The organism is Novosphingobium percolationis (assembly GCF_020179425.1).
Taxonomy (GTDB): Bacteria; Pseudomonadota; Alphaproteobacteria; order Sphingomonadales; family Sphingomonadaceae; genus Novosphingobium; species Novosphingobium percolationis.
On the sequence record NZ_JAILYM010000003.1, the window covers coordinates 168867 to 223073 of the forward strand.

Sequence of the window (54207 nt, forward strand, 5' to 3'; positions counted from 1 at the left end):
GTCACGCCGACCGCAGCACCTTCGATGGACATCCAGGTCTCCTCCAACTTCGAACGCCTGCTGTTCGATGCGGGCGGACGCGATGGCGCTGCGATCGCGGAACAGATGCGCAGCTTCGACGCCAACAAGGCGATCCAGCTGACCAACGCACAGCGCGAAAACGCCGCGGCGCTGTTCACCAGCGCGCGCGCCGATGCCGCCGACATGGCCAATGCCATGCGCTGGGCGCACGAGGAATGCGGCGAAGTGCTCGATCCGCACACCGCAATCGGCCTCCACGCCGCGCGCGTGGCCGAGGGCCTGCCCGCCGACGTGCCGGTGGTAACGCTGGCCACCGCCCACCCGGCCAAGTTCGTCGATGCGGTGGAGCGCGCCACCGGCGTGCGCCCGCCGCTGCCCGCGCGCGTGGGCGACCTGTTCGAACGCGAGGAAGCCTGCACGCGCCTGCCCGGAAACTATGACGCGGTCGCGGCCTTCGTGGCCGAACGGGCGACGCCGAAGCACGGCTGATGGCACAGCTCGACCTTCAGCCCAGACTGATGATCGGCGAAGGCTGGAGCGACTTCGGCCTGATCGATTCGGGCCATGGCCGCAAGCTGGAGCGCTATGGCCGCTACCGCTTCGTGCGTCCCGAACCGCAGGCGATGTGGGCGCCGCGGCTGTCCGACTGGGCAGCGCACGGCGAATTCGTGCCCGGCTCGGACGAGGACGGCGGCGGCAAGTGGCGCTTCGACCAGCCGGTGCCGCGCGATGGCTGGGATCTGTCGCGCGGGGACGTGCGCTTCACCGCCAGTTGCACGCCCTTTCGCCACCTCGGCTTCTTCCCCGACATGGCCCCGGTGTGGGACTGGATGGGCGAACAGCTCGCGGGCAAGGCCGAAGCCTCCACGCTCAACCTGTTCGGCTATACCGGCGTCGGCACGCTCTCGTTGTCCGAACACGGCCCCGTCACCCACGTCGATGCGTCCAAGAAATCTGTCGCACAGGCGCGCGCCAACGCCGCGCTGTCGGGCATGGAAGCCCGCCCGGTGCGCTGGATCGTCGATGATGCGGCCAAGTTCACCGCGCGCGAAGTGCGGCGCGGCAAGCGTTACGACGGGATCATCCTCGATCCGCCCAAGTTCGGACGTGGCCCGGAAGGTGAAGTCTGGCGGCTGGAGGAGAGCCTGCCCGGCCTGATCGGCGATTGCGCGCAATTGCTCGATACTGACAGCCGCTTCCTGTTCCTCACGGTCTATGCGGTGCGGATGTCCTCGCTCGCGCTCGCAGGCCTGCTGGAAGAGGCGCTGCGCCACCTGCCGGGCACGATCGAGCACGGCGACCTCGCCATCCGCGAGGAAGGCGATGGGGGCCGGGTGCTGCCCACCGCGATCTTCGCGCGCTGGCGCGCGGGCTGAACGGTGGACTTGGCGTCAGAAGAGTGTAAGGGCCGCGCCGTGTCCGACAGCCTGATCCTCGAAGTCGCCAACGTCGAAACCGATGTCCTCACCGGCATCTATTCGGAAGAGACCGGCCGCCCGCAGCCCTTGCGCATCTCGATCCGTGCCTGGCTCAAGCCGCGTCCGCGCTACACGCCGGATTGCCCGCTGACCGAGAGCAAGAACTACATGGACCTGAAGTTCGCAGCCTCGGACGGGCTGCCGAAGGATGTCCATTTCAAGCTGATCGAATCCGTCGCCGACCACATCTGCGAAACGTTGTTCCTGCAGGACGAGCGCGTCGAGCGGATCGAGGTCAAGATCGTCAAGCTCGCCATCAGCGAGGCCGGTGAGGACATCGGCATGATGCTCACGCGCGGCCGCAGTGCCTGGGAAGCGCTGGCCGGGTGAGCGAGCCCTCCACCCCGCAGCCGCGCCCACTGGCGCTGGTGACCGGCGGCTGGCGACGCATTGGCGCAGCGATTGCGGAACGGCTGGCGCACGCCGGTTGGGATCTGGCGCTCCACGCCCACCATCGCGACACCTTCGACCCGGCCTTTGGCGCGCGTCTTGAAGCACAAGGCGCTACGGTCCACGCCCTGGCGGCCGACCTTGGCGATGCCGCCGCAGCCGTCGCGCTGGTCGGCCAGGCGGCGGACATGGCGCAGCAGCCGGTCAGCCTGCTGGTCAACTGCGCTTCGCTGTTCCGCGACGACGATGCGCGGACGGTCACGGCGGACCATCTTGCCGAACACCTTCAGGTCAACCTCATGGCCCCGGTGCTGATGACCCGCGCGTTTGCGCAGGCGCTGGGCGAGGCTTCGGGGTGCGTGGTGATGATCCTCGACCAGCGCGTGCACAACCCTGTGCCGGACCAGTTGTCCTACACCCTGTCGAAGCAGGCGCTGCATGGCGCGGTGCGCACGCTGGCGCGCTCGCTTGCCCCGCGTATCCGTGTCAACGGCGTCGCCCCCGGCCTGACCCTGCCGACGGCCGATTACGACGCTGCGCAATGGCAACGGCTCGAAGCCCTGATGCCGCTCGATCGACTCGCCGCGCCCGAGGAGATTGCCGAGGCGGTGGCCTATCTGGCGGCGGCGCGGTCGGTCACCGGGCAGACAATCTTCGTCGATGCCGGGGCACACCTTGAATCCTACCCACGCGACTTCGTACACATGGGCAAGTGAGCAGTCCCGCCCCCCTGATCGACCGATTCGCCCGCAGGATCAGCTACCTGCGCCTGTCGGTCACCGACCGCTGCGATCTGCGGTGCGCCTATTGCATGCCCGAGCGGATGGAATTCCTCCCCCGCGCCGAAGTGCTCACGCTCGAAGAACTGCACCGCCTCGCGCTCGCCTTCATCGATCGCGGCGTGACCAAGCTGCGCCTGACAGGGGGCGAACCGCTGGTGCGGCGCGACATGATAGAGCTGGTGCGCGCGCTGGGGCGCAAGCTGGGTGATGGGCTCGAGGAACTGACCCTCACCACCAACGGCACCCGCCTTGCCGAATTCGCCGAGGATCTGGCCGCCGCGGGTGTGCGCCGCATCAACGTCTCGCTCGACACGCTCGACCGCGATACCTTCGCCCGCCTCGCCCGCCGCGATGCGCTGCCGCAGGTGCTTGAAGGTATCGCCGCGGCAAAGCAGGCGGGGCTCAGGGTCAAGCTCAACACGGTCGCGCTCAAGGGCGTGAACGAGGCCGAAATCCCCGACCTGATCGCCTGGGCGCACGCGCAGGGCCACGATCTGACGCTGATCGAGGTCATGCCGCTGGGCGAGGTCGAGCAGGACCGCTTCGCGCAGTACCTGCCGCTTGATGCTGTGCGCACGGCGTTGGAACAGCGCTGGACGCTCACCCCCAGCGCAGCGCGCAGCGGCGGGCCCGCGCGCTATGTCGACATCGCCGAAACGGACGGGCGGCTGGGCTTCATCACGCCGCTGACGGGCAACTTCTGCGAAGGCTGCAACCGCGTGCGCGTCACCACCACCGGGCAATTGTTCATGTGCCTTGGCGGAGAGGGGCAGGTGGATCTGCGCGCCGCCCTGCGTTCCGACGAGCCCGATACCGCGCTTGCGCAAGCGTTTGCGCGCGCGATGGGGGAAAAGCCCGAACGCCACGGCTTCGTCATCGATGCGCCGGGAGCCGCGCCCGCGCTGGCGCGCCACATGTCGATGACGGGCGGCTGATGGGCGCGCGACTGGTCTTTCTCGGACGGCTGGAAGACGTGGCGGGCGCCGATGCGCGCGACGTCGCGCCGGGGCCGCTGGCCGACGTGCTGGCGCGGCTCGAACCGACGCTGGCGGTCGAACTGCTCGGCGAACGCGTGCGCATGGCGCTCAATGGACGGCTGATCGCCGAGACCGGCGGCGTGGTGCTGGGCGATGGCGACGAGCTGGCCTTCCTGCCCCCGGTCAGCGGCGGCTGACATGCAGGATGTCCGCCTCATCGAGAGCGGCTTCGATCCCGCGCTCGAACTCGAACGCTTCACCGCCGGGCTTCCGGCGGCGGGCGGGATCGTCAGCTTTCTCGGCCAGGTGCGCGAAGGCGGCGGGGTCGAGGCGCTGGAGCTGAAGCACTACGGCCCACTGACGCTGCCGGGGATGCAGGCGCTGGGCGGGACGATCCACGCGCGCTGGCCGCTCGACGGGCTGCTGCTGCTCCACCGGGTCGGCGTGATGGCCCCGCGCGATCCCATCGTCCTTGTCGCCGCCGCCGCCCGCCATCGCCGCGACGCATTTGCCGCCGCCGATTTCGCGATGGACCACCTCAAGAGCGAATCGTGGTTCTGGAAGCGCGAGAAGACCGCGCAGGGCTGGCGCTGGATCGAGCCGCGCGCGCAGGACCGGGACGATCTGGCGCGCTGGTAGCGTTTTTCGTCAGCCGCCGATCCGTCCCCGCAGCGAATCGAGCGTGGCCAGTTCCTTGCGCATCAGGTCGTCGACTTGTGCGTGGGCCGGCGTGATCGCGTCGAGATCGCCACGCGGGCCGTCGACCGCGGCTTGCGCCGCCGCCACCAGCATCCGGTCGAGATCGGCCATGGCGACCATGCCTTCGCTGCGTGCCGAATCGAGATCGGCCAGCGCGATCTGTGCGACCGACCAGGCATCGCTGCCCACGGCGGCGCCGCGCGCGGCGGCCACGGCGCGTTCGGCGCTGGCGCGGCGGGCTTCGAACTTGGCATCGGCCTTGCGCGCCTGCTCGGTCAGCGCGATGACGCGCGCCACGATCGAGGCATCGGCGGGCAGCGGGGCCTGCGCATCCGGCGTCGGCGCGGCGACAGGCTGGGCGCTGCCATAGGCGCGTTCGGCCGGGCGCCGGGCCAGCGAGGGGAAGTCGCTGCGCTTGGCGCAGGCGCTTGCGGCAAGGCTTGCGCCGATCAGCAGGGCAAGCGTGGTGGCGCGCAGGGGCGAAGGCATGGTAAGGCGCTGCATCGCCGCGCCATAGCACGAGTGCGCGTTCTCGCCAGCGTCGCATCGAAAAGCGCATGGTTTCGGCGTCGACGCGATGTGTAGCAGCGTTGACACGAATCTCTCCTTCGACTATCGGCACCGCTCTTTCCGGGGTTCCGCATTCGGCGGAATTCCGGCGTATTGCCCGCTGTCCGCGGTTTCTCGCAAGAGAATCGGGGTGCTTGGTGGGTCAGGCATTTGAAACGGATAGCAGGAACCATGTTCGCAATCGTGCGCACGGGCGGCAAGCAGTATCGGGTTGCCGCCGGAGACAAGATCGCGGTCGAGAAGCTGGCGGGTGAAGCCGGCGACACGATCACCCTCGGTGACGTCCTCCTCGCAGGCAAGGACGGCGAACTGGCCGATGCCGCTGCGATCACGGTCTCGGCCGAGATCATCGCGCAGGCGAAGTCGGAGAAGGTCGTGGTGTTCAAGAAGCGCCGCCGCCACAACTATCGCCGCAAGAACGGTCACCGCCAGCAGATGACCCTGCTGCGGATCGTTTCGGTCGCCTGACACGAGATCGGAGTAAGACGAAATGGCACATAAGAAAGCAGGCGGTTCGTCGCGCAACGGTCGCGACTCGGCTGGCCGCCGCCTCGGCGTGAAGAAGTTCGGCGGTCAGGAAGTGATCGGCGGCAACATCATCATCCGCCAGCGCGGCACCCGCGTATACCCCGGCGCCAACGTCGGCATGGGCAAGGATCACACCCTGTTCGCGCTCGCCGAAGGCCGCGTACGCTTCCACGCTGGTAAGCTTGGTCGCAAGTACGTGTCGGTCGACGCGATGGCCGAAGCCGCCGAATAATCGGATGGTCATGCAAAGGGCCATCCTGACGGGATGGCCCCGCCGGTTCCAACGAACCGGCTGACAGAGGGAGAGGGCCCCGCCCGTCTCCCTCTTTTCGTTTCTCCCTCACCCGCATCGTCGCGCAATCGCCCCGGAATGTCTCGGGAACCGATGCTTTGCGCGTACCACGCAATATCCCTGTCATTGCAGCGCTCTAGGGGCGCAATCGACGGGGCGGATGAGGAGAAGTGACGTGTTCATTCGCAGCGAGCGGCTGTTCCTGCGGCCGGGCTGGCCCGAAGACTGGGCCGAACTGCATGCCATTGCCGATGATGAGCGGCTCGTGCGCAATCTGATGCGCGCGCCGTGGCCCTATGGCCCTGAAGATGCGCGCTGGTTCGCCAGCCAGCCGCAGCACAGGCGTTTCCCGCATTTCTTCGTCACCCTGCCCGGTGCGCATGGCACGCGGCTGATCGGCAGCGTCGGGCTGACGCACGCCGAGGACGCGGACGAGGTCGAACTCGGCTTCTGGATCGCGCGCAGCCAGTGGGGTCGGGGCTATGCCACCGAAGCCGTGCGCGCGGTGCTGGGGCTGGCCGCGACGATTGGCCATCGGCGCCTGGTCGCCAGCCACTTCGTCGACAATCCGGCGAGCGGGCGTGTGCTGGAAAAGGCGGGCTTCATCGCTACTGGCGAAGTGCGCGCGCGTTTCGGTGCGGGCCGCCGCGCGGTCGCGCCCACGCTGGTGTACGCCACCGACCTAGCGGGCGCAGGCAATGGCGACGAAGAGGAAGTGATGCGAGCGGCCTGAGCGCCGCCCGCATCACGTTCCGTCAGGCCAGCGCGGCCGTCGCCGGGAACTGGCGCTCGGCCCCGGCGATCAGCGCGCGATCGTCGTGGTTCCACGGGTGGAAGCCGGGCAGGAAGTAGCTGAGCCACAAGGGCAGGATGCGGCTGACGAGGCCGGGCTTGAACAGCAGGTAGGCGGCAAGGCGCGCCTTCACCTTCCAGCCCGTCAGCCCGTCCTGCCGCAGCAGTTCCAGCGTATCGGCGATGCGGTGCTGGAAGAACTCGCGCGTCACCGCCAGCATCAGCAGCGACTTGATCTTCCAGCGCTTCGATCGGCTCCAGTCGCGCGTGGCGTGCAGCCATGTGTCGTAGGCGACGCCCTTGTGTTCGATTTCCTCGATTGCGTGCCAGCGCCACAGGTTGGCCGTTTCCTCCTCGCCCCCCTTGAGGTGCGCGGGCGTGCGCAGCAGTTCAAGCGCAAGGATGGCGGTGAAATGTTCCAGCGCCATTGTCGTGGCAAGGTTGGCGATCGGCGGGCGGTCCTTGGCCTCGTCGAGGTTCTCGGCAAGGCGGCGGTCCATCTCCGACAGGTCGTAACCCGCTTCGGTCGCGGCGCGGTTGAAGGCCACGTGTTCGCGCGTGTGGTTGATTTCCTGTTTGATGAAATCGCGGATCTCGGCCTCCAGCCGGGGCGGCACGCCTTCGCGGAAGGCTTTCACCGATTCGATGAAGAACGCCTCGCCGCGCGGAAAGGTCAGCGACAGCGCGTTGTACCACGCCGAACCGATGGGATCGTTGTTCAGCCACCAGCGCGGCAGCTTGCGCGATCGGCCGAAGCGGCGGTCGCGGATCACCAGTTCAAGGTCGGCGGGCGTTGCCGTTACGGCTGCCTTGCTCGCAGGGCTGGGCAGGTCTAGGGCAGGGTTCGGGGCTGGGGATTGCAAGTTCGCAGTCATCGGTTGTCCCACGCTCAATTGACAGATATGTCAGTAGCGTCAGAGATAGAGTAACTGACACTGATGTCAACAAGGAAGCGCCTGAGCCCCGAGGAAAGCCGTATCGCCGCGCTGGAAGCGGCAAGGGGGTTGCTGATCGAAGCCGGGCCGCAGGCCGTGACGCTCAAGGCAGTGGCCGGGCGAATCGGGCGCACCCATGCCAATCTGCTGCACCATTTCGGATCGGCCTCGGGCTTGCAGAAAGCGCTCGCCGGGCACCTTGCCGAAACGATCTGTGCCACGATCCGCGACGCCGTGATCGCGCAGCGTTCCGGCATCGGCTGCCCGCGCGACGTGGTCGACCTGACCTTCGATGCGTTCGACAAGGAAGGCGCGGGCGCGCTTGCATCGTGGATGCTGCTGTCCGGAAACGAGGATGCGCTCGATCCGATCGTCAACACGATCCACGATCTGGTGATCGATCTCGATGAATACGGTTCGGACGCGCAGCGCGGCAACACGCTGGCGCTGGTGCTGATGGCGCTGGGCGATGCGCTGATGGGGGGGCCACTGGCGCAGGCGCTCGACCTGCCGCGCGACACCGCGCGCGAACGTGCCGAGGCGATGCTGGCAGACGGGCTTCAGGCCGCGCCGATCACGCCTGGGGCGTAAGGTCCATCCACGAAGGCGCGAGGGCAGGCGTGATGTCCTCCACCCGCAGGTGATCGACCGCCAGCCCTAGCTCCGGGTAGGCGATGCGCCGCCGTGATTCGTTGGATTTTTCAAGTGGCACCACCACCAGTCGCCGGTTCACCTTCTGCCGCCAGTTCATCCGCGCGGTGTTTTCCTGGCCGACATAACAGCCCTTGGTGAAGCTGACGCCGTTCAGGTCTACCGCGTTGCATTCGAGCCAGAGCGTCTTGTCGCTGCCCAGCTCGGCCAGTCCCTCGGTGACGCCCAGCTTCAGACGGTGCGCCAGCCACGCGGCATCGGCCGGTGCGTCTTCTGCGCCCAGCGGCGCGATCCAGCGTTGGCCCAGCGCGCGCAGGCGTGGATCTTCGGCGGCTCCGTCGCCAGTGTGCCCCTCCCAGTAGACGCCGACGTTGCCAGCGCGTTCGATGCGGATCTTGCGGCGCAGGCGGTAGAGCGACAGGCGCTTGACCAGCGCATCGGCCACGGCGGCCTCGCAATCGAGCAGAAGGCCCTTGTCGTCGGGCCAGACGATGAAATCGAACAGCACCTTGCCTTGCGCGGAAAGCAGCGCCGCCCAGACCGGCAGCACGCCTTTGACATCGTTGGTGACGAGGCCCTGGAGGAACCCCGCGACGTCTTCGGCCGGATCTTCGGGGGTCAGGCGGACGAGCGCGCGGTCGTACAGGCGTGGGTGGGTCATAGGTTCCATTTGGCGCAGGTTCGGGCGCGTTCAAGTGGGGTTAGGTGTCGTTCAGGTGCTTTTAGGTGTCGTTCAGGTTGCACCGATTTTCCGCTGTGGCAAAGCGCCAAACCATGACCACGACTCTGACGATCCGCCGCCCCGACGACTGGCACGTTCACCTGCGCGATGGCGAGGTGCTGAAAGGCGTGCTGCCCTATACCGCGCGCCAGTTCGCCCGCGCGATCGTCATGCCCAACCTGTCGCCGCCGATGACCGACGTGGCGGGCGTTTCCGCCTATCGCGACCGCATCCTCGCCGCGCTGCCGCAGGGCCTCGATTTCACGCCGCTGATGACGCTCTACCTGACCGACGCGACCGATCCCGACGAGGTCGAACGCGGCTTTTCGGCCGGCGTGTTCGTGGCGGCCAAGCTCTATCCCGCGCACGCGACCACGGGCTCCGCCCACGGCGTCACCTCCATCGCCAACATCGCCAAGTTGCTGGAGCGCATGGAAAAGATCGGGATGCCGCTGCTGATCCACGGCGAAGTGACCGATGCCCACGTCGATATCTTCGATCGCGAGGCGGTGTTCATCGAACGCACGCTCGCCCCGCTGGTGCGCGACCTGCCGGGTCTGAAGGTGGTGTTCGAACACATCACCACCGAGGAAGCCGCGCAGTTCGTGGGCGAAGCATCGGACCGTATCGGCGCGACGATCACGCCGCAGCACCTGCACATCAACCGCAACGCCATGCTGGTCGGCGGCATCCGCCCGCACGCTTACTGCCTGCCCGTGGCCAAGCGCGAAAAGCACCGGCTTGCGCTGCGCAAGGCGGCGACTTCGGGCAGTGCCAAGTTCTTCCTCGGCACCGATACCGCGCCGCACGCCAAGCACCTGAAGGAAGCGGCCTGCGGCTGCGCGGGCATCTTCAACGCGCCCTATGCGCTGGAAAGCTATGTGGCGGTGTTCGACGAGGAAGGCGCGCTGGACAAGTTCGAAGCCTTCGCCAGCGAGAACGGGCCACGCTTCTACGGGTTGCCGCTCAATGAAGGCACGGTGACGCTGGAGCGGACCAGCATCACCGTGCCGGAGGCTGTGGACGCCAACGGCACGACGATCGTGCCGTTCCACGCGGGCGAAGCGTTGGGCTGGCGCCTAGCGTGAACGCGCTTCCAGTCGGCGGCGGCGGAGCATGTCGGCGCTGAACAGCGCGATCGCTGCCCAGATCAGCACGAAGCAGGCGAGGCGCACCGTATCGAGCGCCTCGCCAAAGGCGAAGATGCCGAGCAGGAAGCTGATGGTCGGGGCCAGGAACTGGATGAAGCCCAGCACCGACAAGTCGAGCTTCTGCGCAGCGACCGCGAACAGCAGCAGCGGCACGCCCGTCAGCACGCCGCTGGCTGCGATGGCCAGCGCCATGCCAGGGCCGCGCGCGATGCTGGAGCCGGGGGCGTGGAGCGCGAACCAGCCCACCGCCAGCAGCGCGGGCACGAACAGCACCATGGTCTCGATGGTCAGGCCCGGCACCGAGGCCACCGGCGTCAGCTTGCGGATCAGGCCATAGAGCGCGAAGCTGACCGCGAGCGCCAGCGCAACGCCCAGCATGTCGAGCGCACCCCACACCAGCAGCGCGATGCCCACAGCCGCGACGGCGACGGCGCTCCACTGCGTGCGGTTGAGCTTTTCGCCGAGGAATAGCGTGCCGATCAGCACGTTGAGCAGCGGGTTGATGTAGTAGCCGAGGCTGGAGGCCAGGACGTGGCCATTGGCGACCGCGATCACGAAGATCAGCCAGTTGGTGGCGATCAGGCCCGCGCTGGCGCAGAGCCGGAGCAGCACGGCGGGCGTGCGTAGCGCGGCCAGAAGTTCCGCACCCATGCCGCGCCAGAACACCACGATCAGGCAGAACGGCAACGTGAAGCAGATGCGGAACGCCACCAGTTCCAGCGCAGGCACGCTGGTCATGGCGTGGAAGTAGAGCGGCAGAAAGCCCCACATCACGTAGGCGAGAATGGCGGCGATGAGCCCGTGGCTGCCGCGGCGCGCAAGATCGTTCATCGTGCCCCTGTGACAGCAGCACAGGCTTGCGCCAAGCCCCTCGTTCGTCGCTGAAAAAGCACGGTTGGAGGCTGCGCCCAAACGCTTCGTCGCATTCTCCAATTCTGACGATGGCGTTGCATTCCGTTCAGGTTCGCAGGCGTAAGCATGAACCAACGACGCTACTCCTCCACCGGCCACAGCCCAGGGACACCAGCGCCGCAAGGAACAGGAGACCGATCATGAAGACCATTACCAAGGCCGCCATGGCGCTCGTCGCCGCCGGAACCCTCGCTTCGGCGACCACGCCTGCGCTGGCGCACGACTTCGATCGCGGCGAGGATCGCGGCCAGTTCGAGGAAAGCTGGAACCACGGTGGCCGCTATGGCGACTACGATCGCTACGACCGTTACCGGAACGACTATCGCGGCGATTACGGCCGCCGCTACGACAACGGCGACGGTTACCGCCGCGACTACTACCGCGGGGCGAGCTGGCGCGGTCGCGACGGGCGCACCTATTGCCGCCGCAACGATGGCACCACCGGCCTGCTGATCGGCGGTGCAGCGGGCGCGCTGCTGGGTCGCGAAGTGGCGGGTTACCGTGGTGACCGCACGCTCGGTGCGATTCTCGGCGCTGCCGGTGGCGCACTGCTGGGCCGCGAGGTCGACCGCGGCGGATCGCGTTGCCGCTGATGATTTGACACTGCCCTTCGGGTCGCACCTTGGGCTGTCGATGGGGCGCTCCGGCTTAGGCCGGGGCGCCCTTTTCCCATGGAATGAGCATCGCGCTGTGCCTACCCCCGCTGCGACCGGCGCCGCTTCCGGCAGCGCAAGTCTCGCTCCCTTCCCGCTTGCGGGAGCGGCTGGGGGCGGGCTGTTCCAGCCCGAAATCACGCTCAGCGCATCTTAACTTGCACCGTGCTAAAGCCTGCGCATGGGACGGGGTCGCATTGTCATCGCTACTGCGCTGCTGGCGCTCGCCACGGGTTGTTCGCAGGCGGATACCGCCAAGCGTCAACAGGCGCAGGATCCCGTGATGACCGAGGCGCTTGAGGGCCAGTTGCTGGTCGATCCTGACCTGTCGCAGCAGAACATGCGGAACATGGCCGTCGCGCCGGGCGGGCCGGTCGATCCCGCCAAGCCGCTGCCCGATGCCAGCGAGTCCGCGCGGCGCTGAACGTCCTCAGTCGTTGCGCAGGCCCACGCCGATCCCTGCGCGTGGTTGTTCCATTTCCGACGAAGCCACCGGATAGGCGCAGTAGTCCGCAGCGTAGTAGGCGCTCGGGCGGTTGTTGCCTGAAAGCCCGGTGCCGCCGAAGGGCGCGGCGGACGAGGCGCCGTTGGTCGGGCGGTTCCAGTTGACCACGCCTGCGCGAATGTTGGCCCAGAAGCGGCTGTAGTCTGACGGCGTGCCGCCGATCAGCGAGGCCGAGAGGCCGAAGCGCGTGGCGTTGGCTTCGGCGATGGCCTGGTCGAAATCGTCGACGCGAATCACCTGCAACAGCGGGCCGAACAGCTCGACGTCCGGCTTTTCGGCAATCGCGGTCACGTCGATGATCGCGGGGCTGAGGAAGGGCAGTTCGTCGTGCAAACGCACCATGTGCTTGATCGGGCGCCCCCCGGTGGAAAGCAGATAGACGAAGCTTTCGGTCAGGCCATCGGCGGTGCGGTTGTCGATCACCGGGCCCATGAACGGCGGCGGATCATCGAACGGGCCGCCCACGATCATGCGGTCGGCCAGCCGCTTCACTTCGCCGACGACCGCGTCGTACATGTCGGACTTGACGATCAGGCGACGCGCGGCGGTGCAGCGCTGGCCTGCGGATGTGAAGGCCGATTGCGCGACGAGCGCGGCGGCGTCCTCGATCTTGGGCGTGTCCCACACCACGATCGGGTTGTTGCCGCCCATTTCCAGCGCGACTATCTTGCCGGGATTGCCCGCCAGCTTGCGGTTGATGGCAATGCCGACATGGGCGGACCCTGTGAACAGCACGCCGTCGATGCCATCATGGACGGCAAGCTCCTGCCCCTGGCGCGGGCCGCCGATCAGCACCTGCACCACGGCAGCGGAAATGCCCGCGCGGTGGAAGCACTGGGCGAGCAGTTCGCCGGTGGCGGGGGCCTTTTCCGACGGCTTGAACACCACCACGTTGCCCGCGATCAGCGCGGGCACGATGTGGCCGTTGGGCAGGTGCGCGGGGAAATTGTAGGGGCCGATCACCGCCATCACGCCGTGCGGCTTGTGGCGGATGGCGGCGGTGCCCTGAAGCGCGCTGTCGAGTCGGCGCTGCGACGTGCGATCGGCATAGGCGCGCACCGAAATCTCGACCTTGTTGATCACGCTTTCGACTTCGGCGCGCGATTCCCACATGGGCTTGCCGGTTTCGCGCGCGATCGTGGTGGCCAGCTTGTCGGCCTCCTTGCGCACTTCGTTGGCAAAGCGGCGCACCAGTTCGATGCGGGTGGACAGCGGCTGCGCGGCCCACGCGGGCCAGGCGCGGCGCGCGCGAGAGACGATGTCGTCGACATCGCTCACCTTGCCGCGCCACAATTCGGCGCCGGTAGCCGGTTCGATCGAGATGATCTCGTCTGCGATGACCGCGCCTTGTTCCACGGAGTCCTGTTCGTTGCTGGTGTCGGGCATGGGCCTAGGTTCTTGCCGTTAGCGCGAAAATGGTAACCAAAGAGAGAAGGTATCTCTCCCGTCATGGTTAAGGGATGTTGCGGATCAGGGCGCGTGGCCTTCGGCCGTAGGGGGCACGCCGTGCGCTTCGCCCATCGCGCGGATCGCGGCGAGCTTGGCTTTGAACGGGGCCCAGTCGTCGTGCTCGGCGATCGGCGCCCAGAGCGATTCGACTTCCTCGATCAGCAGCGACTGCGGGCCGGGGCCGCTCCAATAGGAATGGTTGGATGGCAGCGCGGCATACGGCGCAAGCGCGGCGGCCAGCGCATCGGCGGCATCGCCTGCGGCCTCCGCCGGGCGGCGGCCACCGCGCCAGCCGAAGAACAGCGCATCGGGCGCGACGCCGGTTTCGGTCAGCACGCGCTCGCACGCGGCGATCATCGCGGTGTCTTCCTCCGCCCCGCGCGGGGTCACGCCCAGCCGCCAGCACCAGCGCCGCGCCATGGCCTGCTGGTAGAGCGTGGGATAGCGATCCAGCGCGGCGATCAGCGGCGGCGCTTCTTCGAGCAGGCGCAGCGCGACGGCGAGCTGGCCGCAGTTCCAGTGGATCGCCTGCGGCTGGCGGCCGAAGCTGTAGAGCCCGCTTTCGTCGAAATAGGCGGCGGTGAAGCCCGCATCCCAGCGCGGCAGGAAGCGCCAGGGGCCATAGTCGAAGCTTTCGCCCGAGACGTTCATGTTGTCGGTGTTGAGCACGCCGTGGACGAAGCCTGCGACCATGTAGCTCGCCGCCATGTCGGCCATGCGCTCGACCACCTGGTTCAGCAGGCGCGTGGCGGGGCTGGCGTCATCCGGCCCCGCGCTGCCGGGGAAATTGGCAAGGCAGTATTGCACCAGCTGCGCCATTTCCTCCGCCGCTTCGAGCGCGAGCAGGCGCTGGAAGGTGCCGATGCGGATGTGCCCGTGAGACAGGCGCACCAGCACGGCGGAGCGGGTGGGCGAAGGCTCGTCGCCGCGCCACAGCGATTCGCCGGTCTCCACGATCGAGAAGGTGCGGCTGGTGTTGACGCCCAGCGCCTCGAGCATCTCGGTTGCCAGCGCCTCGCGCATCGCGCCCTTCAGCGTCAGGCGGCCATCGCCCCGGCGGCTCCACGGCGTCTGGCCCGAACCCTTGGTGCCGAGGTCCATCAGGCGGCCTTCGCCATCGAGCATCTGCGCGAACAGGAACCCGCGCCCGTCGCCAAGGTCCGGATTGTACACGCGGAACTGGTGGCCGTGATAGCGCAGGGCGAGCGGCTGGGGCAGGTTGCCCTCCAACGGCGTGAATCGTCCGAAATGATTCAGCCATTCCGTGTCGGTCAGCCCGGCGAGGCCGACGGCCTGCGCGGCGCGGTCGTTGCGCAGGCGCAGGATGGTGTCGGGAAAGTCCGCCGCCTCCACCGGATCGCCCAGCCAGTCGGCCAGCGCGCGGATTCGCGGGGATGGGCTATAGGCGACGTCTTGCGGGCGGGGGATCATCGCGGCAATAGTGGGGGCAGGCGGACGGGCGCGCAAGCATGCGCTGGCCGGACCGACAGGCTTTTTGCGCCGAGGGGGCGCGAAGGGCCGCAGGAAGGACGTCCTTTTCGACCATGGCCGAGTACGAAGTCCGCAGCTGGTCGAGCCGGGATGGCCTGCGCCTCCACTTTCGCGACTACCACGGCGATACCTCGCGCCCGCCGGTGCTGTGCCTGCCGGGGCTGACGCGCAATGCCCGCGATTTCGAGGATCTGGCCAACCGGCTGTGCGACGCGGGCTGGCGGGTGCTGTGCATCGATCTGCGCGGGCGCGGTGACAGCGACTATGCCAAGGATCCGATGACCTACCATCCGGGGCAGTATCTGCAGGATATCGAGGCATTGCTGGAGGCGGAGAGCATTGGGCGGTTCGTCTCCATCGGTACCTCGCTCGGCGGGCTGCTGACGATGATGCTGGCGGCCACCGGGCGCGACCGGATCGCTGCGGCGGTTCTGAACGATATCGGCCCCGCCGTGGAATCCGAAGGGCTGGAGCGCATCCGCGGCTACGTGGGGCAGGGGCGCAGCTTCGAGACGTGGATGCATGCCGCGCGTGCGCTGGAGGAGAGCCAGGGCGACATCTATCCCGACTTCACGATCACCGACTGGCTGCGCATGGCCAAGCGCACGATGGCGCTGGGCAGCGGCGGGCGCATCGCCTTCGATTACGACATGAAGATCGCCGAGCCGCTCGACGCCGTGCCCGATGGCCCGGCGCCCGACTTGTGGCCCGCCTATGACGCGCTGGCCGGGCGGCCGCTGCTGCTGCTGCGCGGTGCGCATTCGGACATCCTTTCGGCCCGCACCGCCGCGATGATGGCGGTGCGTAACGCACGGGCCGAACTGGTGACGGTGCCGCGCGTCGGCCATGCACCCACGCTCGACGAACCCGAAGTGGTCGCGGCGATCGAGCGGCTGCTTTCCGCCGTCGCATGATCGGGGCCGAAGCAGCGCAGCCTTTGCGCGTCCTGCACCTGCATTCCACGTTCGGGCCGGGCGGCAAGGAGCGCCGCTCGGTCGACCTGATGAATCGCTTCGGTAAGGGGCTGGCGCATACCGTCGTGTCCGCAGAGCCGGGCGCACTGGGCGCGGCTGCGCTGGTCGACAAGGGGCTGACGCTCGATCTGCCGCAGGACTTTCCGCCGCTGGCCGGGCGCTTTTCGGTGCGCCGCTTGCAGGCGATCGCGCGCGCGATGCAGGGCTTCGACCTGATCCTGACGTACAACTGGGGCGCGATGGACGCGGCCATGGCCCATGCGCTGTTCGCGCCGGGCTTGCGCCTTGCCCCGCTGGTCCACCACGAGGACGGCTTCAACGCCGACGAGGCGGAGCGGCTCAGCCGCAAACGCAACTGGTATCGTCGCATGGCGCTGGCGCGCGCTTGGGCGCTGGTCGTGCCCTCGTGGCGGCTGGAGGCGATCGCGCTGGGGCCATGGAAGCAACCGGCGGGTAAGGTGCGACGCATCGCCAACGGGATCGACACGAAAGCCTATGGCCGCAAGGCGAAGGCCGATGCATTGCCGCGCGTGATCAAGCGGCCGGGCGAGCGCTGGGTCGGTACGCTGGCGGGGCTGCGCCCGGTCAAGAACCTGCGTCGGCTGGTGCGCGCGGTGAAGCACCTGCCGCCCGAATGGAATCTCGTGATCCTGGGCGAGGGGCCGGAGCGCGAGGCGATCCTGACCGAGGCGATGGATCTCGACATCGGCCATCGCGTCCATCTTCCCGGCCATGTCGCGGACCCCGCAGCGGCGATCGGGTTGTTCGACCTGTTCGCGCTGTCGTCGGACAGCGAGCAGTTCCCGCTTTCGGTGGTCGAGGCGATGGCGGCGGGTCTTGCCGTGGCGAGCCCCGCTGTGGGCGACGTGGCCGAGATCGTGGCGGCAGAGAATGCGCCCTTCGTGACGCCTGCGGGCGACGAGGCCGCCCTGGCTTCCGCGCTTGCCGCGCTCGCCGCCGACGAGGCGCTGCGCCGCCGTGTCGGCGCGGCCAACCAGGTGCGCGCGCGGGCCGAGTTCGATGCCGCGACGATGACCGCACGCTATGGCGCGGTCTATGCCGCCGCGCTGGGGCACGCGCGTTTTCCGTGAGCGGGCCGCTTCACCGGCGGTTCACTTGCGCGCTGGCAGGCCTGCACCGCGATCATTCAAGTTGAAAAGGCGGCTTCATCCGCTAAACACCGCGCGAAAGCGGGTGTCCTGCCCGCCGCCCATCCGCCAGAACACCGAAAGCAGCGCCTTGGCCCTGAGACCGACTCCCCCGCAATCCCGTGCCAACCCGATTGCCGCGCGCGATGCCGCGCAGCAGGACGGCTTCCTGCGCGAAGTCGACGACGCGCTGCGCGAGGATGAAGTGTTCGGCGCTCTGCGCAAGTACGGTCGTCCGGTCGGCGCGGCGGTGATCGCGGGGCTGCTGGGCCTCGCCGGGTATCTCTGGTACGAAAACCACGCGAAATCTGTCGCGGGCGAGCAGGGTGAAGCCTTCACCAAGGCACTCGATCAGGTTGAGGGCGGCAACCTCAAGGCCGGTGACGCCGCGCTGGCGCCGATCGCCAAGGATTCCGGGCCAGGCTATCGCGCCGCCGCGCAGGCGATGGAAGCTGCCATCGCCGCGCAGCAGGGCAAGAGTGCCGATGCGGCCAAGCTGTTCAGCGCCATCGCAGCCGACAAGGACGCACCGCAAGCCTATCGCGACCTTGCCACCGTGCGGGAAGTTGCGCTGCGCTTCGACCAGATGACGCCGCAGCAGGTGATCGACCGGCTGAAGCCGCTGGCCGTGCCGGGCAACGCCTGGTTCGGCAACGCGGGCGAGCTGGTCGGCGCGGCCTACCTGAAGCAGGGCGACAAGCCTCAGGCCGGCGCGCTGTTCGCCAGCATCGCCAAGGATAAGACCGTGCCGGAATCGCTGCGCCGTCGCGTGCGCCAGCTGGCCGGGCAATTGGGCGTCGATGCCGTGGAAGATCCGCAGGAGGCGATTGTCAAGGTCGCCCCGGCAACCGCAGAATGATCGGCCCGGCAACGGTGCCCAGCGCGCCCGGCGCAGCATGACGAGGATGCAAGACATGAATGGCAACCGCTTTCCCCGCCATGCCGCGCTGATCGGCGCCGCTGCCCTGGCGATTGCGCTCGGCGGCTGTGCCGGCAAGGGCAAGGTCAAGACGACCCCGACGATGGGTGAGCGCGTTCCCGTGCTCTCGCGGATCGAGGCCGGAACCAAGGTCGACACCGCGATCGGGTCGATGGACGTGGTCCTGCCGCCCGCCGAAGCCAACGCCGACTGGGCGCAGGCCGCAGGCTCCGCCGCCAAGGCGACTGGCCACCTCGCCATCGGCGATGCGCCGCGCAAGGTCTGGGCCGCCAGCGTTCCCGGCTCGTCCAAGAAGGAACGCCTCGCCGCCTCGCCCGTGATCGGCGGTGGCAAGCTGTTCGTGATGGATACGATGGGCGCGGTCCACGCGCTCGACGCCGCGACCGGGCGCGAAGTGTGGAAGGCGAGCTTCCGCATGGCCGAGAACAACGGTTCTGTGTTCGGTGGCGGCGCAGCCTATGACGACGGCGCGGTCTATGTCACCACCGGGCTGGGCGAAGTGGGGCGGCTTGATGCCGCGACCGGCGCTGTGAAGTGGCGCGTCAAGCCCGCCGGGCCCCTGCGAGGCGCGCCGACGATCGCCTTCGGGTCGGTCTATGCGATGACGCAGGACAACCAGATCATCGCGCTCAATGCCGACGACGGCGTGCAGCAGTGGAACAAGTCCGGCTCGGTCGCGCTTTCGGGCGTATTCGGCGTGGCGGCGCCCGCCGCCGGGCAGGGCACCATCGTTGCGGGCTACAGCTCGGGTGAACTGGTCGCCTATCGCTACGAGAACGGGCGCGAGCTGTGGTCCGATGCGCTGGCGCGCACCTCGATCGCGACCTCTGTCTCGACCCTGACCGACATTGATGCCGATCCGATCATCGAGAACGGTCGTGTCTACGCGCTGGGGCAGGGCGGGCGCATGGCTGCTTATGAACTGGTCACTGGCCAGCGCATCTGGGAACTCAACCTCGCGGGCATTTCCACCCCGGCGGTGGCTGGCGACTGGATCTTCACGCTGACCGACGAGGCGAAGCTGCTGTGCATCGCCAAGGCCAGCGGCAAGGTGCGCTGGATGACGCAGCTCCAGCACTATCGCAGCGAAAAGAAGAAGAAGGACCCGATCTTCTGGACCGGGCCGGTGCTGGCGGGCAACCGCCTGTGGATCGCCAATTCGCGCGGGGAAGTCGATACGGTGTCGGTGACCGACGGCGCGGTGAGCCGGTTCGGCGAGGTCGGCTCCAGCGTCTCGCTGGCGCCGGTCGTCGCTGGGCAGACGCTCTATGTGCTGGACGACAGCGGCCGCATTACCGCTTTCCGCTGAGCCTTCATTGTTTGCTCACGCTCCTGCGCTAGTCGATGCGCATGAGCGTTGAGCAACCCGTTCCTGCGCGCCTCCCGGCCAGCGATGTCTCGGCAGGCGTCGGCCTGTCCGGCGTCGTCGGACTGCTCGTGTGGCTGATGATCTGCCGCAACTGGCCCGCGATCACCGATGCCTTCGGACTGCCCGGCCCGCGCCAGCGGCTCGACGGCGCGAGCGCGGCGCTGGCGGCGCTGCTGTTCTCGGGCACGCCGATGGTGCTTTGGTCGCTGCTGGTGGACAAGGTCCAATTGCGCCCCTCGACCGGCATCGACTGGAACAACCCGCGCCCGTTGCGCGATGTCGTCACGATCTCAATCACCAAGATCGCCGGGCTCTGGACCACCTGGGGCCTGATCGCGGTGCTCTATTGCCTCGGCCGCTGGTACTGGCGCGGGGCCTACCTGTTCGCCATGAACATCCTCGGCGTGGCCGCGCCGCTGATGGTGCTGCTGTCGATCCCCTATGTGCTCTGGCTCGATCGGGTGCTGGTCAACCCGCGCGATGGTGCCTGGCACTTTGGCGCGATGCTGATCGGGCGCGAACCGTACAGCCGCGCGGAAGTCGCGCACCACTTGCGCGGCTGGGCGGTGAAGGGCTTCTTCTGCGCCTTCATGATCTCGATCCTGCCCGCAGGCTTCATGGGCGTGGTCGCGTTCGATTGGAATGCGGCCTGGCATATGGGCCCGGTGGCGCTGACCAACGTGATGGTTGAGACGATGTTCATGATCGACGTACAGATCGCGATGGTCGGCTATCTCGTCACGATGAAGCCGCTCGATGCGCAGATCCGCACGGCCAACCCCTACTTGGGCGGCTGGGTGGCGGCGCTGATGTGCTATCCGCCGTTCATCCTGATGGGCGGGGGCGACGTGCTGGATTATCGCCCGAACACGGCCGAATGGAACTACTGGCTGGCAGGGCACGATACCTTGCTGTGGATCTGGGGTGCGGCGCTGGTGGTGCTGACCGCAATCTATGCCTGGGCGACGGTGGCGTTCGGGCTGCGCTTTTCCAACCTCACCTATCGTGGCGTGTTGACCAACGGACCTTACGCCTTCACCCGACACCCGGCCTATCTCGCCAAGAACAGCTTCTGGTGGCTGGCTTCGATGCCCTACCTCGCCACCAGTGGTTCGCTGGTCGACGTGATCCGCAACACGGTGACGCTGGGGCTGGTGAGCGCCGTCTACTTCTGGCGCGCGAAGACCGAGGAAAGGCACCTGCTGGCCGAGGATGCGAAGTACCGCGACTACTACGCGTGGATGGCGCAGCACGGGCTGATCACCGCGCCGCTGACCAAGCTGTGGCGCCGGCTGACCGCGCGGCGGCAGGAACTACAGCTCTAGAGGACTTCGCCCTCGTCGGTTTCGAAGCAGCGGATCTGACGATCGTAAAGGCCGAGATCGGCCCGCTCGGCCACCCAGGCGGCCATGTGCGGTGCCTTGAAATGTGTGGCCAGAGCGGCGCGATCGCGCCACTTCTCGCTGATGTGGATCAGCCCCGGCTCCAGAATGTCCTGCGCATAGGCATAGGCGATGCAGCCGTCTTCGGCTCGCGTCGCCCGCACCACCCGTTCCATCGCAGGGACGATCGCGGCGATATTTTCCACCGGAACCCGAACCGTTCCCATCACGATAATCATCGCGCCACTCCGGCTCAGAAGCTCTTGGCTTCGTAGATCTTTGACAGATCGCCGCCCCATTCGCCGTGGTACAGGTCAAGCAGGCGCTGCGCCGGAACCTTGCCTGTTGCGACGATCTCGTCGAGCGGCAGCAGGTAGCCGGTCTCGTTGTCGCCCGCATCGTTGAGCCGCGCGCGGGCTGCAAGGCCGCCGCGCGCGATGGCCAGCACTTCGGCCGCGACATCGCGCAAGGTGCCGCCACCGGGCAGCGGCGCATCGAGGCCAAGCCTGGGCACTTCGGCGCGCAGGCGCTCGCGCCCGTCCATGTCCCAGCCCTTGACCAGATCCCACGCGGCATCGAGCGCGCCCTGGTCATAGAGTAGGCCGACCCACAGCGCGGGCAGCGCGCAGATCCGGCTCCACGGGCCGCCATCCGCGCCCCGCATTTCGAGGAAGGACTTCAGCCGCACTTCGGGAAAGGCGGTGGAAAGATGGTCGATCCAGTCCGATTCCAGCGGCTTTTCGCCGGGAAGCGCGGGCAGCCTGCCGTCCAGGAAGTCGCGGAACGACTGGCCCGAGGCGTCGATGTACTTGCCGTCTCGGAAAACGAAGTACATCGGTACGTCGAGCATGTAGTCGACATAGCGTTCGTAGCCGAAGCCGTCTTCGAACACGAAGTCGAGCATCCCGGTGCGTGCGGGGTCGGTGTCTGTCCAGATGTGGCTGCGATAGGACAGGAAGCCGTTGGGCTTGCCTTCCAGGAACGGCGAATTGGCGAAGAGGGCGGTGGCCAGCGGCTGCAGGGCCAGGCTGGTGCGGAATTTCTTCACCATGTCGGCCTCGCTCGCGTAGTCGAGGTTGACCTGGATGGTGCAGGTGCGCAGCATCATGTCGAGGCCCATCGTGCCCACGCGCGGCATGTGCCGCAGCATGATCTCGTAGCGGCCCTTGGGCATGATCGGCAATTCGGCGCGGGTCTTGTCGGCCCAAAGGCCCAAGCCGAGATAGCCAAGGCCCAGCTTGTCGCCGATGGTCTTCACCTGTGCGAGGTGACGCCCGGTTTCGGCGCAGGTCTGGTGCAGGTTTTCGAGCGGTGCGCCCGACAGTTCGAGCTGCCCTGCCGGTTCGAGGCTGACGGCGCCATCGGGCCCACTCATGGCGATGACGTTGCCGCCCTCCATGACCGGCTCCCAGCCGTATTCGGTCAGCGCCATCAGCAGGTCGCGGATACCACCCGGTTCGCCATAGGAAGGCGCCCGGTGATCGGCCGTGCGATACACGAACTTCTCGTGCTCGGTGCCGATGCGCCAGCGCTCGCGTGGCTTTTCGCCCTTGGCCATGGGGGCCACGAGCTGGTCGCGGCTTTCGATCAGGGGTTCGTTGCTATCTGAAACTTGCCGGGTGCTCATGCGCGCTCAAGTAATGTGCCAAGGGGCAATGCGCCAGTGGCAATCGGCGGCTCAGCCCGTGGCGGACCAATCGCCCCTTGTTCCCATCCACAGCGCCGTGGCGGCGATGGCGGCGGTTTCGCCGCGCAGGATGCGCGGGCCCAGCGTGATCGCCCGGGCCGCCGGATGCGCGCGGATCGCGGCGCGCTCGGCATCGTCGAAGCCGCCTTCGGGGCCTACCAGCAGCGCCGCCGGGCCGGAATGCGCGGCAAAGGCGGCGGCGGCAGGCGCGCCGCCGTTTTCGTCGGCGAAGAACAGCGCGCGCCCTTCGGGCCAGTCGCGCAGGAGCGCGTCGAGCTTTACCGGTTCGGCCAGTGCGGGCAGCGCGGTGCGGGCGCATTGTTCCGCCGCTTCGGTGACGATCGCGCGCGCGCGCTCGGGATTGAGCTTGTCCGCCACGCAGCGCCGGGTCAGCACCGGGCGAACCTCGCAAACGCCCAGTTCCGTTGCCTTTTCCAGCACCAGGTCGAAGCGGTCCTTCTTCAGCAGCGCCGGGCAGAGCCAGAAATCGGGCACCGATTCGCGCGGGCGCAGCAGCGTTTCGACCGACAGCACCACGTCGCGCTTGCCGCTTTGCGCAACGCGCGCGTACCATTCGCCGGTCGCATCGTCGCACAGGATCACCGCATCGCCTGTGGCCACCCGCATGACCTTGCCCAGATAATGCGACTGTCCGCCATCCAGCGCGACGGCAGCGCCTTCGGACAAGGGGCCGGGCACGAATAGGCGGGGCGCGGACTTGGGCGGCCAAGCGGGAGTAGCGGGCATGGCCGCAGGCTCTAGCCGATCGCGCGGGGCAGGGCTATGCCGCTCGCCATGACCGGCGCATCCGCACGTCCCGACATCGTCCCCGACAGCGAGCACAAGGGCCTCGTCGCGCGCCTGCCGCAACGGCTGCGGGATCTGGCCCAACTCGCGCGGTTCGATCGGCCGATCGGCTGGTGGCTGCTGTTCTGGCCTTGTCTGTGGGGCCTGTTCCTCGGCGGGGGAGCGGCCCGCTGGGGCATTGCGCTGTGGATGCTGCTGGGCGCGATCACGATGCGTGGCGCGGGCTGCGTCTATAACGACGTGGTCGATGCCGATCTCGACGCTCGCGTGGCGCGCACCGCCTCGCGGCCGGTGGCGAGCGGGCGCGTCTCGAAGAAGCAGGCGTGGATCTGGCTGCTCTCGCTCTGCGCCGTCGGCCTCGTGGTGCTGCTGCAACTGCGCTGGCAGGCGCAGGTGGTGGCGCTGGGCAGCCTCGGCCTCGTCGCGGCCTATCCGTTCATGAAGCGCATCACCGGCTGGCCGCAGGCATGGCTCGGGCTGGTGTTCACCTGGGGCGCGCCGGTCGGGTGGGTCGAGGCGACCGGGTTCGAACGCCTCGCGCCGCTGGGCCTGCTCTACGCCGGGTGCTGGGCCTGGTGCATGGCCTATGACACGATCTATGCGTTGCAGGACCGCGAGGACGACGCCCTGATCGGTATCGGGTCTTCGGCGCTGTCGTTCGGGCGGCATGTGCGCGCCGGGGTGGGTGCGCTCTATGCCATGGCGGTGGCGTGCTGGGCGGGCGCGTTCTGGCTCTCGCGGCCCGACCCTTACGCGCTGCTGGCGCTGCTGCCGATGGCCGCGCATCTTGGCTGGCAGGTGTTGACGCTGAAGGAGGATGAAGCGGACCCGCTGGTCAAGTTCCGCTCCAACCGTTTCGCCGGCCTGCTGATGGCGCTGGCTTGCCTTGTCGTGGGCCTTGCGGCTCAGGCGTAGCTGACCAGCTCGAACTCGATCCCGTCCCAGTCGTAGAAATAGAAGCGCCGTCCGGGCACGTAGTCGGCATGGCTGAAAGGCACGAGGCCGTGCGCCTGCACGATCGCTTCCGCCGCATCGAGGTCGTCCACCACGATGCCGATGTGCTGGAGCGGCGTGCCCTTTTCGAAGCGGCCTTCCACCGGCTCCTTGGGGGTGTAGAGCGCGATGTAGTCGAATTCCGCGCCCAGATGGATGGTCCAGCCATCGTCGATCGCGGGGCCGCGCCAGCGTTCCTGCCACCCGGTCAGCTGGCCAAGGAACGCAGCGGTGCGGTCCGGATCGCTCACACGGATATTGACGTGTTCGAGGCGGGCTACGGGCATTTCCTAATGTCCTTTCTCAAGTCTTGTTCGAATCGACACGCCCGTTTATGCAATCTCAAGCTGACTTGAGGTCAAGCTACTTGGGCAAGGACTCCGGGTGAATCGCAACGACCTGATCCCCATCGGCACACTGGCGCGGCGCACGGGCCTGGCGGTATCGGCGATCCGCTACTACGAGGAGCGCGGGCTGCTGCAATCTGTCCGAACGGGCGGCAACCAGCGCCGCTTCCTGCGGTCCGACATCCGCCGGTTGAGCTTCGTGCTGATCGCGCAGAAGCTGGGGCTGGGCCTTGCCGAGATCGAACAGGCGCTGGGCACGCTGCCGCAGGGGCGCACGCCCACCGTGCTCGACTGGCAAAAAATCAGCCGCGCCTTGCGGGGTGAGATCGACCGGCGCATCCAATTGCTGACGCGCACCCGCAACAAGCTCGACGAATGCATCGGCTGCGGCTGCCTCAGCCTCGATCGCTGCGCGCTCTACAACAAGGAGGACCGCGCCGGGGCCGCCGGACCTGGGCCGCGCTTCGTGCTGGACTGAATTAGGCTTCTAGGCCGTCGCCAGCAGGTCGACCGCGCCACCAAGGTCCACGCTGACAAGGCGCGAGACACCCTTTTCGACCATGGTGACGCCGAACAGGCGGTGCATGCGGCTCATCGTCACGGCGTTGTGCGTAACGATGAGGTAGCGCGTGGTGGTTTCGCCTACCATTGCGTCAAGCATGTCGCAGAAGCGTTCGACGTTGGCGTCATCCAGCGGCGCGTCGACTTCGTCGAGGACGCAGATCGGGGCGGGGTTGGTCAGGAACAGTGCGAAGATCAGCGCGACGGCGGTCAGCGCCTGTTCGCCGCCCGACAGAAGAGTCAGCGATTGCAGGCGCTTGCCCGGTGGTTGCGCGAAGATTTCGAGGCCCGCCTCCAGCGGATCGTCGCTATCGACCAGCGCAAGGTGCGCCTCGCCGCCGCCGAACAGGCGGGCGAAGAGGCGGCGGAAGTGGGCGTCGACGGCTTCGAAGGCGGCGCGCAGGCGCTCGCGTCCCTCGCGGTTGAGGTTGCCGATCGAGCCTCTAAGTCTATGAACAGCCTCGACAAGTTCGGCTTGTTCGGTGATCGAGGTGCCATGGCGCTGTTCGGCTTCGGCCAATTCCTCGGCGGCGACGAGGTTGACCGGGCCGATGCGTTCGCGCTCGGCGGAGAGTCGGTCGTGCTCGGCGGATTCGGCCTGCGATGTGCCGACTTCGGCGGAGGCGAAGGCGAAGCGTTCGGGCAGAAGCGGGGGCGGACACTGGAACCTTTCGCCTGAAATTCCAGCCATTTCCTGCCGCCGCGCATCCTCGTTCTCGGCGCGGGCGGCGGAGCCTGCGCGCGCTTCGCGGGCACTGGCGAGCGCCTCGGTGGAGGCGGCGAGGTGGGCGTCGGCGGCGCGCGATGCGGTCTCGCGTTGCGCCAGAGCTGCCTCTGCGGCCGAAAGGTCGTTCGCTATGCGGTTTCTTATGGCCTCGCCCTGTTCGATCTCGGCGATGAGGCCTTCGGGCTTGGCTGCAAAAACAAGGCGTTCCTGCGCCAGTTCCTCGGCGCGTCCGGTCATGTCGGCCAGCCGCTTGGCGGCGTCCCCGGCGCGCGATTGCCAGTTTCGAATGTCGACCCGAACGACACCTAAACGCTCCTTGGCGACCGCTAGCGCCTGTTCAAGCGCTGCTGAAGCCGCCGTAGCGGACTGCAAGGCTACCCTGCCCGCCTCGTTGCGCGTGCGTGCCAGATCGACCGCCGCGCGACCCGCTTCGGGATCGGGCAGGGCGGCGCGTTTGGAGTCCGCGCCCTCCAATTCCAACGCGGCCGCCTTGCGCTGCTCGCCGAGATCGGCGGTGACGCGATCGAGTTCGGCGCGGCGTGCGTCCATCCGTGCGCGGGCGGCTTCGGCGGCGTCGAGCGCGCGCAGGGCGGTGCGCTCGGCATCCGACGCGGCGGAGATCGCGCGCTCGGTCTCGGTCATCTGCGTCTGGACGCGGGCGAGGCCGGTGCGCGCTTCGGAATCGGCGGCTTCCGCCGTCGCGAGCGCGGCGCGCAAGGCGGGGAGGCGGGCCTGCAAATCCGCAAGCCGGTTCTCGGCTTCGAGCGCGGCGGCTTCGGCGGCGCCTTCACCGCGCGCGACGAAGCCGTCCCAGCGGCGCAAGTGCCCGGCCCTGGTCACCAGCCATTCGCCGGGGGCGAGCGGCTGGCCGAGGTCGGTTTCGACGACGCGGACGAGGGCGAGGCGGGCCTTGAGTTCGTCCGGGCAGGCAGGGACGTGGTGGGCGAGCGAATCCGCCAGCGGTTCGGGCGCGTGTGCCCCAGTCCAGAAGCGGCCATCGGCCCCGGCGGGCGCGGGGCCGACGGGCGCGGCGGCGTCGCGGCCCAGCACGGCGGCGAGCGCGCGTTCGTAGCCCGGCGTGACGCGGCTGCCGGACAACGCGGTGGGGCCTCTGCCCTTGGCGGCGGCGGCCTTGTCGCGCGCGGCCTTGTCCCGCGCGAGCGCATCGGCTTCGCGCTCCACCCCGGCGAGATCGGCGCGGGCCGCGGCGAGCGCGTTGCCGGCGGCATCGCGCGCGGTGGTGAGGGCTTCGCGTTCGGCGGCAAGGGCTTCGCGCCGGGCCTGCGCTTCGGCCAGCGTGGCGGCGGCGGTGGCGCGCTGGCCTTCTGCCTCGGCGATCTGGAGCGCAGGGTCGGGTTCACGCGCCAGTGCATCGGCTTGCTGGGAAAGGCGCGACAGGTCGGCATCGATCCGCGCGACGCGCTGGCGAGCGGCGGCGACGGCGGCTTCGGCAACGCGCCATTCGGCGTCGATCCCTGCCTGTTCGGCGACTTTCTGGGCCAGCGCCAGTTCGGCGGCGCGCGAGGCGCGCTCGGCATCCTCGACCGCGCGGGCAGCGGCGGGGCGGCGGGTTTCGTCGGCGGCGAGCGCGGCTTCGGCATTGGCGACTTCGCCTTCCAGCCGGGCGAGCGCGGCGGCGGCGTCGGTGGTCATGCGGTCGGCGGCGGCGCGGTCCTCGTCGATCCGGCGCAACTGGCGGTCGATGTCGGCAAGGCGCTGCTCGGCGGCTTCGAGCTGCGCGGTGAGGCTGGCCATGCGCTGGCCCTGCGCGGCGGAATCCTGCCGCCGGTCGAACAGTTCCTCGCGCGCGGCGGCGAGGGCTTCTCCTGCCGCGTGCTGTGCCTTCTGGGCTTCGGCGGCGGCGGTCTGGGCGAGGGCGACGGCTTGTTCCGCGCCTTTCGCTTCGAGCCGCGCAGCATCGGCGGCGGCGGCGGCATCGCGCCAGCGGGCGAAGACGAGGCGGGCTTCGGCCACGCGGATCCTGTCACTGACCGCTTTGTAGCGCTCGGCGGCACGGGCCTGCCGCCGCAGCGCGCCGATCTGGCTTTCGAGGCCCGCCAGCATATCGTCCAGCCGCGCGAGGTTGGCTTCGGTGGCGCGCAGCTTCTGTTCGGCATCGCGGCGGCGGACGTGGAGACCGGCGATCCCGGCGGCCTCTTCCAGCATCATGCGCCGCTCGGTTGGCTTGGCGGCGATGACGGCGGCGATGCGGCCCTGGCTGACGAGCGCGGGGCTGTGCGCGCCGGTGGCGGCATCGGCGAAGATCAGCGCGACGTCCTTGGCGCGCACGTCCCGGCCGTTGACGCGATAGGCGCTGCCTGCGCCGCGTTCGATGCGGCGGACGACTTCAAGCTCGCCGCCGTGGGCATCGGCGGGATCGGTTTCCGCCGTCAGCAGGACTTCGGCGAAGGCGCGCGCGGGGCGGTTTGCCGTGCCGGCGAAGATCACGTCTTCCATGCCACCGCCGCGCATCGACTTGGCCGAGCTTTCGCCCATGACCCAGCGGATCGCTTCGAGCAGGTTGGACTTGCCGCAGCCGTTGGGGCCGACCACGCCGGTAAGGCCGGGTTCGATGCGCAGTTCGGCAGGCTCGACAAAGCTCTTGAAGCCCGAAAGCTTCAAGCGCTTGAACTGCATCGGTCCCGGCCCCCCCAAGGCCCCTACCGGCGAGCGGGCATCAGCGCGCGCCAGCCTTCTTGATCATCGGTTCCAGCGCATCCCAGCTGGCGACGCCGGCCTTGGTGCCATTGATGAAGAAGGTGGGGGTGCCGGTGATCTCGTAGTCCTGCGAGGCCTTGTCGGTGGCGTTGGCGAACGCGGTGGCCTTGGTCACGTCGGTGATGCACTTGCTCGCCTTGTCGGCGGAGATGCCGCGCGCGTTGAAGAATTCGGTCATGCCCGAAAGCGTGGCGATCTTGGTGAAGCGCTGGGCAGGGGCCGAGGCGGCGGCATCCTTGTAGGCGGCATCGCCCGCCTTCTGCAGATTGGCGAACATGTTGGGCTGCCAGTCCCAGAACTGTTCGCTCAAGGGGATCACCGCTTCCGGCGAGCCGCAGGTGGCGAGCATCGCGGCCGGAATGTCGAGCGCGTTGAGCATGAACAGGCGCAGTTCGTAGCTGACCTTGCCCGAATTCACGTATTCGTCGCGCAGCTTGGGAAAGCCTTCCTTGGAGAAGGCGGCGCAGTGCGAGCACGACAGCGCGCCGAATTCGAGCACCTTGATCGGCGCGTTGGGGTTGCCCATCAGGTAGCCGCCTTCGGGCGTGGTGGCGATAACATCGGACCAGACCTTGCCCGCAGGCGGGGCGACGGCGGCGACGGGCGCGCCTTCGGCGATCTGGCCTTCGGGGGCAGGCGCGTCCTTCTTGCCGCAGGCGGCAAGGCCGAGCGCGAGGGGCAGGGCGAGAAGAGCAAGGCGAGCGGTCACGAGCTTCATCTGGGGTTCCCGAATAAGTGGAGGGGATTGGCCGTCTGGCGGCGGATCAGTCGAGACGGGCTTCGAGTTGCGGCTTCAGCGCGGCCCACGAATAGGTGCCTGCGAGCGGCACGCCATCGAGCAGGAAGCCGGGGGTGCCGTTGACCCAGCCCTTGTCGGCGGCGTCCTGCGTCGCTTGCGCCAGCTTGGCCGCGAGCGCGGTGTCGCCAAGGCAGCGGTTGCTTTCCGCGCGTGAATAGCCACGCTTTTCCATGATGTCGTAGAAGTGCAGGTCCGACGCGATGGCGCGGGTGCGTGCGGGCAGCGGGCCATTGTACCAGCGCTGCTTCTGAGCATCGGTGGCGCTGGTGGCAGGCGCGATCCAGTTGTCCTGGCTGCGCAGGAAGGCGCTGTGGTTGGCGAAGAAGCGGCTGGGCGCACCGCAATGCGTGAGCAGGGCGACGGTCATGTCGATGCCATCGCGCACGAAGCTGCGCACCTCGATCGAGCCCTTGCCGGTGGCGATGAAGCCGAGGCGCAACTGCGTGTCGGATTCGCGCTCGAAATGGGCGCAGTGGGGGCAGGTGTAGCTGATGTATTCGACCAGCTTCACCTTGGCGGCGGGATTGCCGAGGACGTGGCTGCCGGTGGCGGTGCGCGTAACGGTGGCGTTCCAGTTGCGTTGGCCGTTCTGCGGCAGCGGCTTCCCGGCACCCGCGAGCGCGGCCACACCGAACAGGGCCAGCACGACGAGGCCCAGCTTGCGGAGGATCGTTTGCATCACTTCGTTTCTTTCCTGCCCTGTTGGCTCGCTTCACCCAGGCTTCGCGCCAGCGATTCGAGCACCGTGCGCAATTCCGGATCGCCGATATCGCGCAAGCTGTCGCCGAGTTCCATGGGGATCGGCTTGAGCGACGGCGGCGCGGTGCTGGTGCGCTGTTCCTTGCTGGCGACCGGAGGCTTAACCACGCCTTGCCGCAGCTTGATCTTGGCAACGGCGCGATAGCCGAAGAAGCGGTTCACCCGCTCCATGATCTCGGGCGTGACGTGCTGGATCATTGGCGCGTAGGCGGGCGTGACGACGAGCTGGAGAATGCCGTCGGACTTTTCGCCCGGGGGAAAGCGGATCGATTCGGGCGCGCAATGGCGGGCGTGCGCCTCGCCCACGATTTCGGGCCAGCGGGTGACGACCGAGCTTTGCACGAAGCCGAAGCGGCGGAAGGCGGTGCGGCCGATGGCGGGCATCAGGTCGGCGATCTGTCGCGCCTCGCCACCGCGCGGGCGTTCGTATTCGCGCGGAGTCCCGGCCTTCTGACCAGCCTTTGGGGCACTTCGGCGGGGCTTGGCGGGATCGCGTTCCATATCGCCTTGCGCCATGCCATAGCGGCGCGATGCAGGCCAGTGGCGAGACGACTTCACCCCCCGTTCCGGTCGATACGGCCGCATCGACCGCGCTGCTCGCCTGGTACGACGCGCACGCGCGGCGGCTGCCGTGGCGGCGCTTGCCGGGCGAGGCGCGGCAGGAGCCCTATCGGGTGTGGCTGTCCGAGGTGATGCTCCAGCAGACGACCGTGGCGGCGGTCGGGCCCTATTTCGCCAAGTTCCTCGAACGCTGGCCGAAGGTGCAGGATCTGGCGGCGGCGGACGATGCCGATGTCATGGCTGCGTGGGCCGGGCTGGGATATTATGCCCGCGCCCGCAACCTGCTGGCCTGCGCGCGCGAAGTGGCGCGGCTGGGGGCTTTTCCCGATACCGAGGCAGGGTTGCGTGCGCTGCCGGGGCTGGGAGACTACACAGCGGCTGCGGTGGCGGCGATCGCCTTCGACCAGCGCGCGGTGGTGGTGGACGCCAATGTCGAGCGCGTGGTGGCGCGGTTGTTCGCGATTCATGACCCCTTGCCGGGCGCGCGGCCCGCGATCCGCGTGGCCACGGACCGGATCACGCCGGACGCGCGGGCGGGCGACTTTGCGCAAGGCATGATGGACCTTGGCGCGACCGTGTGCACGGTGAAGGCGCCGCGCTGCCTGCTCTGCCCGTTGCGCCCGCATTGCGCCGCCTTTGCGCAGGGCGCGCCGGAGCGCCTGCCGGTCAAGGCGGCGAAGAAGGCCAAGCCGGTGCGCAAGGGGCGCGCCTTCTGGATAGAACGCGCTGGCGCGGTGCTGCTGGTGCAGCGCGAAGGGCGCGGGATGCTGGGGGGGATGCGCGCTCTGCCCGACGATGGCTGGTCGGCCAAGGGCGATGGATCGGGCGTTCCTGCGCGAGGCGAATGGCGTTCGGGCGGGGTGGTTCGGCACGGCTTCACCCATTTCGATCTCGAATTGCAATTGATGCTTTGCGCTGCGCCCGAATTGGCTAGTCTGCCTGCGGGAGAATGGTGGCCGGTCTCGGATATCGAGGCGGCGGGCCTGCCCACCGTGTTCGCCAAGGCGGCGCGGTTGGCGCTGGCGGAGAGGTAAGGGCTTGGGCGTAACCACATCGCGGCGGGATGTCCTGCGTTCGGGTGCCTTGCTCGGCGCCGGGCTGGCGTTCGATCCGCGCATGGCGCTGGCCTCGGCGGCGATCGATGCGCGCTATCCGGCAGTGACGGGGCTGGTCGATCGCTATGCGGGTGGCGGCAAGCTTTCCGGCCTCGTCGCGGCGATCGGCTGGGGCGAGGCTCCGGTCGAGGCAATTGCGCGCGGGGTCGAGACGCGGGGGCAGAGCGTGCCGATCAGCGCGGACAGCCTGTTCCGCATCTATTCGATGACCAAGCCCGTGACCGGCATGGCGGCGATGATCCTTGTCGGCGAAGGCAGGCTGGGGCTGGACCAGCCGGTAGCGGATATTCTGCCCCGGTTCGCAAAGATGCAGGTGCAGGTCACGCCCGATGGCCCGCTCGATCAGCTACGTCCGGCGCAAGTTGCCATGACCATCCGCCACCTCCTGACGCATACGGCGGGGTTGGGGTACACCATTACCCAGACGGGGCCGATCAAGGCGGCTTACGAAAAGGCCGGGCTGGTGCCCGCGCAAGTGAGTCGCGTGCCGGTGCCGGGACTCTATGCCGAGAATCCGGCACCGAGCCTTGCCGTGTTTGCCGACCGGCTGGCGGAGATGCCGCTGGTCTATGAGCCGGGATCGCGGTGGTCCTATTCGGTCTCGCTCGACCTGCTGGGCCGGGTGATCGAAGTGGTGGCGGGGCAGCCGTTTGATACCTTTCTGCAGGAGCGGATCTTCGGCCCGGCGGGGATGGCGAGCACTTATTTCACCGTGCCGCAAAGGCAGGCGTGGCGGCTGACGAGCAATTACGGACTGTTTGGCGATGTGCCGGTGCCGCTCGATCCGGCGCGGTCATCGATCTATCTGCAAAGGCCTGCGTTTCCCTTTGGCGGCGCGGGACTGGTGTCTTCCCCGCGCGATTACGATCGCTTCCTGATGATGCTGGCGAACGGCGGGCGCATTGGGCGAACGAGGATCATGGACGAGGCGGCGGTGCGGCTGGGCACGAGCGACCTGCTGCCGCCCGCCGCCGTGGTCGAGGACCGTTTCGTCAAGGGTGGCGGCTTTGGCGCGGGGGGCCGGGTGGGGCTGGGCGAGGATGCCGGATCGTTCGGCTGGTCGGGCGCGGCGGGCACCGTGGGCTTCATCAATGCGCGCATCGGCCTGCGCGCGGCGCTCTACACGCAGTACATGCCTTCCGGCGCGCTGCCGGTGCAGGATGAATTCAGGGCGGCTGTGCTTGCCGACGTGATTGCGAGAAAGAGGGCTGCTTGATGGTGGAAAAGACGATTGCCTTTGCAGGGTCCGGCCTAGACCGCGCCGACCATATCCGCGCCGATGCGGACAAACTGGCGGGGCTGATGAACTGGCGTGCGCGGCTGCTCAAGCTCGATGGGATCGACCCGGTGATCGGCGATGACGGTGGCCTTGCCTGGGGCACGCTGGCCGATGCGGACCCGGCGGCGGAATTGGTGTTCCTCGGCTTGTCGGAAGACGGGCGCGGGTGCTTTGCGGAAGTGGCGCCGCGTCTGGTGGGCAGCGTGGCGCCGCCCAATCCGCGGCTGTGGCAGGCGATGTCCGACCTGCCGGGCGCGGACCTTGCGACCTATGGCGGCGCGCGCAGCCTGGTCGACTGGCATGCGCGGCACCGCTTCTGCGCCAAGTGCGGCAGCGCCACCACGCTCGCCAAGGGCGGCTGGCAGCGCAACTGCACCAACGAGGCGTGCAAGGCCGAGCATTATCCCCGCGTCGATCCGGTGACGATCATGCTGGTGGAATGCGATGGCGAACTGCTGCTGGGCCGCCAGCCGCGATTTCCGCCCAAGCGCTATTCGGCGCTGGCGGGCTTCGTGGAACCGGGCGAATCGATCGAGGAAGCCGTCGCGCGCGAAGTGTTCGAGGAAGCGGGCGTGAAGGCGCGCGACGTGATCTACGTCGCCAGCCAGCCTTGGCCGTTCCCTTCATCGCTGATGATCGGCTGCTGCGCGGTGGCCGACGACAAGACGATCACCATCGACGAAACCGAACTGGACGACGCGCGTTGGTTCACGCGCGCCGAAGTCGAACTGGCGATGTCGGGCGACGAGACCGGCGCCTTCATTGCGCCCCCGCCCTTCGCGGTGGCGCATCATCTGCTCAAGTGGTGGCTGGCAAAATGAGTGCTCCCGACAAAGTGATCGTCGACATCTGGTCCGACGTGATGTGCCCGTGGTGCGTGATCGGCACGCGCCAGCTGGAAAAGGCGCTCGACACGCTGGAAGGCGAGATCGAGGCGGAGATCCGCTTCCATCCCTTCGAGCTGAACCCCGACATGCCGCCCGAAGGCGAGGACAGCGCCGCGCATATCCGGCGCAAGTATGGCACTTCGCCCGAACAGGCGGCGGAAGGGCGCTCGCGCATGAAGGCGATCGGCGAAAGCGCGGGCTATTCGTTCGACTATACGGGCGAAGGCGAGGCGCCGCCTGCGTGGATGTGGAACACGAGGTTGGCGCATCGCCTGCTGGTGTGGGCGCTGCGCGATCTGGGGCCGCAGGTGCAGGGGCGGCTGAAGCACGCGATGTTCGATGCGCATTTCCAGCAGCGCCGCGCCATGGCCGACCGCGACGTGCTGCTCGACATCGCGGAGGAGACGGGGCTCGACCGCAATGCTGCCGAGGCCGCGCTGGACGATCCCGAGATCGACCGGCTGGTCATGGCCGGGCAGCGGCAGGCGTGGGACATGAACGTCAGCGGCGTGCCCGCGATGGTCATCAACGGCAAATTCATGGTTCCGGGCGCGCAGGACCCGCAGACGTACGCCAACGTGCTGCGCAAGGTGGTGCAGAAGGAACGCGAGCGGGCGGCAGAAGCGGGCTAGGAGGCTGGAGCCTGCACAAGGTTCCCGCTAGGGGCGACGATCACGCTGACCACAAGGAAAGGGCGCCATGACCACGCCGGAGTCGCTGCAGGATCACTTCGCCCACTGCATTCAGGTGCTGGGCGGCACCACTGCCAGTTCGCGGCGGCTGGGAATCGATGAACGCGCCCTGCGCCGCTTCGTGAGCGGCGAACGAGAGATCAGCCCGAGGCTGCTGAAGGACACCGCCGAGGCCTTACGCTCGCTGGTAGCCGAAGCGACGGCGGCGGAGGAGCATATTGCCGCTGCGTTGGGGGCGTCCGGGGAGGCGTAGCGGGCGCTGCTCATGCCGGTGGCGTAAGCTATGTGGGGCGGATGCGTCCGCGTCCCCCCTTTCCTGCCGCTTCGGCACCCTGCCTAACCATTGAAACCTACCATCGCCCAGGGCTTCACCTTGGGCCCGCTGTTGGGGCGCCTGACAAGGAAGCGGGATCCCGGGTCAAGCCCGGGATGACGAGGGTAGGGTGAGGGGGCGGTGGCCGCCTTACACCAGTCCCAGCTTCGCCAGCTCACCGGCCAGCGATGGCGGCAGCATCTCCGCGCTTTCGCCGTCGGCCAGATCACGCGGCGCGTCGGCGTCGGCCAGATAGCGCCAGCCCTGGTGGGCGCGCTTGGGTTTGGGGTGAACGTCGATCAGCTTGGCCGAAATGACGATGGCGGTGCGGCCATCGGGCGTTTCCTCGAAGCCGAGGATTTCCGAGCGCGCGACAAGCTGGTGCTTGAGGATCCAGAACAGCGAGCCGCCGACCATCTCTTCATGCCGCTTGGGCAGATAGCGCGTGGTCAGGCGCGCTTCGGTGCCGCGGGAGGCGAACCAGCCGTGGACTTCTTCCAGCGATTGCGCCCCGTAGGCGACCTTGGTCATGTGCAGCGGCATGAGGACGAGATAGGCAGCGTCGGGCGCGCTTGCAAACCGGCCTTCAGTGCAGCGCGAACAGTTCGGCCAGGCCGAGGAAGAAGAAGAAGCCGAAGGTATCGGTCATCGTGGTGACGAAGACGGTCGAGGTGACGGCGGGGTCGATCTTCAGCTTGTCGAGCCCCAAGGGGATCAGCACGCCCGAAAGCCCGGCGTTGATGCTGTTGAGGATCATCGCCAGCAGCAGCACGAACGACAGCATCCAGTCCTGATAGATGACCTGGCAGGTCAACGCCATCAGCAGGCCGAGGCCCCAGCCGTTGGCGGACGCGATCCACCATTCGCGCACGATCATGCGCCAGGTGTTCGAACTGGTCAGCTGGTTGGTCGCGAGCGCGCGCACCGTCACCGTCATCGTCTGGGTGGCGGCATTGCCACCCATGCCGGTTACAATGGGCATCAGGACCGCCAGCGTGACCAGCCGGGTGATGGTGGCTTCGAACAGGGCGACCACAGATGAGGCAAGGATCGCGGTGCCAAGGTTGATGAACAGCCAGACCATGCGCGTGCGGATGGTGCGCGGCAGCGGCTCGTTGATGTCGCCTTCGCCTGCGCCCGACAGCAGCAGGGCGTCCTCGCCCGCTTCTTCCTGGATGATGTGGACGACGTCGTCGACGGTGATCTGGCCGACAAGGCGACCGGCATCGTCGACCACCGCGGCCGAGATCAGCGCGTACTTCTGGAAGCGGAGCGCTACCTCTTCCTGATCCATGGTCACCGGGATCAGCGTCTGGTCGCGCTTCATCACGTCGGCCAGCGCGACGCTGCGCGGGGCGCGCAGGATCCACGAGAGCATGCAGGTGCCGACCGGGCGATGCTTGGGGTCGACGATGAAGACTTCCCAGAACTCGGTGGCGAGATCGCGCCCTTCGCGCATGTAGTCGATCAGGTCGCCCACGGTCAGGTGTTCGGGCACCGCGATGAAATCGCGGCTCATCAGGCGGCCTGCGGATTCTTCCGGGAAGGACAACGCGGATTCGATGGCCGCGCGGTCTTCCGGCTCCATCTCGGCGAGGACGGCCTGCTGGTCCTCCTCGTCGAGATCCTCGATCATGGCGACGGCGTCGTCCGTCTCCATCTGCTCGGCGAGTTCGGCGACCTCTTCCGGCTCGAGATCGTCGACCAGATCCTCGCGGACCCAGTCGTTCATCTCGGCCATCACCTCGGAGCCGAGCAGGTCGTTGATCGCGCGCGCCAGCGGGGCGCGGTAGTCCGAGCCGATCAGTTCGAAAAGGTCGGCCACGTCTGCCGGGTGGAGCGGCTCTACGAGGTTGTAGACGCGCTCCTGATCGTCGGCATCGAGCGCTTCGGCAACCTTGCGGATGAAGCGCGGCTTGAGCGTGTTATCGTCTTGATCGAGGCTTTCCGAATGGCGCGATTCATCGACCGGCGGCGTGTCTCCCGCTTGGTCGGGGAGGCCGTCGGCAAGGAGAGTCTCGACCCGGTCTTCCTCGCGCTCCATCGGGTCGGGATTAGGCGATGGTCGGCCAAAAGCAACCGCCTTGGCCTCGCCCCCGTGACTTTGTTGGGGAAGCCCCTATATCGGCGGGCAAACGATAGAGGAACGCAACTCCATGGCGAACGAAAAACTGGTGCTGTCGCTCGATACCGGCGACGTCGTGATCAACCTGCGCCCCGATCTGGCCCCCGGCCATGTCGAGCGGATCAAGGAACTGGTCGGCGAAGGCTTCTACGATGGCGTGAAGTTCCACCGCGTGATCCCCGGCTTCATGGCGCAGGGCGGCTGCCCGCAAGGCACCGGCATGGGCGGTTCGTCCAAGCCCGACCTGCAGGCCGAATTCAACGACGCGCCGCATGTGCGCGGCGTGTGCTCGATGGCGCGTACAAGCTATCCGCACTCGGCCAACAGCCAGTTCTTCATCTGCTTCGACGACGCGCGCTTCCTCGACAAGCAGTATACCGTGTGGGGCGAAGTCGAGAGCGGCATGGAACACGTCGACGCGCTGCCCAAGGGCGAACCGCCGGCGAAGCCTGGCGTCATCAACAAGGCGAGCATCGTTTCGGCCTGATAGCGGCGAAGATGCGAGATTGAGCGAAGGGGCGGGCCATTCCGCCCCTTTTCTTTTGCGCGGGGCGTGCGCGCATTTTCCGTCGCGCATTAGACCGAAGTCGTGGTTATCGTGGCCGAAACAGGCGCTTAGGGGCTTGGGCATTCCGACACGGAGACGACCGATGACCGCTCGCATTGCCAATCCCGCCCTTGCCGCCCGCGTGATGGAGGCAGACGCTGCCGCCGCGCTGATCGAGCCGGGCAACGTTGTGGGCATGAGCGGGTTTACCGGATCGGGCTATCCCAAGGCCGTGCCGCAGGCGCTCGCCGCCCGGATCGAGGCGGCGCACGCGGCGGGCGATCCGTTTTCGATCAAGGTGTGGACCGGGGCCTCCACCGGCCCGGAACTCGACGGCGCGCTGGCCAAGGCCAAGGGCATCGACTTCCGCCTGCCCTACAATTCCGACCCGATCGCGCGCGAGCAGATCAATGCTGGCACGATGCAGTATTTCGACATGCACCTCAGCCAAGTGGCGCCGATGGCGTGGGAAGGTTTCCTCGGCCCGCTCGACGTGGCGTTGGTGGAAGTGACCGCGATCCTGCCCGACGGGTCGCTGGTGCCGTCCTCGTCGGTGGGCAACAACAAGACCTGGCTTGATCGCGCCGACAAGGTGATCCTCGAGGTCAACCACTGGCAGAACCCTGCGCTGGAGGGGATGCACGACATCTATTACGGCACCGCGCTGCCGCCCAACCGCGTGCCGATCCCGCTGGTGCGCCCCGATGATCGCATCGGCCAGCCGACGCTGCGCTGCGATCCGGCCAAGGTGATCGCGGTGGTCAAGACCGATTGCCCCGACCGCAACCTGCCGTTCAAGGCGCCGGATGCGGCGGCGAAGGCCATCGCGGCGCACCTGCTCGATTTCCTCGCGCAAGAGGTGAAGGTGGGGCGCCTGCCGCGTTCGCTGCTGCCGCTGCAATCGGGCGTGGGCAACATCGCGAATGCCGTGCTGGCGGGGCTGGCGGACTGCCCGTTCGAGCCGATGACCGCCTATACCGAGGTGTTGCAGGACGGGATGCTCGACCTGCTGGCCTCGGGCAAGCTGCGCATGGCATCGGCCACCGCGTTCTCGCTCAGCCCCGAGGCGGCGCACGCGCTCAATTCGGACATGGCGCGTTTTCGCGATCGCATCGTGCTGCGCCCGCAGGAAATCAGCAATCATCCCGAGCTGATCCGACGGTTGGGCTGCATTGCCATGAACGGGATGATCGAGGCCGACATCTACGGCAACGTCAATTCGACGCAGCTGATGGGCTCGCGCATCCAGAACGGCATCGGCGGTTCGGGCGACTTTGCGCGCAACGCCTATATCTCGATCTTCATGGCGCCTTCGACGGCCAAGGGCGGGGCGATCTCGACCATCGTGCCGCAGGTGAGCCATGTCGACCATATCGATCAGGACGTGCAGGTGATTGTCACCGAACAGGGGCTGGCCGATTTGCGTGGCCTTGCCCCCAAGCAGCGCGCGCAAGTCGTGATCGAAAAGTGCGTGCACCCCGATTATCGCGCGATGCTCGAGGAATACTACAGCCGCGCGCTGCGGGATTCCTATGGCAAGCATTCGCCCTCGCTGCTGGGGCAGTCGCTTGCCTGGCACGAACGCTTCGTGCGGACGGGGTCGATGCGGGGGTAAGCGGGTGCATTTACCCTTGAGCGGCGCGGCCCTGTGCGCGTTGGCGGGCAAGGGGCGGAAATTCGGGTAAACGCAAGGCACGTAGAGCTGCGCAGCCTTGCGGCCCCGGGATTATCTCGAAGTTCAGGCCTGGCGGGCATTCCCGATCGCGCAGGGCACGCGGTTCCACCCTGCGCGGAGGCACTGCCGATGGCGCTCTATACCCAGACCTCGCCGGTCGCTCGCTATGGCCTGAGCGGCAACAAGTTCATCGACGGGCTGCTTCCCGGTCTCGTCAGTTCGCGCGTGGCGTGGTCGACCAAGGATGCAGGCGGCGTCACGCAAGTGACGTACAGCTTCCCTTGGGTCGATGGCGCGGCCAGCGTCTTTGCACCCAACTATGGGCGGGGCGAGAACGTGGCGGCGGTCACGGCGCCGGTCAGCGCGGCGCAGGCGCAGCAGATCGCCGGGGCGTTCACCGCATGGTCGAACGTGGCCAACGTGGCCTTCATGCAAGTGGCCGAGACTGCGGACGGGACGGTCGGTGATATCCGCGTCGCCTTCACCTCGGCGGTGCCGGGCGCCTACTGGGGCTATGCGCTGGGCGTGTCGGACGGGATGAGCAACGCCCACGGCGACATCTGGATCGATGATTCGATCATCGGCCAGTCCTTTGCGCCGGGCACTTACAACTACATGGCGATGATGCACGAGATCGGCCATGCGCTGGGCCTCAAGCATCCGTTCGAAGGCGCAAAGATCCCTTCGGGCTTCGACAACCGGCGCTACACGATCATGTCGTACACCGATCCCGACAAGGTCTGGTGGCACAAACCCGAAACCGGAGCCAACGAATACCTGATCAAGTCGCCGATGGTCTACGACATCCTGGCCATCCAGAAGATCTACGGCGCGAACATGGCGTGGCACACCGGCGACGATGTCTACGCCTTCTCCCCCACTGCGCCGTCGTTCGAGGCGATCTGGGATGCGGGCGGCACAGATACGTTCAGCGTCGCCGCCTTCTCCGGCGCCTGCACGATCGACCTGACGGCAGGCGCCTATTCTTCGCTGGGCTACGACACGGTCTCGCTCACGAAGAACATCGGCATCGCCTTCAACTGCACGATCGAGAACGCCATCGGCGGTGCGGGGGCGGACACCCTTCTGGGTAGCGCCACCGCCAATGGATTGAGTGGTGGTGGCGGCAACGATGTGCTGCGGGGCAATGCAGGCGACGATGTGCTGAACGGCGAGGGTGACAACGACACGCTCGACGGCGGTGCAGGCAACGACGCGCTGGATGGCGGCGCAGGCGACGACCTGCTCGATGGTGGGGCGGGCGACGATGTGCTGACGGGTGGCGAAGGGATCGATGCCGCCAATTATTCCGCGATCCGCAGCGGCGTGAAGGTGGGGCTGGATATCCAGGGACTGCAGGCGACCGGCGCGGGGAACGACAGTCTTACGGGAATCGAGAACGTGGTGGGCGGCGCGGGCGCGGACCTGCTGGTGGGCGACGCCGGGGCCAACCGCCTGGAAGGCGGGGCAGGTGCCGACAGGCTCGTGGGCGGCGAAGGAGCGGACGTGCTGGTGGGCGGGGAAGGCCGCGACCTGACCGTGGGTGGAGGCGGGGCGGACGTGTTCCGGTTCGCCACGATCAAGGAGTTGGCAGGCAAGGCCGCACCCGCCGCCGACGAGATCTACGATTTCAGCCATGCCGAGGGCGACCTGATCGACCTGTCGGCGCTCGATGCGATCAAGAGCACGACAAGTGTCAACGACGCTTTCACCTGGATTGGCGAGGCTGCCTTTACCAAGCACGCGGGCGAACTGCGCTATGCCGTGGCGCTGGGCGTGGGACTGGTGACAGGGGACATCGACGGCAACGGATCGGCCGATTTCGCCATTCGCATCGACGGGGGCGTGGCCCTCGTTGCCGAGGATTTCGTGCTGTAGCGCTCAGCGCAGCAGCAGGCGGCTTTCGGTCACTTCGATCACGGGCACTTCCCATGGATGGGCGGACATCAGTGCGGCAAGGGCGGCGTCGACGTCGGTTTCTGCCGCATCGTCGCGCAGCCATGTCGTGACGGTGACGGTGGGCGAGAACGTGGTTTCGTCTGCCGTGCCGAGCGTGGGCACGGCATCGGGGCCGGGGGTGAATGTCTCCCAGCCGAGCGCGATTTCGGCGACGCCGTTGTAGAGGCCGAAGTCGCCGAGCGCCGGCTGATCGCGTACGATGGCGAGCATGGCATACAGCACCGGGTCGCGCTCCATCGCGGCGCTTTCGCCTGCCAGCAGCGCGGCCAGCGTCTCAGGCGCGACGGGCACGTGGATGCGTACCGCGCGCACTGTGCGGAACGCGATCACAGGCCCGCCTTCAGCATCCAGTCGTGGAACAGCCGCACCGGGCGCGATTGCAGCGCGCGCGGGCGACACACGAACCAGTAGGAATAGGGGCTGTCGACGTCGATGTCGTAGACCCGCGCCAGACGGGGATCGTGGCTGCGCACGTAGTGGTCATCGTGCATGATCGCGATGCCCAGCCCTTGCGCGGCGGCTTCGAGGATCAGCTGGCCCGAATCGAAGTGGTCGATCGCGGCGGGTTCCAGCGCCTCGATGTGGAGGGCGCGCTTCCACGCCTCGAAGCTCATCGGCAGGTCGTTATGGATCAGGAACGTCTGCTTCGACAGCTTGGCGACATCGGGGCGCGGGCCCAGTTCCTCGACCAGCGCCTTGGACGCGATGGCGTGGACGCGGTTGTGATCGAGCCGCACCGAATGGAGCGTCGCGTCCGGCCCTTCGGACAGGATGATCGCGGCGTCGATGGTGTCGCCCAGCTTGGTTTCGGCGACGTTCGAGCTGTCGATGTCGATATGCAACTGCGGGTGCAGGCGGCGCAGCTCGCCAAGCCGTGGGAACAGACGCTGGCTGCCGAACAGCGGCAGCACGCCAAGGCGCAGGCGCATGACCTTGCCGGTATCGACCAGCCGGTCGATGCGGTCGGTCATCTCGTCCATCAGCGGCGCGACCGCGTCGTAGAGCGACTGTCCTTCGTCGGTCAGCTTGAGCATCTGGTGCTTGCGTTCGAACAGCGGCTTGCCGACGAATTCCTCCAGCGCGGCCAGGCGGCGCGACAGCGCGGACGGGCTGAGCGCAAGTTCCGCCGCTGCGGTCTTTGCGCTTCCGGCGCGCACGACGCGGATGAAGGCTTCGAGCGAGCGCAGCGGGGGCAGGCGGCGGATCATTCTTCCTCGGCCTCGGGCGGCTTGGGGGCATGGAGGCGCAGGCGGGTGAGCCGGCGTTCGTCGCCCTCGGTGACTTCGATGCGCCAGCCGCTGGCGTGTTCGAGCACGCGACCGACCGGCGGAACTTCACCCGCGAGCATCACCGCGAGTCCGCCGAGCGTATCGACGTCTTCTTCCACTTCGGCAAGTCGGGGATCGACGATTTCCCTTACGTCATCCAGTTCCGCGCGCGCATCGGCGTCCCATGTATCGGGATCGAGACGGGTCAGCAGTTCCTCGGGCGCGTCGTCGTGCTCGTCCTCGATCTCGCCGACGATTTCCTCGACCAGATCCTCGATCGTGATGATGCCGTCTGTGCCCGAATATTCGTCGATCACCACCGCAAGGTGCGTGCGGCTGGCGCGCATGTCGGCCAGCACGTCGATCGCGCCGCGCGCCTGCGGCACGAACAGCGGCTGGCGCAGCAGCGAGAGCCAGTCGGCAGGCGGTGCCTTCTTTTCGAGCGCGAGCGCGGCGAGGTGCGGGAACACGTCCTTGATGTGGATCATGCCGATCACTTCATCGAGCGTGTCGCGATAGACGGGCAGGCGGCTGTGGCCGTGTTCGGCGAAGGCTTCGACCACCTGCTGAAAGGTGGAGTCGGCCGGAATCGCGACAATCTGCCCGCGTGGAATGGCGACGTCATCGGCATCGTGCTCGCTGAAATGGAGCAGGTTCTTGAGCATCTGGCGTTCGAGCGGGACAAGATCGCCGTCCACGCCTTCGTCGTGGCCCGGCTCGTGCTCGTGCTCCTCGATCGCTTCCTCGATCTGCGCGCGCAGCGACTGATCGTGGTCCGGACCCCGGAAAAAAGCCTTGATCGCGCGCCATAGCGCGCCGTTACTGTCTCCGTCTCCCGATCGGCTCTCGCCTGCGGAGCCGCTGCCTTCGGCCACTGTCTGTGTTCCCCTGCTGGTCAATCTTCGACCGCATATGGGTCGGCGATGCCGATCAGTGCAAGCGCCTTCCTTTCCAGCGCTTCCATTTCCTCGGCTTCGGCCTCGCCCAGTTCGTGATCGTAGCCCGCCAGATGCAGCAATCCGTGGATCACGAGGTGGCTGGCGTGGACGTCGACGCTCACGCCCTTTTCGCCCGCTTCGCGCGCGCAGACCCCGTGCGCCAGGATCAGGTCGCCCAGCATGCCGGGCGCGCCTTCGTTGCTGGCGGCGGCGAGCACTTCCTCGCGGCTCAGCATGGGGAAGGACAGCACGTTGGTCGGCTTGTCCTTGGCACGCCATTGCTTGTTGAGCGCGTGGACTTCCTCGTCATCGGCCATGACGAGGCTGACCAGCAGGTTGTCGTGCGCCAGTTCGGGTGCGACTTGCGCAATGGCTTCAGCGGCGCGGTTGGCCAGGTCTTCCCAGTCGGTGTCCTCGCCCCATACGGGGTCGATGTCGATTTCGAGAATCGGCGCGGTCAATCATTCTTCCCTTCGTAGGCCTCGACGATCCGGCCAACGATTGGGTGGCGCACCACGTCGGCGGTCGAGAATCGGATAGTGCCGATGCCCTCGATCCCTTCGAGCTTGTTGACTGCATCTGCAAGACCGCTGGCATTGACGCCGCCGGGCAGGTCGACCTGCTTGGGATCGCCGCAGATCACCATGCGGCTGTTCTGCCCGAAGCGGGTGAGGAACATCTTCATCTGCGCAGGTGTGGTATTCTGCGCTTCGTCAAGGATGACGAAGGCGTCGGCCAGCGTGCGCCCGCGCATGAAGGCGATCGGCGCAATCTCGATCTCGCCGCTGGCCATGCGGCGTTCGACCTGTTCGGGTGGCATGCAATCGTAGAGGGCATCGTAGAGCGGGCGAAGGTAGGGATCGACCTTCTCCTTCATGTCGCCGGGCAGGAAGCCTAGCCGTTCACCCGCCTCAACCGCCGGGCGCGACAGGATCAGCCGCTGGACGCTGCCGTTGATCAGCTGCGCCACGGCCTGCGCCACCGCGAGGTAGGTCTTGCCGGTGCCCGCCGGGCCAAGCGCGAAGATCACGTCGTCGCGGATCAGCGCCTTCATGTATTCGATCTGCGTGGCGCTGCGCGGGACGATGGTCTTCTTGCGCGTGCGGATCATGATCGGCGGGGTGCCGCCGGGCGCGCCGGTGATGATCCCATCGAGCGTGGGTTCGTTCGACATCATGATCAGCGATTCGACCGCGCCCGCGTCGACTTCGTGCCCGGTCAGCAGGCGCTGGTGCATGCCTTTCAGCACTTCGCGCGCGCGGGCGACCGAATCTTCCGGTCCCTCGATCAGCACCTTGTTGCCGCGCGCCGAGATATAGACGCCGAGCCGGTTTTCGATCTGGACGAGGTTCTGGTCGAACTGGCCGAACAACGCTCCCAATACGGTCTGCTCGTCAAATTCCACTTCCACTCGGGCGCGCCGATGCAGATCCGGCCGATGCGGCTCCGTATCGGGGGAGCCAAAGTCGCGAGGCGCTTGCGGGGCGCGGGGGAACTTGCGAGCCATATCGAGGTGAAGCGTGCTCCTTTCGCTTGGGGTGCGTTCCCAAGATTAGGCGCCGATGTTGCGCGCGCAAGACGGACCCCGCCGAAAAGCGGATATTTGCACAGCCTTGTGGGAAATACCCTTCAGGCCGCGCGCGGCAGAACCGTGCCGGCAAGCGAATTGGCCCCGGCCTCGACCAGTTCCACGCGGACGATGTCGCCGATCTGCGCATCGCCGATGAAGTGGACCGATTGCAGCCAGGGCGACTTGCCCAGCCATTGGCCGGGAAGCTTGCCGCGCCGCTCGACCAGCACGTCGCAGGTCCGGCCGACGCTGGCCCGGTTGAAAGCGACCTGATCGCGGTTGAGCGCGTCCTGAAGGCGCTTGAGGCGCTCGTCCATGACCTCTGCCGCGACATGATCGGCCATCGTGGCGGCAGGCGTGCCGGGGCGGGCCGAATACTTGAAGCTGAACGCCTGTGCATAGCCGACCGCATCGACAAGGCGCAGCGTGTCTTCGAACTCGGCGTCGGTCTCGCCGGGGAAGCCGACGATGAAATCCCCCGACAGCGCGATGTCGGGACGCGTGGCGCGAACGCGGTCCAGCACCTTGAGGTAGCTGTCGACGCTGTGGCTGCGGTTCATCGCGCGCAGCACGCGGTCGTTGCCCGCCTGCACCGGCAGGTGGAGGAAGGGCATCAGCTTGTCCACTTCGCCATGCGCGGCGATCAGGCCATCGGTCATGTCGTTGGGGTGGCTGGTGGTGTAGCGGATGCGCGCCAGATCGGGATCGGCCGCCAGCGCGCGGATCAGGCCGTCGAGACCCACCGCGCGGCCCTTGTCGTCCTCGCCTTCCCACGCATTGACGTTCTGGCCCAGCAGCGTGATCTCGCGCGCGCCGCCTGCCACCAGCAGCTTCGCCTCCTCGACCAGATCGGTGAAGGGGCGGCTGATTTCCGCGCCGCGGGTATAGGGCACCACGCAATAAGTGCAGAACTTGTCGCAACCTTCCTGCACGGTCAGGAACGCGGTCGGGCCGGAGCGGCGGCGCTTGGGCAGCGCGGCGAACTTGGCCTCGGCGGGCATGTCGGTTTCGGTGGCGCGCTTGCCTGCGGCGGCCTCGGCGACCATGTCGGGCAGGCGGTGATAGGCCTGCGGGCCGACCACGACCTTGACCGAAGGCGCGCGTGCCATGATCTCGGCGCCCTCGGCCTGCGCGACGCAGCCCGCCACGGCGATCAGCGGGCTGGAGCCATCTTCGCGGCGCAGGCGGCCGATGTCGGAATAGACCTTCTCGGTCGCCTTTTCGCGGATGTGGCAGGTGTTGAGCACGACGAGATCGGCATCGTCGCGCGCATCGGCGGCGGTCAGCCCTTGCGCGGTCAGCAGTTCGGCCATGCGTTCGCCGTCATAGACGTTCATCTGGCAGCCGAAGCTCTTGACGTGGAACGTCTTGGGGGGAGTCGTGGTGGACATAAGCCGCCGCCCTTACGCGATTTTGCGGGGCGGTTGAAGGCCTACCCCTCTGCCCTGTCGTGCGCGGCCTGTTCTGGCGCGCTGGGCGCGGTGAAGCGGACTTGCGGGACGTCGAGCGCGAAGGGGCGCAGTGACCTGCCCAGCGCGGCCTCTAGCGCCGGTTCGATGCGCGCGCGTGCGGCGGCGGCGATCGCCTTGCGGCCGGGGTGATCGCGCGGATCGAAGGGTTCGAGGTAGTGGACGTTCAGGCGGAAGCTGCCCTTGCGCGCCAGCACGCGCAGCGCGTTGGCGACGCCGCTTTCATCGCCGATCCAGCCGATCCATTCGGCGACCGGGCCGTAATCGAGCATCACCGGCTGGACCAGCACGCCGGGCGGGGGCGGTTCCAGCACGCGCAGCATCGCGGTCTTGAACGGCAGCAGCGACTGCCCGTCGGTGGTGGTGCCTTCGGGAAAGACGGTGACGGACCAGTTGTCTGCCAGCGCTTCCTTCAGGCGGTTGATCTGGTCGGCCACGCCCATGCGGTCTTCGCGGCTGACGAAGACGGTGCGGTTGAGCTTCGAGAGCCAGCCGACCACGGGGGCGCGTTCCAGTTCGGCCTTGGCGACGAAGGCGGTGCCGCTTGCGCCCGCCAGCGCGAGGATGTCCACCCACGAGACATGGTTGGCGATGAAGAACACGTCGCGGCGCAAGTGCGTGCCTTGCGTGCGCACGCGTGCGCCGCACAATCGCGCGGCCATGCGCAGAAACAACATGGGGATCGGCGAGCCGTAATGGATCGTGCGCCACACATAGTGCAGCGGCACGCAGACCAGCAGCGCCAGCAGCAGGCCGATGACGCGCAAGGCGATGCGCACGTGCCCGGCAAGGCTGATCGGCGCGCCCCTTGCCGGGCCGAAGTCGTCAGCCTTCGCGGTCAAGCTTGACGCCGTAGAGTTCCATGCGGTGGTCGACCAGGCGATAGCCGAGCTTTTCCGCGATCTGGCGCTGCAATGCTTCGAGTTCGGGATCGACGAATTCGATGACCTTGCCGGTTTCGACGTCGATCAGGTGGTCGTGATGCGCCTCGGGCGTCGCTTCATAGCGCGCGCGGCCATCGCCGAAATCGTGCCGATCGAGGATGCCCGCCTCTTCGAACAGGCGCACGGTGCGGTAGACCGTGGCGATCGAGATGCGCGGATCGACCGCCGAAGCACGTTCGTGCAGGCGCTCCACGTCGGGGTGGTCGTTGCTTTCCGAAAGCACCTTGGCGATCACGCGACGCTGGTCGGTGATGCGCAGGCCGCGTTCGGCGCAAAGGGCTTCGATATCGATCGCTTGATGCACGGGATTTCCGGTGAAATGAAAAATGGCCCGCCGATCATAGACCGGCGGGCCATTTGTTCAACAGGCGAACCTTCCGGAAAGGTTGAGCCTCAAGGCGGGGCCAAAGGCAGGTTCGCTATGCGACCGCTTCAGGCTGCGGCAGCGGCCTTGGCGCGGCCGCGCTTGGGCGCGGGCTTGCGGCCGAGGCCGATCTTCTTGGCCAGCTCGCGACGCTTCTCGGCATAGGCCGGAGCGACCATCGGATAGTCGGCGGGCAGGTTCCAGCGCGCGCGATACTGTTCCGGAGTCATGTTGTAGCGCGTGGCAAGATGACGCTTGAGCATCTTGAGCTTCTTGCCGTCCTCGAGGCAGACGATGTGATCGTTCTTCACCGAAGAACGGATCGAGACTGCCGGTTCCGGCAGCGCTTCTGCGGCCGGTTCGGCCGAGTTCAGGCCGGCCAGCGCGGAATAGACGTTCGTGATCAGCGTCGGAATGTCGCCCACCGCAACGCTGTTGTTGCTGACGTGCGCCGCGACGATGTCCGAGGTGAGCGTGATCAGCGTCTCGCGGATGTCGTTTTCGATTTCTGCCATTTTTTCGACCCTTATTGTTTGCCGGTGTTGCGTTGCAGCGACCCGGCCTTTCGAATCTCGATGTATTCGTCTTCTTTATACGCCGTCATGTACAGGAAACAATGGAATTGAAGGGTCGGATTCGGAACAATGACGGATTTTTCATAATCCGTTGAAAATCATTGCCAAATCTACAAATCCAGCGCCTGGCTCACCGCATCGAGGCGTAGCCCGTCGGGTGTACGATAGTAACCCGCGCGGTGGCCAACCGCCCGAAATCCATGCGCGGCGTAGAGAATTCCGGCCGGATTCTCGCTGCGCATCTCGAGAAAAAGCCTTTTCATGCCATTACTTCGCGCCTGTTCGATGAAGCGCGACAATAGCGCATGACCAAGACCACGAAGGCGAAAGTCGGGCGAGATGGCGAACAGAAGCAGTTCTTCCTCGTCGAGAATGCTGCGCGAAAGGAAGAAGCCCGCGGTCGCCTGCCCATCGGCGAAGGATTCGCCGCCATCGTCGGCGATCAGCCCATAGCGGGTGTTGGGCAGCAGCAGCGCGTCGCCGATCTGGCGGCGGTTCCAGGCCTCGCCATATTCGGGTGCAAAGGCGCGCTCCATCACCTCCATGATCCGGTCGAGGTCGTCCACCGGGGAGGGCACCGGGGCGGGCATTTTCAGCGCGACTGCGGCAGTCGGGCGTCAGGCGGCCGGCCATAGACCGGCGCGGCATCGGCGGTGAGCGCGCAGGGGCCAAGCAGCGCGAAGGCGCGCGCATCCGGCCATAGCGGCAGAGCGATCGCGCCATCGCCGCGCGCGGTGGCAAGCGCTTCAGCCTGGCTGCCTGCCAGCAGCGGCGCCTGCGACAGTGCGGCAATCGCGTCGGGCGTGCGCGAGACGAGGTCGGTCAACGGCGCACCGTCGGCGGCAAAGGCGCGGAAGAACCATTCGCCGTGCCCGCCGGTGGTGACGACATCGACCGCGAGACCAGGGTACTGCGCCCTGGCCATGCCGGCGAGGAGGGTGAGGCTGTCGTAGCCTTCCACGACGGCATTCCAGGCAAGCGCCAGCGCGCGGGCGGCGGCAAGCCCGACGCGAATGCCGGTAAAGCTACCAGGCCCGCGATCGACCGCGATATGGTCGGCGCGGCCCTTGCCGGGCAGCGCGGCGATCATAGGCACCAGTCGTTCGGCATGACCGCGCCCCAGTGTCAGGCATTCGCCTGCGAGCAGGACGTCATCGTCGAACAGCGCGACCGAGCAGGCTTCGGTCGCGCTGTCGATCACCAGTCGGCGCAACGTCGGGGTCCTTCGCAGTTCAGGCGATGCGGTTGAACGTGGCGAAGTCCGGGCGCGGCGAGCGCTCGAAGATCGTCGCGGGATCGCCATAGCCGAGCGTCGAGATGAAGTTGGACTTCACGCGCGGCGTATCGGCGAAGAAGGCGGCGTCGACCGCTGCATTGTCGAAGCCCGACATCGGGCCCGTGTCGAGCCCGACTGCGCGCGCCGCCATCAGGAAATAGGCACCCTGAAGCGTCGAATTGCGCATCGCCGACACTTCGCGAAGGGCTTCGTTGCCTGCGAACCAGCTTTTTGCATCGGCATGCGGGAACAGCCAGGGCAGCTGTTCATGGAAATCGAGATCCATGCCGATGATGACCGTCACCGGCGCGGTGCGGATCTTGTCGGGATTGGTGCCGCCCGCCAGCGCGGCGAGCGTTTCCTTCGCCTGGTCCGAAACGCACCACACGAGTCGTGCGGGCATCTGGTTGGCCGAAGTTGGGCCGAACTTCATCAGATCCCAGATCCGGTGCAGTTGTTCTTCGCTGACCGGCTTGTCGAGATAGCCGTTGTAGCTGCGCGCGGTGCGGAACAACTGGTCGAGCGCGGCGTCGGAAAGCGACTGGGACATGGTGGGAATCTCTGTTTCCTTTTACGCGGCGCGAACTTCGCTTACTTCAGGCACATAGTGCTTGAGCAGGCTTTCGATGCCGTTCTTGAGCGTGGCGGTCGATGACGGGCAGCCCGAGCAGGCGCCCTGCATCTGGAGGGTGACCACGCCGTCGCGGAAACCGCGATAGATGATGTCGCCGCCATCGTTGGCGACCGCGGGCCGCACGCGGGTTTCGATCAGGTCCTTGATCTGCGCGACGATGTCGGCGTCGGCCGGATCGTCGCCGAAGTCCTCGTCCTCGCCGGGGACAGCGATCCCGTCGGCGCTGCCGCCGACGAACAGCGGGGCCTGTGCGACGAAGTGATCGAGCAGCAGCGAGAGCACCTGCGGCTTGACGTCCGACCACTGCGCCCCCGGCGCGATCGTGACGGAAACGAAATCGCGCCCGAAGAACACGCCGGTCACGTCGCCGAGATCGAACAGCGCCTGCGCCAGTGGCGAGGCTTCGGCCTGTTCGGGCGAGGTGAATTCGCGCGTGCCCGCCGCCATGACCTGCTCGCCGGGCAGGAACTTGAGCGTGGAGGGGTTGGGCGTGGTTTCGGTTTCGATGAACATGGCTTTGCATGTAGGCCGGGGCAGGGGAGGGTCAAGGGGCCAAAAGGTCTGATGGACTCTGTCCGCCGATGCTTGGCGGAATTGTAACATGACGGTTATAGCGGGCGCACATGACCACGATCCTCCGGCGCATCGGCGCATTCGCTTCGCTCTCCATCCTCGCGACGGGCCTTGCCGGTCCGGCCATGGCCGCGGAATCGGCATCCGCCGCCACTGCGAGCCAGATCCTGCCGGTGCCGCTGATGCCGACGGTCGGGCCGCAGTTCCGCACCTGTGCGGCGAGAACGCCATCGGGCCTCGGCACCAGCGTGCTCAAGGCGGGCGATGGCCCCAAGCCGGGCAAGAACGACTTCGTACTGGTGAGCTACATCGGCTACCTTGCCGCCAACGGGCAGGTGTTCGATCAGAACGTCACCGCCCCGCTCAATCTCGACAACGTGATCCCCGGCTTCTCGGAAGGCCTGCAGGCCATGCCGCGCGGTTCGACCTGGCGCCTGTGCATCCCCGCCGCGCTCGGCTACGGCGCGCAGGCTTCGGCGGCGATCCCGGCCAACTCCGACCTCGTGTTCCAGATCGAGCTTGTCGATTCGAAGACGGTCGCCGAAGTGGAAAAGATGCGCGCCGAAATGCAGCAGCAACAGCAGGCAGAAACTGCCCCCGCGGCCCCTGCCGCCGCTCCCCAACCGGCCAAGAAGCCCTGATCCTGGTGCGAACAAGCGAAGGGCTATTCACTGGCCCTTCACTTTTCGCGTCCCTATAGCAGTCCGATGCATTCGACCTTAGGCCCCAAGCGGCGTTTCGGACAGTTCGCTTCCCTCCTGCTGGCCGGAGCGCTTGCGTTGCCGCCGCTGGTGCTTGCGCCCGTTGCAAGCGCAAAGCCCGCGGCGACGATGCCGCGGCCCGATCCTGCCAACTGGCTCTACGAAGGCAGCGACGTTCCGCACGACAAGGAGTGGACCTTCGGCATCCTGCCCAACGGGTTGCGCTATGCCGTGCGCCACAACGGGGTGCCGCCGGGGCAGATCTCGGTGCGTATCCTGGTCGATGCGGGCTCGCTTTACGAAACCGACGCGCAGCGCGGGTACGCGCACCTGATCGAGCACCTCTCGTTCCGCGATTCGAAGTATCTCAAGGCGGGCGAGGCGATCCCCACCTGGCAGAAGCTGGGCGCCACCTTCGGCAGTGACACCAACGCCGAAACCAGCGCGACGCAGACCGTCTACAAGCTCGACGTGCCCGAGGCCGACGTGGCCAAGACCGACGAGACGTTCAAGCTGCTGTCGGGCATGATCACCGCGCCGATCTTCACGCCCGAAGGGGTGAAGACCGAAGTGCCGATCGTGCTCGCCGAAATGCGCGAGCGCATGGGGCCGCAGTCGCGCGTGGTCGATGGCACGCGCGGCGTATTCTTTGCGGGCCAGCCGCTGGCCGACCGGTCGCCCATCGGCACCGTCGACACGCTGAATGCGGCGACCTCGGCCAGCATAAAGGCGTTCCACGACAAATGGTATCGCCCCGACAACGCCGTGATCATCGTGGCGGGCGACGCCGATCCGCAGACGCTGGTGGCGCAGATCCAGAAGTGGTTCGGCGGCTGGAAGGCACCGGGCAAGAAGCCGCCGCAGCCCGATTTCGGCAAGCCGGTGGCGCCTGCAGGCGTCGATCCAGCCAACCCCGTCGGCGAGACGCGCGTGCTGGTCGAGCCCGACCTGCCGCGCCTGTTCAATTTCGCCATCCTGCGCCCGTGGGAGAAGGTGAACGATACCATCGTCTACAACCAGGGGCTGATGGTCGACCGGCTGGCGCTGGCGCTGATCAATCGCCGGCTCGAAGCCAAGGCGCGCGGCACGGCGAGCTTCCTGGCCGCCTCGGTCGAGCAGCAGGACGTCAGTCGGTCGGCCGACACCACGCTGGTCAGCGTGACGCCGCTGGGCGACGACTGGAAGAGCGCGGTGCGCGATGTGCGCGCGGTGATCGCCGATGCGCTCGCCAGCCCGCCGAGCCCTGAGGAAATCGCGCGCGAAGTCGCTGAATTCGACGTCGCCTTCAAGGTGCCGGTCGAAACGCAGGAAACGCTGGCGGGGTCGAAGCTGGCCGACGAGATCGCCAATGCGGTCGACATCCGCGAGACCGTCGCCAACCCCGATACGGTCTACGACATCTTCCAGAAATCCGTGCCCTTGTTCACGCCGCAGGCCGTGTTCGAGCACACCAAGACCCTGTTCAAGGGCGCGGTGATCCGCGGTGTGCTGATCACGCCCAAGGCGAGCGACGGGACCGAGGCCGACGTCCGCGCCGCACTGACCGCGCCGGTCGATGCGGCGGCGGGTAGCCGCATTGCCGCCAACACGCTCAAGTTTTCGGACCTGCCGCCGATCGGCCAGCCGGGCACGGTGGCCTCCGCCGCGCCCGCCGGTATTCTCGGGATCGAACGCATCGAGCTGTCCAACGGCGTGAAGGCGCTGCTGTGGCACAACCAGGCCGAGCCGGGGCGGATCATCCTCAAGGTCCGTTTCGGCGGAGGTTATGCCGCGATCGATCCGAAGGACGCCGTCTATGGCCCGCTGGGCGAAATGGCGCTGATGGACAGCGGCATCGGCAAGCTCGGGCGGGACGAACTCGACCGGCTCGCGACGGGCCGCAAGCTGAGCCTCGATTTCGACATCGACGACACCGACTTCGTGATGAGTGCCGATACGCGCCCCGCCGATCTTGCCGACCAGCTCTACCTGTTTGCGGCCAAGCTGGGGATGCCGCGCTGGGACGCCAATCCGGTGCTGCGCGCGCGGGCCGCGGCCAAGCTCGGCTATGAAAGCACCAATGCCTCGCCGCAATCGGTGCTGGGCCGCGATGCGCCCTGGCTGTTGAAGAATGGCGATCCCCGTTACGCCCAGCCCAACCCGGCGGAACTCGACAAAGTGAACCCCGACGGCTTCCGTCGCGTGTGGGAGCCGCTGCTCGCGCAAGGGCCGATCGAGGTCGACATGTTCGGCGACTTCACGCGCGATGAGGCCGTTGCCGCGCTCCAACGCACGTTCGGCGCGCTGCCCAAGCGCGCCGATGCGCCCGCTTCGACGCTGGCGCCGACCATTCCGCCGCACAACGAACAGCCGCTGACGCTCACCCACCATGGCGATGCCAACACGGCCGCCGCGATGGTCGCCTGGCCGACCGGTGGAGGCCGCGCGGGTGTGCGCGAATCGCGCCAGCTCGAACTGCTGGCGCAGGTCTTCAACATCCGCCTGTTCGACGCGATGCGCGAAAAGATCGGCGCAAGCTATGCCCCGCAGGTCAA

Annotated in this window: 60 protein-coding genes (2 of these 60 running past the window's edge); 31 read left to right on the forward strand and 29 right to left on the reverse strand. The window is 67.4% G+C overall.

Features of this window, described 5'->3' with window-relative positions; all coding sequences use genetic code 11:
* The 7 genes in view from thrC to K3A84_RS09260 are tightly spaced (at most 39 nt apart) and all read left to right on the forward strand, a layout consistent with a single transcriptional unit that may run on beyond the window.
* On the forward strand, positions 1–510 hold the final stretch of the coding sequence (gene thrC / locus K3A84_RS09230; protein WP_225009050.1) for a threonine synthase. 897 nt of this gene lie to the left of the window's left edge; 510 of the gene's 1407 nt are visible here — the last part of the coding sequence; the start codon falls outside the window, past its left edge; its stop codon occupies positions 508–510.
* Positions 510–1397 (forward strand): class I SAM-dependent methyltransferase, encoded by an 888-nt coding sequence (locus tag K3A84_RS09235; protein WP_225009051.1) that lies wholly within the window; start codon positions 510–512, stop codon positions 1395–1397. The genes thrC and K3A84_RS09235 overlap by 1 nt, the downstream gene beginning before the upstream one ends.
* Before the next feature lie 39 nt (positions 1398–1436).
* Entirely contained in the window at positions 1437–1829 is a 393-nt protein-coding gene (locus K3A84_RS09240) for a dihydroneopterin aldolase (protein ID WP_225009052.1), read from the forward strand.
* Positions 1826–2605 carry an SDR family oxidoreductase gene (locus tag K3A84_RS09245; protein ID WP_225009053.1) on the forward strand — a complete coding sequence of 260 codons (780 nt, stop codon included), beginning with the start codon at positions 1826–1828 and terminating at the stop codon, positions 2603–2605. The genes K3A84_RS09240 and K3A84_RS09245 overlap by 4 nt, the downstream gene beginning before the upstream one ends.
* Positions 2602–3606 (forward strand): GTP 3',8-cyclase MoaA, encoded by a 1005-nt coding sequence (gene moaA / locus K3A84_RS09250; RefSeq protein ID WP_225009054.1) that lies wholly within the window; start codon positions 2602–2604, stop codon positions 3604–3606. Before K3A84_RS09245 ends, moaA begins: the two co-directional genes overlap by 4 nt.
* Positions 3606–3845 (forward strand): MoaD/ThiS family protein, encoded by a 240-nt coding sequence (locus K3A84_RS09255; protein WP_225009055.1) that lies wholly within the window; start codon positions 3606–3608, stop codon positions 3843–3845. The genes moaA and K3A84_RS09255 overlap by 1 nt, the downstream gene beginning before the upstream one ends.
* Before the next feature lies 1 nt (position 3846).
* Complete coding sequence (locus K3A84_RS09260; protein WP_225009056.1) at positions 3847–4287, forward strand: molybdenum cofactor biosynthesis protein MoaE; 441 nt, start codon at positions 3847–3849, stop codon at positions 4285–4287.
* Between the two features lie 9 nt (positions 4288–4296).
* Here K3A84_RS09260 and K3A84_RS09265 read toward each other — a convergent pair whose 3' ends face one another.
* Positions 4297–4851: a hypothetical protein gene (locus tag K3A84_RS09265; protein ID WP_225009057.1), complete on the reverse strand. Its 555-nt coding sequence runs from the start codon at positions 4849–4851 to the stop codon at positions 4297–4299.
* Positions 4852–5088: 237 nt separating this feature from the next.
* Here K3A84_RS09265 and rplU point away from each other — a divergent pair, with 237 nt between their 5' ends.
* The 3 genes from rplU (at position 5089) to K3A84_RS09280 (ending at position 6470) form a co-directional block, all read left to right on the forward strand.
* Positions 5089–5385: a 50S ribosomal protein L21 gene (gene rplU, locus K3A84_RS09270; protein WP_225009058.1), complete on the forward strand. Its 297-nt coding sequence runs from the start codon at positions 5089–5091 to the stop codon at positions 5383–5385.
* 22 nt (positions 5386–5407) lie between these two features.
* Entirely contained in the window at positions 5408–5677 is a 270-nt protein-coding gene (gene rpmA, locus K3A84_RS09275) for a 50S ribosomal protein L27 (protein ID WP_225009059.1), read from the forward strand.
* Between the two features lie 235 nt (positions 5678–5912).
* A complete protein-coding gene (locus tag K3A84_RS09280) occupies positions 5913–6470 on the forward strand; it encodes a GNAT family N-acetyltransferase (protein ID WP_225009060.1) in 558 nt (185 codons plus the stop codon).
* Positions 6471–6492: 22 nt separating this feature from the next.
* Here the strand turns inward: K3A84_RS09280 and K3A84_RS09285 are convergent, their stop codons facing one another.
* The gene (locus tag K3A84_RS09285; protein ID WP_225009428.1) at positions 6493–7359 is read right to left on the reverse strand and encodes a metal-dependent hydrolase; all 867 of its coding nucleotides are present in this window, start codon (positions 7357–7359) and stop codon (positions 6493–6495) included.
* A 108-nt stretch (positions 7360–7467) separates the two neighbouring features.
* Between K3A84_RS09285 and K3A84_RS09290 the strand changes: the two genes are divergently transcribed.
* Positions 7468–8055, forward strand: coding sequence for a TetR/AcrR family transcriptional regulator (locus K3A84_RS09290; protein WP_225009061.1), 588 nt, complete (start codon positions 7468–7470; stop codon positions 8053–8055).
* On the opposite strand, the gene ygfZ is transcribed toward K3A84_RS09290, so the two are convergent.
* Complete coding sequence (gene ygfZ, locus K3A84_RS09295) at positions 8039–8776, reverse strand: CAF17-like 4Fe-4S cluster assembly/insertion protein YgfZ (RefSeq protein ID WP_225009062.1); 738 nt, start codon at positions 8774–8776, stop codon at positions 8039–8041. The two genes, K3A84_RS09290 and ygfZ, sit on opposite strands and share 17 nt — an antisense overlap.
* A 113-nt stretch (positions 8777–8889) precedes the next feature.
* Between ygfZ and pyrC the strand changes: the two genes are divergently transcribed.
* On the forward strand, positions 8890–9924 hold the full coding sequence (gene pyrC / locus K3A84_RS09300; protein ID WP_225009063.1) for a dihydroorotase: 1035 nt from the start codon (positions 8890–8892) through the stop codon (positions 9922–9924).
* Here pyrC and rarD read toward each other — a convergent pair.
* A complete protein-coding gene (gene rarD / locus K3A84_RS09305; RefSeq protein WP_225009064.1) occupies positions 9916–10818 on the reverse strand; it encodes an EamA family transporter RarD in 903 nt (300 codons plus the stop codon). The genes pyrC and rarD overlap by 9 nt on opposite strands.
* A gap of 221 nt (positions 10819–11039) precedes the next feature.
* Between rarD and K3A84_RS09310 the strand changes: the two genes are divergently transcribed.
* Entirely contained in the window at positions 11040–11492 is a 453-nt protein-coding gene (locus K3A84_RS09310; RefSeq protein WP_225009065.1) for a glycine zipper 2TM domain-containing protein, read from the forward strand.
* A gap of 241 nt (positions 11493–11733) precedes the next feature.
* A complete protein-coding gene (locus tag K3A84_RS09315) occupies positions 11734–11976 on the forward strand; it encodes a hypothetical protein (RefSeq protein WP_225009066.1) in 243 nt (80 codons plus the stop codon).
* 6 nt (positions 11977–11982) lie between these two features.
* Here K3A84_RS09315 and astD read toward each other — a convergent pair whose 3' ends face one another.
* Together astD and K3A84_RS09325 are read right to left on the reverse strand one after the other, a co-directional pair.
* Positions 11983–13395, reverse strand: coding sequence for a succinylglutamate-semialdehyde dehydrogenase (gene astD / locus K3A84_RS09320; RefSeq protein WP_225009429.1), 1413 nt, complete (start codon positions 13393–13395; stop codon positions 11983–11985).
* 132 nt (positions 13396–13527) lie between these two features.
* Entirely contained in the window at positions 13528–14937 is a 1410-nt protein-coding gene (locus K3A84_RS09325; protein WP_225009067.1) for a protein adenylyltransferase SelO family protein, read from the reverse strand.
* Positions 14938–15050: 113 nt separating this feature from the next.
* Between K3A84_RS09325 and K3A84_RS09330 the strand changes: the two genes are divergently transcribed.
* The 5 genes from K3A84_RS09330 (at position 15051) to K3A84_RS09350 (ending at position 20753) form a co-directional block, all read left to right on the forward strand.
* Complete coding sequence (locus K3A84_RS09330; protein ID WP_225009068.1) at positions 15051–15911, forward strand: alpha/beta fold hydrolase; 861 nt, start codon at positions 15051–15053, stop codon at positions 15909–15911.
* Complete coding sequence (locus K3A84_RS09335; RefSeq protein ID WP_225009069.1) at positions 15908–17062, forward strand: glycosyltransferase; 1155 nt, start codon at positions 15908–15910, stop codon at positions 17060–17062. The genes K3A84_RS09330 and K3A84_RS09335 overlap by 4 nt, the downstream gene beginning before the upstream one ends.
* 148 nt (positions 17063–17210) lie before the next feature.
* Positions 17211–17978 carry a tetratricopeptide repeat protein gene (locus tag K3A84_RS09340; RefSeq protein WP_225009070.1) on the forward strand — a complete coding sequence of 256 codons (768 nt, stop codon included), beginning with the start codon at positions 17211–17213 and terminating at the stop codon, positions 17976–17978.
* A 55-nt stretch (positions 17979–18033) separates the two neighbouring features.
* Positions 18034–19368: an outer membrane protein assembly factor BamB family protein gene (locus tag K3A84_RS09345; protein ID WP_225009071.1), complete on the forward strand. Its 1335-nt coding sequence runs from the start codon at positions 18034–18036 to the stop codon at positions 19366–19368.
* A 41-nt stretch (positions 19369–19409) separates the two neighbouring features.
* The gene (locus tag K3A84_RS09350) at positions 19410–20753 is read left to right on the forward strand and encodes a methyltransferase family protein (protein ID WP_225009072.1); all 1344 of its coding nucleotides are present in this window, start codon (positions 19410–19412) and stop codon (positions 20751–20753) included.
* On the opposite strand, the gene K3A84_RS09355 is transcribed toward K3A84_RS09350, so the two are convergent.
* The 3 genes from K3A84_RS09355 to K3A84_RS09365 are packed head-to-tail and all read right to left on the reverse strand — an operon-like array spanning position 20750 to position 23244.
* Positions 20750–21049 (reverse strand): putative quinol monooxygenase, encoded by a 300-nt coding sequence (locus tag K3A84_RS09355; protein WP_225009073.1) that lies wholly within the window; start codon positions 21047–21049, stop codon positions 20750–20752. The genes K3A84_RS09350 and K3A84_RS09355 overlap by 4 nt on opposite strands.
* Before the next feature lie 14 nt (positions 21050–21063).
* Positions 21064–22437: a glutamate--cysteine ligase gene (locus K3A84_RS09360; protein ID WP_225009074.1), complete on the reverse strand. Its 1374-nt coding sequence runs from the start codon at positions 22435–22437 to the stop codon at positions 21064–21066.
* 51 nt (positions 22438–22488) lie between these two features.
* Positions 22489–23244: a 16S rRNA (uracil(1498)-N(3))-methyltransferase gene (locus K3A84_RS09365; RefSeq protein ID WP_225009075.1), complete on the reverse strand. Its 756-nt coding sequence runs from the start codon at positions 23242–23244 to the stop codon at positions 22489–22491.
* Positions 23245–23280: 36 nt separating this feature from the next.
* Between K3A84_RS09365 and ubiA the strand changes: the two genes are divergently transcribed.
* Positions 23281–24219, forward strand: a complete 939-nt coding sequence (gene ubiA, locus K3A84_RS09370; protein ID WP_225009076.1) for a 4-hydroxybenzoate octaprenyltransferase — start codon at positions 23281–23283, stop codon at positions 24217–24219.
* Here the strand turns inward: ubiA and K3A84_RS09375 are convergent.
* Positions 24210–24584, reverse strand: a complete 375-nt coding sequence (locus K3A84_RS09375) for a VOC family protein (protein ID WP_225009077.1) — start codon at positions 24582–24584, stop codon at positions 24210–24212. The two genes, ubiA and K3A84_RS09375, sit on opposite strands and share 10 nt — an antisense overlap.
* A gap of 97 nt (positions 24585–24681) precedes the next feature.
* On the opposite strand from K3A84_RS09375, the gene soxR reads away from it, so the two are divergent.
* On the forward strand, positions 24682–25122 hold the full coding sequence (gene soxR / locus K3A84_RS09380; protein WP_225009078.1) for a redox-sensitive transcriptional activator SoxR: 441 nt from the start codon (positions 24682–24684) through the stop codon (positions 25120–25122).
* A gap of 9 nt (positions 25123–25131) precedes the next feature.
* Here the strand turns inward: soxR and K3A84_RS09385 are convergent, their stop codons facing one another.
* The 4 genes from K3A84_RS09385 to K3A84_RS09400 are packed head-to-tail and all read right to left on the reverse strand — an operon-like array spanning position 25132 to position 30709.
* Complete coding sequence (locus tag K3A84_RS09385; protein ID WP_225009079.1) at positions 25132–28569, reverse strand: chromosome segregation SMC family protein; 3438 nt, start codon at positions 28567–28569, stop codon at positions 25132–25134.
* A gap of 40 nt (positions 28570–28609) precedes the next feature.
* The gene (locus tag K3A84_RS09390) at positions 28610–29368 is read right to left on the reverse strand and encodes a DsbA family protein (protein WP_225009080.1); all 759 of its coding nucleotides are present in this window, start codon (positions 29366–29368) and stop codon (positions 28610–28612) included.
* Between the two features lie 46 nt (positions 29369–29414).
* Positions 29415–30128, reverse strand: a complete 714-nt coding sequence (locus K3A84_RS09395) for a thioredoxin domain-containing protein (RefSeq protein ID WP_225009081.1) — start codon at positions 30126–30128, stop codon at positions 29415–29417.
* Entirely contained in the window at positions 30128–30709 is a 582-nt protein-coding gene (locus K3A84_RS09400) for a DUF721 domain-containing protein (RefSeq protein ID WP_225009430.1), read from the reverse strand. Before K3A84_RS09400 ends, K3A84_RS09395 begins: the two co-directional genes overlap by 1 nt.
* 29 nt (positions 30710–30738) lie before the next feature.
* Here K3A84_RS09400 and K3A84_RS09405 point away from each other — a divergent pair, with 29 nt between their 5' ends.
* The 5 genes from K3A84_RS09405 to K3A84_RS09425 all read left to right on the forward strand — a co-directional run bounded on the left by K3A84_RS09405 (position 30739) and on the right by K3A84_RS09425 (position 34995).
* Positions 30739–31803, forward strand: coding sequence for an A/G-specific adenine glycosylase (locus tag K3A84_RS09405; protein ID WP_225009082.1), 1065 nt, complete (start codon positions 30739–30741; stop codon positions 31801–31803).
* A gap of 4 nt (positions 31804–31807) precedes the next feature.
* Positions 31808–33100: a serine hydrolase domain-containing protein gene (locus tag K3A84_RS09410; RefSeq protein ID WP_225009083.1), complete on the forward strand. Its 1293-nt coding sequence runs from the start codon at positions 31808–31810 to the stop codon at positions 33098–33100.
* The gene (nudC, locus tag K3A84_RS09415) at positions 33100–33984 is read left to right on the forward strand and encodes an NAD(+) diphosphatase (protein WP_225009084.1); all 885 of its coding nucleotides are present in this window, start codon (positions 33100–33102) and stop codon (positions 33982–33984) included. Before K3A84_RS09410 ends, nudC begins: the two co-directional genes overlap by 1 nt.
* Positions 33981–34682, forward strand: a complete 702-nt coding sequence (locus tag K3A84_RS09420) for a DsbA family oxidoreductase (RefSeq protein ID WP_225009085.1) — start codon at positions 33981–33983, stop codon at positions 34680–34682. Before nudC ends, K3A84_RS09420 begins: the two co-directional genes overlap by 4 nt.
* A 67-nt stretch (positions 34683–34749) precedes the next feature.
* A complete protein-coding gene (locus K3A84_RS09425; protein ID WP_225009086.1) occupies positions 34750–34995 on the forward strand; it encodes a hypothetical protein in 246 nt (81 codons plus the stop codon).
* Positions 34996–35205: 210 nt separating this feature from the next.
* Here K3A84_RS09425 and K3A84_RS09430 read toward each other — a convergent pair whose 3' ends face one another.
* Entirely contained in the window at positions 35206–35598 is a 393-nt protein-coding gene (locus tag K3A84_RS09430) for a DUF1489 family protein (protein WP_225009087.1), read from the reverse strand.
* Between the two features lie 43 nt (positions 35599–35641).
* Positions 35642–37099 (reverse strand): magnesium transporter, encoded by a 1458-nt coding sequence (gene mgtE, locus K3A84_RS09435; RefSeq protein ID WP_225009088.1) that lies wholly within the window; start codon positions 37097–37099, stop codon positions 35642–35644.
* A gap of 112 nt (positions 37100–37211) precedes the next feature.
* On the opposite strand from mgtE, the gene K3A84_RS09440 reads away from it, so the two are divergent.
* The 3 genes from K3A84_RS09440 to K3A84_RS09450 all read left to right on the forward strand — a co-directional run bounded on the left by K3A84_RS09440 (position 37212) and on the right by K3A84_RS09450 (position 41280).
* Positions 37212–37667 carry a peptidylprolyl isomerase gene (locus K3A84_RS09440; protein ID WP_225009089.1) on the forward strand — a complete coding sequence of 152 codons (456 nt, stop codon included), beginning with the start codon at positions 37212–37214 and terminating at the stop codon, positions 37665–37667.
* Between the two features lie 163 nt (positions 37668–37830).
* Positions 37831–39342, forward strand: coding sequence for an acetyl-CoA hydrolase/transferase family protein (locus K3A84_RS09445; protein ID WP_225009090.1), 1512 nt, complete (start codon positions 37831–37833; stop codon positions 39340–39342).
* A gap of 189 nt (positions 39343–39531) precedes the next feature.
* Positions 39532–41280: a M10 family metallopeptidase gene (locus K3A84_RS09450; protein WP_225009091.1), complete on the forward strand. Its 1749-nt coding sequence runs from the start codon at positions 39532–39534 to the stop codon at positions 41278–41280.
* 3 nt (positions 41281–41283) lie between these two features.
* On the opposite strand, the gene K3A84_RS09455 is transcribed toward K3A84_RS09450, so the two are convergent.
* The 13 genes from K3A84_RS09455 to K3A84_RS09515 form a co-directional block, all read right to left on the reverse strand.
* Entirely contained in the window at positions 41284–41691 is a 408-nt protein-coding gene (locus tag K3A84_RS09455) for a hypothetical protein (protein WP_225009092.1), read from the reverse strand.
* The gene (locus K3A84_RS09460) at positions 41688–42569 is read right to left on the reverse strand and encodes a LysR substrate-binding domain-containing protein (protein WP_225009093.1); all 882 of its coding nucleotides are present in this window, start codon (positions 42567–42569) and stop codon (positions 41688–41690) included. The genes K3A84_RS09455 and K3A84_RS09460 overlap by 4 nt, the downstream gene beginning before the upstream one ends.
* A complete protein-coding gene (locus tag K3A84_RS09465; protein WP_225009094.1) occupies positions 42566–43504 on the reverse strand; it encodes a hemolysin family protein in 939 nt (312 codons plus the stop codon). Before K3A84_RS09465 ends, K3A84_RS09460 begins: the two co-directional genes overlap by 4 nt.
* A 20-nt stretch (positions 43505–43524) precedes the next feature.
* On the reverse strand, positions 43525–44028 hold the full coding sequence (gene ybeY, locus K3A84_RS09470; RefSeq protein WP_225009095.1) for an rRNA maturation RNase YbeY: 504 nt from the start codon (positions 44026–44028) through the stop codon (positions 43525–43527).
* On the reverse strand, positions 44025–45074 hold the full coding sequence (locus K3A84_RS09475) for a PhoH family protein (RefSeq protein WP_225009096.1): 1050 nt from the start codon (positions 45072–45074) through the stop codon (positions 44025–44027). Before K3A84_RS09475 ends, ybeY begins: the two co-directional genes overlap by 4 nt.
* Before the next feature lie 122 nt (positions 45075–45196).
* Positions 45197–46528, reverse strand: coding sequence for a tRNA (N6-isopentenyl adenosine(37)-C2)-methylthiotransferase MiaB (gene miaB / locus K3A84_RS09480; protein ID WP_225009097.1), 1332 nt, complete (start codon positions 46526–46528; stop codon positions 45197–45199).
* Between the two features lie 41 nt (positions 46529–46569).
* Complete coding sequence (locus K3A84_RS09485; protein ID WP_225009098.1) at positions 46570–47448, reverse strand: lysophospholipid acyltransferase family protein; 879 nt, start codon at positions 47446–47448, stop codon at positions 46570–46572.
* A complete protein-coding gene (locus K3A84_RS09490) occupies positions 47432–47854 on the reverse strand; it encodes a Fur family transcriptional regulator (protein ID WP_225009099.1) in 423 nt (140 codons plus the stop codon). The genes K3A84_RS09485 and K3A84_RS09490 overlap by 17 nt, the downstream gene beginning before the upstream one ends.
* A gap of 128 nt (positions 47855–47982) precedes the next feature.
* Complete coding sequence (locus tag K3A84_RS09495) at positions 47983–48429, reverse strand: MucR family transcriptional regulator (RefSeq protein WP_225009100.1); 447 nt, start codon at positions 48427–48429, stop codon at positions 47983–47985.
* 170 nt (positions 48430–48599) lie between these two features.
* Positions 48600–49055 carry a GNAT family N-acetyltransferase gene (locus K3A84_RS09500; RefSeq protein WP_318248297.1) on the reverse strand — a complete coding sequence of 152 codons (456 nt, stop codon included), beginning with the start codon at positions 49053–49055 and terminating at the stop codon, positions 48600–48602.
* Between the two features lie 26 nt (positions 49056–49081).
* Entirely contained in the window at positions 49082–49702 is a 621-nt protein-coding gene (gene tsaB / locus K3A84_RS09505; RefSeq protein WP_225009102.1) for a tRNA (adenosine(37)-N6)-threonylcarbamoyltransferase complex dimerization subunit type 1 TsaB, read from the reverse strand.
* Positions 49703–49721: 19 nt separating this feature from the next.
* The gene (locus tag K3A84_RS09510) at positions 49722–50315 is read right to left on the reverse strand and encodes a malonic semialdehyde reductase (RefSeq protein WP_225009103.1); all 594 of its coding nucleotides are present in this window, start codon (positions 50313–50315) and stop codon (positions 49722–49724) included.
* Positions 50316–50336: 21 nt separating this feature from the next.
* Positions 50337–50912: a NifU family protein gene (locus tag K3A84_RS09515; protein ID WP_225009104.1), complete on the reverse strand. Its 576-nt coding sequence runs from the start codon at positions 50910–50912 to the stop codon at positions 50337–50339.
* A 110-nt stretch (positions 50913–51022) separates the two neighbouring features.
* On the opposite strand from K3A84_RS09515, the gene K3A84_RS09520 reads away from it, so the two are divergent.
* Both K3A84_RS09520 and K3A84_RS09525 read left to right on the forward strand, forming a co-directional pair.
* On the forward strand, positions 51023–51613 hold the full coding sequence (locus K3A84_RS09520; protein WP_225009105.1) for an FKBP-type peptidyl-prolyl cis-trans isomerase: 591 nt from the start codon (positions 51023–51025) through the stop codon (positions 51611–51613).
* Between the two features lie 66 nt (positions 51614–51679).
* Positions 51680–54207, forward strand: the 5' portion of a protein-coding gene (locus K3A84_RS09525; RefSeq protein WP_404823134.1) for a M16 family metallopeptidase. Its footprint extends 376 nt past the window's final position; only the first 2528 of its 2904 coding nucleotides appear in the window; the start codon lies at positions 51680–51682; its stop codon lies beyond the right edge, outside the window.

What these genes read in the sequence shown, in the direction of transcription:
- K3A84_RS09235 (WP_225009051.1), top strand. Translation starts at nt 510, where the DNA reads ATGGCACAGCTCGACCTTCAGCCCAGACTGATGATCGGCGAAGGCTGG.
- K3A84_RS09255 (WP_225009055.1), top strand. Translation starts at nt 3,606, where the DNA reads ATGGGCGCGCGACTGGTCTTTCTCGGACGGCTGGAAGACGTGGCGGGC.
- K3A84_RS09260 (WP_225009056.1), top strand. Translation starts at nt 3,847, where the DNA reads ATGCAGGATGTCCGCCTCATCGAGAGCGGCTTCGATCCCGCGCTCGAA.
- K3A84_RS09265 (WP_225009057.1), bottom strand. Translation starts at nt 4,851, where the DNA reads ATGCAGCGCCTTACCATGCCTTCGCCCCTGCGCGCCACCACGCTTGCC.
- rplU (WP_225009058.1), top strand. Translation starts at nt 5,089, where the DNA reads ATGTTCGCAATCGTGCGCACGGGCGGCAAGCAGTATCGGGTTGCCGCC.
- rpmA (WP_225009059.1), top strand. Translation starts at nt 5,408, where the DNA reads ATGGCACATAAGAAAGCAGGCGGTTCGTCGCGCAACGGTCGCGACTCG.
- K3A84_RS09290 (WP_225009061.1), top strand. Translation starts at nt 7,468, where the DNA reads ATGTCAACAAGGAAGCGCCTGAGCCCCGAGGAAAGCCGTATCGCCGCG.
- ygfZ (WP_225009062.1), bottom strand. Translation starts at nt 8,776, where the DNA reads ATGACCCACCCACGCCTGTACGACCGCGCGCTCGTCCGCCTGACCCCC.
- pyrC (WP_225009063.1), top strand. Translation starts at nt 8,890, where the DNA reads ATGACCACGACTCTGACGATCCGCCGCCCCGACGACTGGCACGTTCAC.
- rarD (WP_225009064.1), bottom strand. Translation starts at nt 10,818, where the DNA reads ATGAACGATCTTGCGCGCCGCGGCAGCCACGGGCTCATCGCCGCCATT.
- K3A84_RS09310 (WP_225009065.1), top strand. Translation starts at nt 11,040, where the DNA reads ATGAAGACCATTACCAAGGCCGCCATGGCGCTCGTCGCCGCCGGAACC.
- K3A84_RS09315 (WP_225009066.1), top strand. Translation starts at nt 11,734, where the DNA reads ATGGGACGGGGTCGCATTGTCATCGCTACTGCGCTGCTGGCGCTCGCC.
- K3A84_RS09325 (WP_225009067.1), bottom strand. Translation starts at nt 14,937, where the DNA reads ATGATCCCCCGCCCGCAAGACGTCGCCTATAGCCCATCCCCGCGAATC.
- K3A84_RS09330 (WP_225009068.1), top strand. Translation starts at nt 15,051, where the DNA reads ATGGCCGAGTACGAAGTCCGCAGCTGGTCGAGCCGGGATGGCCTGCGC.
- K3A84_RS09335 (WP_225009069.1), top strand. Translation starts at nt 15,908, where the DNA reads ATGATCGGGGCCGAAGCAGCGCAGCCTTTGCGCGTCCTGCACCTGCAT.
- K3A84_RS09345 (WP_225009071.1), top strand. Translation starts at nt 18,034, where the DNA reads ATGAATGGCAACCGCTTTCCCCGCCATGCCGCGCTGATCGGCGCCGCT.
- K3A84_RS09350 (WP_225009072.1), top strand. Translation starts at nt 19,410, where the DNA reads ATGAGCGTTGAGCAACCCGTTCCTGCGCGCCTCCCGGCCAGCGATGTC.
- K3A84_RS09355 (WP_225009073.1), bottom strand. Translation starts at nt 21,049, where the DNA reads ATGATTATCGTGATGGGAACGGTTCGGGTTCCGGTGGAAAATATCGCC.
- K3A84_RS09360 (WP_225009074.1), bottom strand. Translation starts at nt 22,437, where the DNA reads ATGAGCACCCGGCAAGTTTCAGATAGCAACGAACCCCTGATCGAAAGC.
- K3A84_RS09365 (WP_225009075.1), bottom strand. Translation starts at nt 23,244, where the DNA reads ATGCCCGCTACTCCCGCTTGGCCGCCCAAGTCCGCGCCCCGCCTATTC.
- ubiA (WP_225009076.1), top strand. Translation starts at nt 23,281, where the DNA reads ATGCCGCTCGCCATGACCGGCGCATCCGCACGTCCCGACATCGTCCCC.
- K3A84_RS09375 (WP_225009077.1), bottom strand. Translation starts at nt 24,584, where the DNA reads ATGCCCGTAGCCCGCCTCGAACACGTCAATATCCGTGTGAGCGATCCG.
- K3A84_RS09385 (WP_225009079.1), bottom strand. Translation starts at nt 28,569, where the DNA reads ATGCAGTTCAAGCGCTTGAAGCTTTCGGGCTTCAAGAGCTTTGTCGAG.
- K3A84_RS09390 (WP_225009080.1), bottom strand. Translation starts at nt 29,368, where the DNA reads ATGAAGCTCGTGACCGCTCGCCTTGCTCTTCTCGCCCTGCCCCTCGCG.
- K3A84_RS09395 (WP_225009081.1), bottom strand. Translation starts at nt 30,128, where the DNA reads ATGCAAACGATCCTCCGCAAGCTGGGCCTCGTCGTGCTGGCCCTGTTC.
- K3A84_RS09400 (WP_225009430.1), bottom strand. Translation starts at nt 30,709, where the DNA reads ATGGAACGCGATCCCGCCAAGCCCCGCCGAAGTGCCCCAAAGGCTGGT.
- K3A84_RS09405 (WP_225009082.1), top strand. Translation starts at nt 30,739, where the DNA reads ATGCAGGCCAGTGGCGAGACGACTTCACCCCCCGTTCCGGTCGATACG.
- nudC (WP_225009084.1), top strand. Translation starts at nt 33,100, where the DNA reads ATGGTGGAAAAGACGATTGCCTTTGCAGGGTCCGGCCTAGACCGCGCC.
- K3A84_RS09420 (WP_225009085.1), top strand. Translation starts at nt 33,981, where the DNA reads ATGAGTGCTCCCGACAAAGTGATCGTCGACATCTGGTCCGACGTGATG.
- K3A84_RS09425 (WP_225009086.1), top strand. Translation starts at nt 34,750, where the DNA reads ATGACCACGCCGGAGTCGCTGCAGGATCACTTCGCCCACTGCATTCAG.
- K3A84_RS09430 (WP_225009087.1), bottom strand. Translation starts at nt 35,598, where the DNA reads ATGCCGCTGCACATGACCAAGGTCGCCTACGGGGCGCAATCGCTGGAA.
- mgtE (WP_225009088.1), bottom strand. Translation starts at nt 37,099, where the DNA reads ATGGAGCGCGAGGAAGACCGGGTCGAGACTCTCCTTGCCGACGGCCTC.
- K3A84_RS09440 (WP_225009089.1), top strand. Translation starts at nt 37,212, where the DNA reads ATGGCGAACGAAAAACTGGTGCTGTCGCTCGATACCGGCGACGTCGTG.
- K3A84_RS09445 (WP_225009090.1), top strand. Translation starts at nt 37,831, where the DNA reads ATGACCGCTCGCATTGCCAATCCCGCCCTTGCCGCCCGCGTGATGGAG.
- K3A84_RS09450 (WP_225009091.1), top strand. Translation starts at nt 39,532, where the DNA reads ATGGCGCTCTATACCCAGACCTCGCCGGTCGCTCGCTATGGCCTGAGC.
- K3A84_RS09460 (WP_225009093.1), bottom strand. Translation starts at nt 42,569, where the DNA reads ATGATCCGCCGCCTGCCCCCGCTGCGCTCGCTCGAAGCCTTCATCCGC.
- K3A84_RS09475 (WP_225009096.1), bottom strand. Translation starts at nt 45,074, where the DNA reads ATGGCTCGCAAGTTCCCCCGCGCCCCGCAAGCGCCTCGCGACTTTGGC.
- miaB (WP_225009097.1), bottom strand. Translation starts at nt 46,528, where the DNA reads ATGTCCACCACGACTCCCCCCAAGACGTTCCACGTCAAGAGCTTCGGC.
- K3A84_RS09495 (WP_225009100.1), bottom strand. Translation starts at nt 48,429, where the DNA reads ATGGCAGAAATCGAAAACGACATCCGCGAGACGCTGATCACGCTCACC.
- K3A84_RS09510 (WP_225009103.1), bottom strand. Translation starts at nt 50,315, where the DNA reads ATGTCCCAGTCGCTTTCCGACGCCGCGCTCGACCAGTTGTTCCGCACC.
- K3A84_RS09515 (WP_225009104.1), bottom strand. Translation starts at nt 50,912, where the DNA reads ATGTTCATCGAAACCGAAACCACGCCCAACCCCTCCACGCTCAAGTTC.
- K3A84_RS09520 (WP_225009105.1), top strand. Translation starts at nt 51,023, where the DNA reads ATGACCACGATCCTCCGGCGCATCGGCGCATTCGCTTCGCTCTCCATC.